Consider the following 55,324-nt stretch of genomic DNA (forward strand, 5'->3'; position numbering starts at 1 on the left):
TCGGGCTCGTCGACCGCTGGGAGAAGTACGACCGCGAGGCGCTGGCGAAGCAGGCCGAGGAGATCGGGCTGCCGGACAAGCAGTTCGAGAAGCTGGGTAACGTCCTCGGCGCGGGAACGGCGCTGCTGGACGAGCTGCCCGCCCCGGTCAAGGACGCGTCGAACCTGGTGCGGGTGCTGGCCAGCGAGGCGGCGGGCCTCGTGCAGTTCGACCCGATGATCGTGCGCGGGCTGGCGTACTACACGTCCACCGTGTTCGAGGTCTTCGACACCTCGCCCGAGAACAACCGCGCGCTCTTCGGCGGCGGGCGCTACAGCGACCTCGCCGGCATGTTCACCTCCCAGCAGATCCCGGGCATCGGGTTCGGCATGGGCGACGTGACGCTGATGGACTTCCTCGGCACGCACGACCTCACGCCGCAGCCGCGCAGCGAGGTCGACGTCGTGGTGATCCCGGTGACCGAGGAGCTGGCCGGTGCGGCCCGCAAGGTCGCGACCGAGCTACGGGGCGCCGGTTTCCGCACGTCGACGCCGATCGAGCTGCGCAAGCTCGGCAAGGAGCTGACCCGAGCGGACAAGGCGGGCGCGAAGGCCGTCGTCATCGTGGGCCAAGAGGACTGGGCCGCGGGGAACGTGACGGTCCGTTCGCTCGCGACGCGGGAGCAGCGCGTGGTCGCGCTGACCGAGGCCGCGGGAGCAGTCGGGGAACTGCTGGCCTGACGCGGGTTCGTCGCGCCTCCGCTCACCGGAGGGGAGGCGCGACGGCTTCAGCGGGAGGCGTTGCGGGCCAGGTGCGCCGGATAGCGCTCCCCCGCCACGGCGTCCGCGGGAGCGGCGGCCTCGATGCGGGCCACCTCGTCCGGCGTCAGCTCGATCGTCGCGGCCGCGACGTTCTCCTCGAGGTACGTGCGCCGCTTGGTGCCCGGGATCGGCACGACGTCCTCGCCCCGGCTCTGGACCCACGCGAGCGCCAGCTGCCCCGGCGTCACGCCCTTTTCCGCCGCGAGCGCCTTGAGCGCCTCGACGATCGCCAGGTTGCGGTCGAAGTTGCCCTCGGCGAAGCGCGGCAGCGAGCGGCGCATGTCGTCCTCGGGCAGGTCCTGGACCGACGTCACCGCGCCGGTCAGGAAACCGCGGCCCAGCGGCGAGAACGGCACGATGCCGATGCCCAGCTCGCGGCAGGCCGGCACGATCTCGTCCTCGATGCCGCGCGTCCACAGGCTCCACTCGCTCTGCAGCGCGGTGACCGGGTGCACGGCGTGGGCGCGGCGGATGTTGTCCACCGAAGCCTCGGAAATGCCGAGGTAGCGCACCTTGCCCTCGGCGACGAGCTCCGACAGCGCGCCCCACGTCTCCTCGACGGGCACGTCCGGGTCGACGCGGTGCTGGTAGTAGAGGTCGATGTGGTCGGCACCGAGGCGCCGCAGGGACTCCTCGCAGCACTGCCGCACGTACGCGGCGTCGCCCCGGATGGTCTGGCCGGAACCGGTGTTGGCCACGATGCCGAACTTCGTCGCCAGCACCACCCGGTCGCGGCGGTCCGCGATGGCCCGGCCGACCAGCTCCTCGTTGGTGCCGGCGCCGTAGACGTTCGCGGTGTCGATCAGCGTGACGCCGAGGTCGAGCGCGCGGTGGATCGTCGCGATCGACTCGTCGTCGTTGTCGCGCACCCCGTAGGCCTGGCTCATCCCCATGCAGCCGAGGCCCTGCGCGCCCACTTCCAGTGCGCCGAGCTTCCTCGTCGGGATCAAGCGGACATCTCCTCCACGGTCGCACCGGCCGCCGCCAGGTCGCGGCAGATCCGGTCGTAGTTGTCGATCTTGTAGTCGAGCACGTCCAGGCAGGCCTGGAGCTCGGCGATGCGGGCCCGCACGGACGAACGCTGCTCGACCAGGATGTTCCTGCGACGGCCCGCGGCCGCGTCGCCGTGACGGCGCAGCTGCGCGTACTCGCGCATCATCTTGATCGGCATGCCCGTGGTGCGCAGGTGGGTGAGGAACACGAGCCAGGACAGGTCCTCGTCCGAGTACGCCCGGCGGCCCGCCGCGTCGCGCGCCGGCGGGTCGACCAGCTTGATGCGCTCGTAGTACCGGAGCGTGTCGATGGACAGCCCGCTCCGGCGGGCGGCTTCCGCTATCGAGTAGCTCATGTTGCCTGACAGTACGACCTGGAGCGCACTCCAGGTCAAATCCAGCACCAGGTTCCGTAACAGTGTTGCGTTACGCTGGTTCCATGGCACGACCCCGCACGCACGACGAAGCGCTCCGGCTGCGGCTGCTCGACCGCGCCGGCGAGCTGCTGTCCACCGAGGGCGCGAAGGCGCTGAGCCTGCGCAAGCTCGCCGCCGACGCGGGCACGTCGACCACCGCCGTCTACTCCCTGTTCGGCAGCAAGCCCGACCTGGTCAACGCCCTGTACGCGGAGGGTTTCCGCCGGTTCGGCGAGCGGATGCGGTCGGTGGAGCGCACCGGGGACGCGGCCGAGGACCTCGTCCGGCTCGGGCTGGTCTACCGGGAGAGCGCGCTCGCCGACCGGCACCTGTACTCGGTGATGTTCACGAACGCGGTGCCGGGCTTCGAGCCCACCGAGGAAGCCATGCGGGTGGGCCGGAGCGCGCTCACGCCGCTGGTGGAGGTCGTGCGCGCCGGAATTTCGTCCGGCGAGTTCACCGACACCGCGCCCGAGACGATCGCCGTGAGCGCGTGGGGCATCGTGCACGGGCTGGTCTCGCTGGAGCTGAACGGCACCCTGCCGCCGGACTTCGACGTGGCGTCGTCCTACGAAAACGCGCTGCGGGCCTTCGCCCGGGGGTGGCAGCGCTCCTAGACTGCGCGCCATGACCGACATCGACGAGCAGGGCAGGCCGGAGCCGCCGTTCGCGGCCGGCGAAGTCGAGACTCTGCTCGGGTTCCTCGACTTCCAGCGTGCGACGTTCGAGTGGAAGTGCTCCGGGCTGGACGCGGCCGGGCTCGCGAAGACCGTCGGCGCTTCGACGATGACGCTGGGCGGGATGCTCAAGCACCTGGCGTGGGTCGAGGAGTGCTGGTTCTCGCAGCGGCTGCACCTGAACGAGTGGCAACCGCTGTGGCGGGACGTCGACTGGCAGGCCGAGCCGGACTGGGAGTGGACCTCCGCCGCCGACGATTCCCCCGAGCAACTCCGGACGCTGTGGCGCGAGACGGTGGCCCGGTGCCGGGTGCTGGTCGACCAGGCGCTCGCGGACGGCGGCCTCGACCGGCTCACCCGGTGGACCTTTCCCGACGGCCGCGCGGTCAGCCTGCGCTGGCTGCTCTGCCACATGATCGAGGAGTACGCGCGGCACAACGGGCACGCCGACCTCATCCGCGAGGCCGTGGACGGGCAGACCGGCGAGTAGCTACCGCGGCCCGTACTGGCGGTCTCCCGCGTCGCCGAGCCCCGGGACGATGTAGCCCGAGTCGTTGAGGCGCTCGTCGATGCTCGCCGTGACCACGCGGACCGGCAGGCCGGACTCCTCCAGGTGCTTCAGGCCCTCCGGTGCGGCCAGCGCGCAGATCGCGGTGACGTCCTTGGCGCCGCGCTCGGTGAGCAGCCGGATGGTGTAGGCCATCGAACCGCCGGTGGCGAGCATCGGGTCGAGCACGAACACCGGCCGGTCGGCGAGGTTCTCCGGCAGCGACTCCAGGTACGGCGTCGGCTGCAGGGTCTCCTCGTCGCGGGCCAGGCCCACGAACCCCATCTGCGCGTCCGGGATCAGCTTGTGCGCCTGGTCGGCCATGCCGAGGCCCGCTCGCAGCACGGGCACGAGCAGCGGCGGGTTCGCCAGCCGGTAGCCCTTCGTGCGCGCGACCGGCGTGTGGATGCGCTCGGCCCGCACCGGCGCCTCCCGGGTGGCTTCGTAGATCAGCATCACGGTCAGCTCGTGCAGCGCGGCGCGGAAGGCGGCGCTGTCGGTGCGGGCGTCCCGCATGGTCGAGAGCCTGTCCTTGGCCAGGGGGTGGTCGACTACCTGGACGTCCATGGGGAAAAGGTACCCGCAGCGCGCGCCGGTGCCGCTACGCTCACCTGCGTGACGGAGGGCACCCCGGAAAGACCACCGATGCGGGCGTCGGACGCCGACCGCGAGCGGGTGGCGCAGATCCTGCACAACGCGTTGTCCGAAGGCCGCATCACGGTGGCGGAGCTGGAAGAACGGCTCGACACGGTGTACGCCGCCAAGACGCTGGTGGAGCTGGAGCCGCCGATCGCGGACCTACCGGGCGTGTCCGTGGGCAAGGCCGTCGCGCCCGCGCCGTCGCACGCGGTGGACACCAGGATCGGCGGGATCCCGGGCTCGCAGGCGTCCATCGCGGTGATGTCCGGGGCCAACCGCAAGGGCAACTGGGTGGTGCCGCCGAACCACACGAGCTTCGCGTTCTGGGGCGGGGTCGAGCTCGACCTGCGGGGCGCGCGCTTCGCCGAGCGCCATTCCACCATCACGGCGATCGCGATCATGGGCGGGATCGACATCGTGGTGCCCGACGACATCGTGGTGGACGTCAACGGCATCGGGCTCATGGGCGCGTTCGAGAGCCAGGACCACAAGGGCGCCACCGCCGTCCCGCCGCCGGGCGCGCCGACGGTGAAGATCACGGGTTTCGCCTTCTGGGGCGGTGTCACGGTGCACCGGAAACCGCGGAAGCAGGCCCCTAGTATCGAGGGGTGAGCACATCCACTCTCCCGGCGGGGCTCGACGACGCGACCCGCGACGACGCCAGCCTCCGCCGGTTCCTGCACGGGCTGCCCGGCGTCGACCAGGTCGGCGTCGAGGCGCGCGCCGCGTCGCTGGGCACGCGCAGCATCAAGAAGGCCGCCAAGCTCTGGGCCATCGACACGGCGATCTCGATGGTCGACCTGACCACCCTCGAAGGCGCCGACACCCAGGGCAAGGTGCGTGCGCTGGCAGCCAAGGCCAAGCGCCCCGACCCCGACCGGCCCGACACCCCGCAGGTCGCCGCCGTCTGCGTGTACCCCGACCTCGTCGCCACCGCCGTGGAAAGCCTGCGCGGCACCGGCATCGGTGTGGCCAGCGTCGCGACCGCGTTCCCCTCCGGCCGGACGAGCCGGGAGGTCAAGCTCGCCGATGTGAAGTTCGCGGTCGCCTCCGGGGCCACGGAGGTCGACATGGTGATCGACCGCGGCGCGTTCCTCGAAGGGCGCTACGGGCAGGTGTTCGAGGAGATCCAGGCGGTCAAGGCCTCCTGCGGCGACGCGCACCTGAAGGTCATCCTCGAAACCGGTGAGCTCGCCACGTACGACAACGTGCGTCGCGCGTCCTGGCTCGCGCTGCTGGCCGGCGGCGACTTCATCAAGACCTCCACCGGCAAGGTCTCCCCCGCCGCGACGCTGCCGGTCACCCACGTGATGCTGCAGGCCGTCCGCGACTGGTTCACCACCACGGGCGAGCTGCGCGGCGTGAAGCCGGCGGGTGGTATCCGCACCACCAAGGACGCGATCAAGTACCTGGTCGCCGTGCACGAGGTCGCCGGCGAGCAGTGGCTCACGCCGAAGCTGTTCCGGTTCGGCGCCTCCAGCCTGCTCAACGACCTGCTGCTGCAGCGGCGCACCCAGCTCGACGGCCACTACAGCGGCCCTGACTACGTGACGGTGGACTAGATGCCTGCCTTCGAATACGCCCCCGCGCCCGAGTCGCGCGACCTGGCGAACCTCAAACCGAGCTACCGGCCCTTCGTCGACGGCGAGTTCGTCGACGGCTCCGGCGAGCCGCTCAAGACGCTCAACCCCGCCACCGAGGAGGTCCTCGCGGAGGTCGGCACCGCCGCACCGTCCGATGTGGACACCGCGGTGCGGGCGGCCCGGCGCGCGTACGAGAAGGTGTGGGGCCGGATGCCCGGCGCCGAGCGCGCGAAGTACCTGTTCCGCATCGCGCGGCTGATCCAGGAGCGCTCGCGTGAGCTGGCCGTGCTGGAGACGCTCGACAACGGCAAGCCCATCAAGGAGTCCCGCGACTCGGATCTGCCGACCGTCGCCGCGCACTTCTTCTACCACGCGGGCTGGGCCGACAAGCTGGAGTACGCGGGCTTCGGGCCGGACCCGAAGCCGCTGGGCGTGGCCGGGCAGATCATCCCGTGGAACTTCCCGCTGATGATGCTCGCGTGGAAGATCGCGCCCGCGCTGGCCACCGGGAACACCGTGGTGCTCAAGCCCGCGGAGACCACGCCGCTGACGGCGCTGGTGTTCGCCGAGATCTGCCAGCAGGCCGACCTGCCGCCCGGCGTGGTCAACATCCTGCCCGGCGCCGGGGACGTCGGCTCGCTGCTGGTGAAGCACGACGGCATCGACAAGATCGCGTTCACCGGATCCACCGAGGTCGGCAAGCTGATCCAGCGCGAGGTCGCGGGCACGCCGAAGCGGCTGACGCTGGAGCTGGGCGGCAAGGCGGCGAACATCGTGTTCGACGACGCGCCGCTGGACCAGGCCGTCGAGGGCATCGTGAACGGGATCTTCTTCAACCAGGGCCACGTGTGCTGCGCGGGCTCGCGGCTGCTCGTGCAGGAGTCGATCGCCGAGGAGCTGCTGGAGAAGCTGCGCTACCGCGTGTCGACGATGCGCCTCGGCGACCCGCTGGACAAGAACACCGACATCGGCGCGATCAACTCGGCCGACCAGCTGGCGAAGATCCGCGAGCTGGTCGAGTCCGGGGAGGCCGAGGGCGCGCAGCGGTGGACCAGCTCGTGCCCGGTGCCCGAGCGTGGGTTCTTCTTCGCGCCCACCGTGTTCTCCGGGGTGCACCAGTCGATGCGGATCGCGCGCGAGGAGATCTTCGGGCCGGTGCTGTCCGTGCTCACGTTCCGCACGCCCGACGAGGCCGTCGCCAAGGCGAACAACACGCCGTACGGCCTGTCCGCCGGGATCTGGACCGAGAAGGGTTCGCGGATCCTGTCGGTGGCGAACCGGCTGCGTGCCGGGGTCGTCTGGGCGAACACGTTCAACCGCTTCGACCCGGCCGCGCCGTTCGGCGGGTACCAGGAGTCGGGCTTCGGCCGTGAAGGTGGCCGGATCGGTCTGGAGGGGTATCTCGATGTCTGACCGGATCGCGGTCGCGAAGACCTACAAGCTGTACATCGGCGGGAAGTTCCCGCGTTCGGAGTCGGGCCGGGTGTACCCGGTGCAGGACGTGAAGGGGAAGTTCCTCGCCAACGCCGCGCACGCCTCACGCAAGGACGTGCGGGACGCGGTTTCCGCCGCCCGCAAGGCTTTCCCGGGGTGGTCGGGCGCGACGGCGTACAACCGGGGGCAGGTGCTGTACCGGGTCGCCGAGATGCTGGAGGGCCGTCGCGACCAGTTCGTCGCCGAGGTTTCGGCGGTCGAGGGCGCCCGGCACGCGGCGTCCACAGTGGACGCGGCGATCGACCGGTGGGTGTGGTACGCGGGCTGGACCGACAAGATCGCGAGTGTGCTCGGCGCGGCGAATCCCGTTGCGGGGCCGTACTTCTCGTTCACCGTGCCCGAGCCCACCGGCGTGGTCGGCGTGCTGGCGCCGCAGAAGTCTTCGCTGCTGGGGCTGGTGAGCGTGCTGGCGCCGGTGCTCGCCACCGGCTGCACGGCGGTGGTGGTGAGCAGCGAGGACCGGCCGCTGCCCGCGATCACGCTGTCGGAGGTGCTGGCGACGTCGGACCTGCCGGGCGGCGTGGCGAACATCCTCACCGGGCGGGCGACGGAGCTGGGCCCGTGGCTCGCTTCGCACGCCGACGTGAACGCACTCGACCCGACGGGCGCCGAGGACAGGGCCGCGCTCGCGCGCGACGCGGCGGGCACGGTGAAGCGGGTGCTGAACGCGCCGGCGGAGGAGCCGGACTGGACGCAAAAGCCGGACATCACGCGCCTGCGCCGCTATCTCGAAGCCAAAACCGTCTGGCACCCGATGGGCAACTAGGCCCACCGGGTGCCGGACGGCGCTCGGTCAGGACGCGTTGTACTGCTGCGCGATGAACTTCGCCGCGGTGGTGACGCTGCCGTCGGTCGGGTAGCTCAGGTGCCCGTAGCCGGGACCGGTGCCGGTGCCGCCGCAGACCGGGTCGCCGAGGTTGCAGAACTCCAGCGACTTCGGGCCGTAGGTCGGGCTCGCGGTCTTGATCGTCTGCCCGGAGAGCCCGAGCGGGTTGCCGAACGCGACCACGGCCACGACGCGGGACGCCAGGTTGGTGGGGATGGTCTGCCCGGTGCCCAGCACGGTCCGGATGCCGATCGCGATGTCGGTGACGCTGGCGCCCTGCGAGTAGCCGCCGATCGCGAACTTCGTGTTGGGACACTGGGCCGCGGTCGTGGTGATGTGGTTGCTCATGTCGGTCGCGCCGGGGCCCGCGCTCGTCTGGTCGTAGCTCGCCGCGTAGTTGACGGCGTACGACGAGACGGACGACGAGCCCACGGCGGACTGCACGCCGGACACCAGCGGGGTGCCGACGACGCCCAGCCCGGGGAGCTCCCCGCTGCCCCTGGCGAAGACGACTTCCAGGGACGAGCAGGTGGCCTGCGGGGTGACGGCCGCCGTCGCGGTGGCAGGCAGCGCGACAGCGGTCAGGGCCGCGGCAGCGGCCACCGTCGAGAGCACTCGGGTGATTCGGGTCATGTGGTCGGTTCCTTTCTCGAAAGCGACGAGTCGGAAAATAAGTCACCTACGCGGAATCGGCATCGGGGTATCCGCCAGTCACAACCCTCCTTCGGCGCTACCGGGCGGCCCGCCGTCGTGGTTGGGTGACCGCCATGTCGATGCGCCGCAAAGGGCTGCTCGCCCTGCTCATCGCCGCTGTCGTGGTCGCCGCGCCGTCCGCGGTGCCGGTGGCCGCGCCGTCCGACGCGCTGGGGCAGGACCTCGGCGCCCTGCTCGCGGCGAGCTCGCTGAAGGGCGCCGACATCGGGCTCGTCGTGCGCAAGGCCGACACCGGCGAGGTGCTGTACACCAGTCAGAGCGACCGTCGGCGCCAGCCGGCGTCGAACGCGAAGCTGCTCACCACGATGTCCGCGCTCGACGTACTCGGGCCGCAGTACCGGTTCCACACCTCGGTCGAGGGCGCGGGCAGGCAGGTGGGCTCGCTGCTCGCCGGGGACCTGTACCTGCGGGGCGGCGGGGACCCGACGATGCTCGCGAGCGACTACGACGCGCTCGCCGCGCAGGTCGCCGCCTCCGGCGTGCGGACGGTCGCGGGCTCACTGTTCGCCGACGACAGCTTCTTCGACAAGACGCGCCTGGCCCCGGGCTGGGCGTGGGACGACGAGCCGTACTACTACGACGCCCAGACCTCCGGGCTGACCATCGCGCCCGACACCGACTACGACGCGGGTTCGGTCCTCGTCACCGTGACGCCCGGCGCGGCGGGAGCTCCCCCGTCGGTCACCGTCACGCCGCCGAACAGCTACGTGCGGGTGGTCAACACGGCGGTCACCGGGCCCGGCTCGCTGACCGTCGACCGCGAGCACGGCACCAACACGATCACCGTCAGCGGCGCGACCTCGGGCGTGGTGCGGGAGTGGATGGCGGTGTGGGAGCCGACGGGGCTAGCGGCGTCGGTGTTCCGCGACGCACTGGCCCGGCACGGCGTGCGCGTCCTCGGCGGCACGCGGTTCGCGCCGACGCCGGCCGGTACCCGGGCGCTGGCGGGGCACGACTCGATCACCGTGGCCCAGCTGCTCACGCCGTTCCTCAAGCGCTCCAACAACATGCACGCCGAGGCGCTGGTGAAGACCGCGGGCGGCGGCAGCTGGGACACCGGCATCGCGAAGCTGGAGCAGGACTTCCCGTCGTTCGGCGTGAACGCGGCGGACCTGCGGCTGGTCGACGGCTCGGGACTGTCCAGAATGGACGAAGTATCGCCGGACCAGCTCGCCGACGCGCTGCTCGGCGCGCGTGGCAAGCCGTGGTTTCCGGAGTTCTACGCCGCGCTCCCGGTGGCGGGCAACCCCGACCGGATGATCGGCGGCACCCTGAGCACGCGGATGGCCGGCACGCCGGCGGCGGGCAAGGTGCACGCGAAGACGGGGTCCATGACCGGCGTGAGTGCGCTGTCGGGCTACGTGACCGCGGCCGACGGCGAGGAGCTGGTGTTCGCGATGGTCAGCAACCAGACGCTCGGCAGCCCGCGGGCCGTCGAAGACGCCGTCGCCATCCGGCTGGCGGAGTACGGCGGCGCGTCGGACGTCCACCAGGCCACCGCCGCCGCCCGGATGGCGACGACGGACGAGGAGCTGGAGTGCAGCTGGGCGCGGAGCTGCTAGCTCAGCAGCAGGTCGTCCGGGCTGAGGGGCGCGCCGGGGAGTGGCGGGCCAGGGCGCAGGCGCAGGCCGTCGAGGATGAGGTTCAGCACGCGGTCCGTCACGAGGTCCGTGAGGTGTTCCGGCGCGGGCATCGGCTTGATCAGCAGCGCGACCAGGACGGCGATGTCACCCGCGCCGACGTCCCGGCGCAGCGAGCCCTCCTCCTGCGCCGCGGTCACCAGACCGCTGATCACGTCGAGGATGCTGTCGCGCAGCCGCTGCGTCTCCGGGTCCGCCTTGATGATCGCCCAGGCCTGCGGCGAGAGCAGCGCCAGCTGCACGCTCAGCCGCAGCGAACGCGAGCGGCTCAGCAGCCGGACCAGCGCCTCCCACGCCGTCGGCTCCTCCGTCGCGGCTTCGGCCTCCGCGAGCACCTCGGCGAAGTTGCCCTGCCCGACCGCCCTGATCAACGCGTCCCGGTCGGGGAACCGGCGGTACAGCGTGCCGACCCCGACCCCGGCCCGGCGGGCGATCTCCTCCATCGGCACGTCGGGGCCCGCCTCGACGAACATCGCCTTCGCCGCCGCGAGGATCTGGTCGCGGTTGCGCCGGGCGTCGGCTCGCAGCCGTGCCTCCGGATCAGCGGTCATGTCGCGATTGTCGCATCCCGTCCGTAGGTGGACGAACTCCTTCCGCTTCGGTAGCGTCGGAAGCAAGTGGAAGGTATTCGTCCGCATACTCCACGTGAGAAATCGGGGTGGAAGTCTTGACCACGTTGCCCATCACCAGGAGCTGTCCCTACGCCCCGCCGGAGGAACACCGGCGGCTGCGCGAGGAGGCACCGATCTCCCGGGTCACCCTGCCCAGCGGCAGGGAGGCGTGGGCGCTGACCCGGCTGGAAGACGTCCGGACGATGCTGACCGACCCGCGGTTCAGCTCGGACCGGCAGAACCCGGGCTTCCCGCTGCTGGTCGACGGGCAGCGGCGGGTGACCAACTTCCGCGCCTCGCTGATCAGCATGGACCCACCCGAGCACGGGCCCGCCCGCCGCGCGGTGGTCGGCGAGTTCACCGTCAAGCGGATGAACGCGCTGCGCCCGCGGATCCAGGAGATCGTCGACGAGCACCTCGACGCGCTGCTGGCCGGGCCGAAGCCCGCCGACCTGGTGCGGGCGTTGTCGCTGCCCGTGCCGTCGCTGGTGATCTGCGAGCTGCTCGGCGTGCCCTACGCCGACCACGACTTCTTCCAGGAGCGGTCGGGCAAGCTGCTGCGCCGCACCACGCCGCCGCAGGAGCGCGCCGCCGCCGTCGACGAGCTGCGCGACTACCTCGACAAGCTGATCGCGCAGAAGGAACAGCAGCCGGGGGACGACCTGCTCAGCCGTCAGCTGGAGAAGACCCAGGACCGCGAGGAGCTCGTCGCGCTCGGGTTCCTGCTGCTCATCGCCGGGCACGAGACCACCGCGAACATGATCTCGCTCGGCACGGTGACGCTGCTGGAACACCCCGAGGCGCTCGCCGCGATCGTCGAGGACCCGGCGAAGACCCCGAGCGCGGTCGAGGAACTGCTGCGGTACTACACGATCGCCGAGTTCGCGGTCTCCCGCGTGGCCCTGGAGGACGTCGAGCTCGGTGGCGTGCTCATCCGCAAGGGCGAGGGCGTCATCACGCTCGGGAACATGGCGAACCGCGACCCGGAGGTCTTCGACAACGCCTACGACTTCGACGTCGAGCGGGGCGCCCGGCACCACGTCGCGTTCGGGTTCGGCGCGCACCAGTGCCTCGGGCAGAACCTGGCCCGCCTGGAGCTGCAGATCGTGTTCGACACGCTGTTCCGGCGGATCCCGACGCTGCAGCTGGCCGTGCCCGCAGACCAGCTGCCGTACAAGGACGACGCGAACGTCTACGGCCTGTACGAACTCCCGGTCACCTGGTAAGGGGGAACCATGCGAATCGTTGCCGACACCGATGTCTGCGTGGGCGCGGGCCAGTGCGTGCTGACCGACCCGGAAACCTTCGACCAGAGCGAGGAGGACGGCACGGTCATCGTCCTCGCCGAGCACCCGGCCGACGAGCAGAAGGCCCGCGACGCGGTGCACATCTGCCCGAGCCAGGCGCTGAAGATCGCGGAATGACGAAAACGGGGACCCCGGGCCTTCCCGGGGTCCCCGTTCTTCCGTCGTCGCGCGTTACTTGACGGCGCCCATCGACAGACCACGCACCAGGTGGTTCTGCGCGATCCAGCCGACGATCATCACCGGCAGGGACGCGAGCAGCGCCGCCGCGGACAGCTGGGCCCAGTACAGGCCCTCGCTGGTGATGAAGCCGACCAGGAACACCGGCACCGTGCCGGCGCGGGCCGCGGTCAGGTTCACCGCGTAGAAGAACTCCGTCCAAGAGAAGATCACGCAGATCAGCGCCGTGGCCGCGATACCGGGAGCGACCACCGGCAGGATCACCTTGTACAGCAGCAGGGGCAGCTTCGCGCCGTCCACGCGGCCCGCCTCGATCATCTCCGTCGGGACCTCGAGGAAGAACGAGCGCATCATCCAGATCGCCAGCGGCAGGTTCATCGCCGTGTAGAGGATGATCAGCGCCCACACGTTGTCCAGCAGCTGCGTCTTCTGCGAGATCACGTACAGCGGGATGATCGCCGCGACGACCGGCAGCATCTTCGTGGACAGGAAGAAGCCCAGCACGTTGCTGGTCTTCGGCACCGGTGCGAGCGACAGCGCGTACGCCGCCGGCACCCCGAACGCCAGCACGATCAGCGTCGACAGGATCGTCACGAACGCGGAGTTGCCCAGGTACGGCAGGAACCCGCGGTCGATGATGTTCGCGAACTGCGACAGCGTCGGGGTGAACGCGATCCGCGGCGGGTCGGTGTAGGCGTCGGCCTCCTGCTTGAAGGAGGTGATGATCATCCAGATCAGCGGGAACACGAACAGGATCGCGATCACCCAGGTGGCCGTGGTCAGTGCGGCCGGCCCGCCGCGGCGTTGCGTCTGCGTCGTCATTTCACACCCCTGCTCACGTCGAAGGTGCGGAACATCAACCGCAGCGCGAAGGTCGCCACGATCAGCGTCAGAACCACCGTGACCACGCCCATCGCGGACGACTGGCCGATGTCGAAGCCCTGGAACGCGCGCTGGTAGATGTAGTACGGCAGGTTCGTGCTGGAGGTGCCCGGCCCGCCCTGCGTCATCAGGAAGATCGCGTCGAAGCTGTTCACGATGTAGATCGCACCCAGCAGCACCGAAAGCTGGATGTAGCGCGACAGGTGCGGCAGCGTGATCGACGCGAACGTGCGCCACCGGCCGGCGCCGTCCACCGAGGCCGCCTCCAGCACGTCCTTCGGCTGGCTCTGCAACCCGGCCAGGAGCAGCAGCATCATGAACGGCGTCCACTGCCACACGATCTGCGTCATCACCGAGGCCAGCGGGAACTCCGACAACCAGTCGGTGTCGCCGCCGAACACGAAGTTCAGCAGCCCGTACGTCGGGTCGAACATCGTGGTCTTCCACAGCAGCGCCCCGGCCGCGGGCAGGATGAGGAACGGCGTGATCAGCAGCGTCCGCACCACGCCGCGGCCGAGGAACTTGCGGTCGAGCAGCAGCGCGAGCCCGAGCCCGAGCAGCAGCGCGACGAGCACGCACACCACCGTGATCACCACAGTGTTGAGCAACGCGCCCCGGAACTGGCTGTCGGTGAACACGTCGGCGTAGTTCTGCAGGCCCACGAAGTGCTGCGAGCCGGGTCGCACGAGGTTCCACGACTGGAACGAGTAGATCACCGTGAGCACGAAGGGGATCTGCGTCACGACGATGGTGAACAGCAGTGCGGGCAGCAGCGGTGCCCGCCTGGCCCAGGCGCCCGACTTCGGTTTCGGGGTGGTCCTGGCCCTGGTCGCCTGTCCGGTCTGGAGGGAGGGCGCTACCGCAGTCATTTCGTCTCCCGGTAGGAATCGCCGACGGTCTGCGCGTACTTCTGGGACTGTTCCAGTGCCTCGTCGACGGAGATCTGCCCGGCGATGGCCGCGGAGAGCTCCTGGCTCACGCGCGTGCCGAGGTCCTGGAACTCGGGGATGCCCACGAACTGGATGCCGGTGTAGGGCACCGGTTGCGTGTGCACGTTTTCGAGCTTCGCCGCGTCGATGCTGTCAAGCGTCGGCTGGGCGTATGCCTTGGCGGCCTGCTGGTAGTCGGGGATCTGGTAGGTCGACTTGCGCACGCCCGGCGGAACCGCGTTCCACCCGTCGGCCTTGCCGACCATCTGCACGAACTGCTTGTTCGTCATCCAGTCCAGGAACTTCCAGGAGTCCTGCTTGTTCTTGGCCACCTTGGGGATCGCGAGCGACCAGGTGTAGAGCCAGCCGCTGGCCTTGGTCTGCTCCACCGGGGCGGCGACGTAGCCGGACTTGCCGACCACCTTGCTGTTCGCCGGGTCCTCGTTGGTGCCCGCCATGACGGTCGCGTCGTACCACATGGCCGCCTGGCCCTGCGCGTAGCGCGTGCCGCACTCGGAGAACCCGGCACTCGACGCGCCGACCTCGCCGTGCTGGCGGACCAGGTTCACGTAGAAGTTCGCCGCCGCCTTGAACTGCGGGGAGGTCAGCTGCGCGTTCCAGTTCTGGTCGAACCACGAGGCGCCGAACGTGTTCGCGACCGTGTCGAACGGCGCGAGGTTCTCGCCCCAGCCCGGCTTGCCGCGCAGGCAGATGCCGGAGACGCCGGCGTTCTTGTCGTCGAGCTTCGCGGCGAAGTCGGCGATCTGCTGCCACGTCGGGTGCGCGGGCATGGTCAGCCCGGCCTTCTCGAACAGGTCCTTGCGGTAGGCCAGGAACGACGACTCGCCGTAGAACGGCACCGCGTACATGGATCCGTTGTAGGACAACGAGTCCTTGATGCTCGGGATGAAGTCGGCCGGGTCGTAGCCCGGCGTGCCGTCGACGTAGGGCTGCAGGTTCTCCAGCCAGCCGTTCGCCGCCCACTGCGGGGTCTCGTAGTTGCTGATCATCACCACGTCGAACTCGCCGCCCTGGGTGGCGACCGACGAGGTGATCTTCGCGCGGGCCTGGTTCTCCGGCAGCGACACGAACTTCAGCTTGACGCCGGGGTTCGCGGCCTCGAACTGGTCGGACAGCTCGATGGCGTCGTTCATCTGCGGGTTGGACACGATGGCGATCACGAGCGTGCTGCCGCCGGCGCCGATCGCGCCCGCGCCGGCGCAGCCGGTCAGCGTGAGCAGCAGCGCGGCCGCGAGGAGTGCGAGTCGGTTACGCATCGGTTCCTCCGGGCAGCACCTGCACCTTCAGACCCGCGCCGCTGCGCATCAGGTCGAGGGCTTCCGGGAACTTTTCGAGCGGGAGCGTGTCGGTGAGCAGCGCTCGCGTGTCGATCGCCCCGCCCGCGACGAGGTCGAGCGCCGCTCCGTAACTGTGCAGTACTGCCATCGAACCCACCACCGTGATCTCGTCGTTGTAGATACGGAAGGGAGAAAGCGCTATCCGGGCCTCCGCGGGGGCGACCCCGAACACGAGGAACCGGCCACCGCGGCGCAGCGCGTCGAACGCCGCCTCCATGGCGGGCGCGGCGCCCGTGCAGTCGACGGAGGCGTCGAAGCGCTCACCGTCCAGTTCGGACACGTCGCCCGCGACGGCGTGCGCGCCCAGGTCCTTCGCCCGCGGCAGGCGGGAGGTGTTGCGGTCGACCACCGTGACGCGGGCGCCCGCGCGCTGCAGCAGCTGCTGCATGATCAGGCCCATCGTGCCGGCGCCGACGATGAGAAAGCGCTCTCCCGCTTCGACGCCGATGCGCCGGACCCCGTGCACCGCACAGGAAACGGGCTCGACGAGCGCGCCCTCCTGCCAGTTCAGGTGGTCCGGGAGGCGGTAGCAGTTGGCCGACGGGACGGCGACGTACTCGGCGAAGGCACCGTCGACGGTGTCCCCGGTGGCGTTCCAGTTCTCGCAGAGGTTGCCGTGCCCGGCGCGGCAGGGATCGCAGTAGCCGCAGAACAGCGACGGGTCGACGGCCACCCGGTCGCCCACCTGCCAGCCGCCCGGGACGCCCTCGCCCAGTTCGACGATCTCGCCGGCGAACTCGTGGCCGGGAACGATCGGATAGGGGGTGGGCGGGAAGTGGCCGTCGGCGATGTGGAGGTCGGTCCCGCAGATACCGGTGGCACCGACTTTCACCACCACCTGGCGCTTGCCCGGGGTTGGGTCGGGTACCTCGCCGACCCGAATCGAACCCGGTTGGTCAACGATCGCGGCCCGCACTGCGGCTCACCCTCTCCCTGCGCTCGTTTGAGCGCGACACAACGCTGTAGTCCTATGCACGCCCCCGCATTGAAGGGCTTTCTGTCCTGTGGAGTCAACCATCTGAGCGGTATAGTGCTCGAATGAGCGTGAAGCGGAACCTTGCGGACACGATGACGTCGGCGGTCATCGCCCACCGGTTCTACGTGGACGGCCGGTCCAAGATCGAGATCGCCGAGGAGTTCGGGATCAGCCGGTTCAAGGTCGCCCGCGTGCTGGACTGGGCGCGCGACAGCGGGCTCGTGCGCATCGACTTCGACCTGCCGGTTCCCGTCGACGTCAAGCTGTCCGACGAGGTCCGCGCGGCCTACGGGCTGGACCAGTGCTTCGTGCTCGACCGGGGCGCCAGCGAGGGCGAGCGCCCGGAGGTGCGGCGGCGCATCGGCGCGGTCGCGGCCCGGCTGCTGTCGGAGATCGTGACGGAGAACGACGTGCTCGGCCTGTCGTGGGCGCGGTCGGTGAACGTCACCACGGAGGCCGTACGGCGCCTGCCGAAGTGCCCGGTGGTGCAGTTGTGCGGGGTGCAGGCGGGCATCGACAGCCGGGACCGTTCGGTCGAAACCGTTGCCCGGTTGGCTTCGACTTCCGGCGGCGACGCCTATCCCATCTACGGGCCGCTCGTGCTGCCGGACCGCCGCACGACGGAGATCCTGCGGCGCCAGCCCGGGATCGCGGAGACCTTCGGGCAGTTCAAGAACCTCACCAAGGCGGTGGTGAGCATCGGCGCGTGGCTGCCGGGTGAGTCCACTGTGTACGACGCGGTGCACCCGGACGAGCGTGCGGCCATCGCGGCGCGCGGCGCGAAGGCGGAGGTAGCGGCACGGCTGTTCGACGGCGAGGGCAAGCCGATGGACACCGGGCTGGCGCACCACGTGCTCGCGATCAGCACCGAGGAGCTGCTGCGCGTGCCGGAGGTGATCGCACTGGGCTACACGGCGCCGAAGGCGGAGGCGATCGACGCCGTGCTGCGCTCGGGCCTGGTCTCGACGCTCATCACGGACACCCCGGCGGCGGAGCGGTTACCCCGGCTGGTGAGCGCCTGAGCGTGGTGGTGCTGCCCCCACCGAAGATCATCGTGTTGGCCGGATCGCCGGCAACCTGTCCGGCGCCGAACAATGATGTCCTCCGGGAAACGCCGTTTCCCACTCCACAGAGGACAGTCTGTGAAACCACGAGCCATCCGCCGGGCGCTGTCGGCGGTCCTGCTGGTCACACTCGCCGTCAGCACGACGGCCTGCGCCGAGAACACCTCCGCGTCTCCTGACCCGACCCTGCACGTGGTCGAGAACAACGGCCACCGCCTGGCCTTCCACTTCACGCCGGGAAGTTCGCCCGCCATCGTCCTGGACGCCGGCGGCGGATCGGACTCCTCGTACTGGAAGGACCTCGTCCCCCGGCTGCACGCGGCCACCGGAGACCAGATCATCACCTACGACCGCGCCGGGCTCGGCGACAGCGACGAAGTGCCTGGGCCGTGGCGGGTCGAAGACGCGGTCAGCGACCTGGAAGCGGGGCTGCGCACGCTCGGCGTCACCGAGAACGTGGTGCTGGTGTCGCATTCGCAGGCCGGGGAGATCGCGACCTACTTCGTCCGCCGGAACCCGCGGCTCGTGTCCGGCGCGGTGCTCGTCGACGCCAGCCTGCCTCCGCTCTACACCGACGACGAGATCACCCGCCTGGTCGCCGCGAACCAGCCGCAGGTCGACGCGGCGAGGAAGGACCCGTCGTCGAAGCAGAACCGCCAGTTGTTGGCCACCGCCGACAGCTTCGTGGCGGTGCACCGGGCATACCACCAGGTCGCCTGGCCGGACGCCGTGCCCGCCACCGTCATCGTGTCGGAGAAGACCCCCTTCGACGGCTCGCCCGAGGACGCACAGCGCTGGCGAGAAGCCGCCGCGTCCTTCGCCCGCGCCGCCCCGAACCGGACGCTGGTCACCGCCGCCGGGAGCTCGCACGACATCCCGGTCGACCGGCCCGACCTCGTCCTGGACTGGATCGAGAAGATGGCCTCGCTAGTGCGTTAGCACCGGCAGCGTGTCCACCCCGTAGACCACGGACGTCTGCCGGTACGACAGTTCGCCCGGTTCGACGGCCAGGTGCAGGTCCGGGAACCGGCGCACGAGCGCCGGGTACGCGGCCCGCAGCTCCATCCGCGCCAGCTCCGCGCCGATGCACCGGTGCACGCCCCAGCCGAAAGCGAGGTGCGACGACGGTTCGCGCGTCGCGTCGAAGGACTCCATGTTCTCGCCCAGCTTGGCGTCACGATTGGCGCCGCTGAGCGACACGAACACGATGTCGCCCTTCGCGATGCGGGCGCCGCCGATTTCGACGTCCTCCTTGGCGAAGCGCGGGAACGCGACCTGCACGACCGTCAGGTAACGCAGCAGCTCCTCGACGAAACCGTGCACCGCCTCGTCGTCGTTGCGGATGCGCTCGAACGTCTCGCGATCGCGGAGCAGGACGATCGCCCCCAGCGCCAGCATGCTCGCCGTGGTTTCGAGGCCACCGGTGAGCACGCCGTCGGCCAGCCCGGCCAGCTCGACGTCCGAGATCTCGTCGCCGTGCTCCTTGATCAGCATCCCGAGCAACCCGTCGCCGGGCGACTCCCGCTGCTTCTTGACGATCTCCATCAGGTAGGTCAGCGACTCCGAGATCGCGCCGAACGACGCGCCCGCACCGGCGAACAGGTCGAACCGCACCGTGCTCAGCCGCTGGAAGTCGGCGCGGTCGTCGTAGGAGACGCCGAGCAGCTCGCAGATCGTGAGCGACGGGATCGGCAGCGCGTAGGACTGCATGAGGTCCACCGGGCCCTCGCTCGCCGCCATCGCGTCGAGCTGGCCCTCGATGATCTCCGCGATGCGCGGCGTGAGCCTGCTCAACCGCCGCATGGTGAACTCCGGCGTCAGCAGCTTGCGCAGCCGCGTGTGGTCCGGCGGGTCGGCGAAACCGAGGCCGCCCGGGTTCTGGTCGGCGGACATCGCGGCGGTGCCGACGAGGTTGGTGTAGTCGTTGCTGAACTTGCCCGCCGCGGCGAGCACGTCCTTGGCCTCGTCGTAGCCGGTGACCAGCCACGCCCGCAGCCCGAACGGCAGCTTCAGCCTCGCGATGGGGTCCGTCCCGCGCGTGGCCCCCAGCTCCGGGACGGGATCGAGCTCGTTCCTGCGCAGCGGCATCAGGGTGGACTCGGGCAGCAGCGAAAGCAGGTCGACGCCCTTCTTCTGCTTCCGTTCGATGTACTTGCGCCCCACCCACCCGATCACCCGGGAGCGAAGATCGGTCATGGCCCGGATGCTACACGCGGGAACCCGCAGCTAGGGCCGGGTTTGTCGCCTCCCCCACTCCGTCGTGACCGACCGTGCCGCTTCACTCACACAGGTGGGTTGGAGCACTCACAAAGGTGACGAACGGGTCCCCAGCGGACGGCTCGGGGTAGCCGTTGCAGGTGCCCGGGGACCAGCCCCGGGGTCGGGAGAACGGGGAGTTGACGCATGCCGAAGAACGTTCGCAGGTGGCTGACGGCGGCCGCGCTGGGCGTGGTCCTGCCGCTGGCCCCGGCCGCGGCCGAGGCGAGCGCCGCCACCGTGGCGGGGGCGCCGCAGTACGCCCAGCCCGTGCAGCAGCCGGATCAGCCGGACCAGCCCGGGGACAACGATCCCGCCAACGACGACAACGGCATGTGGGGACTGCTGGGGCTCTTCGGTCTGCTCGGGCTCCTGGGCCTGACGCGCCGCTCGCCCAAGACGCCGAAGTCCGATGTCGTGCCCGAGCCCCGGCCGGCGCGGCGCCAGGAAGAGCCCGCCGCGCCCCGCGCCGAGGCGACCTCCGGGGTGTACCCGAACGCGGTGGCCTCGGGTTATCCGCCGCCCACCGCCTACGGCACGAGCGAGCAACCGGCGTACGCGCCGCCCGCCGGTGAGCAGTCCGGTTACGCCGAGCGGCCCGCGTACTCGTCGGCCGAGCAGTCGGGTTACCGGCCGCCGGCCGCCGAGCAGAGCGGGTACATCCCGCAGGAGCCGGGGGCGATGGGGAACTACCCGCCGCCGGAGCAGACCGCGCCGCCGACCGGTGCCGCGCCCGAGGGGAGGCGCCGCCGGTTCTGAGCGGCACCCCGCCGGCTCCTGCCCTACCCCGACTGGGCAGGAGCCGGCTTTTTCATGCGCTCCTAATGCCTTCGAGCATCCCGCCGGCGAGGACGTGCCCGGCCAGTCGCGGGAGCAGGCCGTCGACCGCGGTGACCCCGCTCGTGTCGACGTCCGTGTCCAGGGCGTAGAGGTGGAACCGGTACCGGTGCGTGCCGTGGCCCGGCAGGGGGCGCGGGCCGACGTAACCGGTGCCGCCGCGGTGGTTGGGCACGTAGCGGAACCGCGGGTCGTCGCGGGTGAGCGCGCCATCCTCCAGTTCCGGGATCGCCGCGTCGAACAGGGCGACCGTGTGGATCGCCGGGCGGGTGGTCGGCGTGTCGATGTCCTCGATGATCAGCAACAACGTCCGCGTGCCCTCGGGGAGGTGCTGCCACCTCAGCGCGGGTGAGACGTTTTTTCCGATGCCGAATCCACAATGGATGGACGGGATCACTTCCCCGTGCGCGAAGGTCGACAGGACGGTTATGGAATCCGTTGTGGACAGTTCCCGCGTGACGCTCAACCGCTCGTCCGCGCGTTTCCCGCGCAGGAGCCAGCCGAGCGGCATGAGGAGCAGTTCGAGCAGTTTCATGGCCTGCCTTTCAGGAGTCGGCGATCTGCCGGAGGAGCCGCGCCGCCTCGGCGAGGGTGCGCCGTTGCTGCGGGGTGAGCGCTTCGAGCTGCCCGTTGAGCCAGTTCTCCCGGTGCCGCAGTGAGTTCTCGGCGACCACCCGGCCGGACGGGGTGAGCACGAACAGCACCCGGCGCCGGTCGTCCGGGTCGCGCTCGCGCACCACGTGACCGTCGTCGGCGAGCCGGTTCACCGTCTGGCTCATCGAGCCCGGCGTCACGCGAGCGCGTTCGCTCAGCTCCCCCAGGCTCAGCGGTCCGTGCTTGCGTAACCACGTCAACACCATCAGGGCCGCTTCGGCGACCTCACCCGGCGACCGCTCCGAGCGGAACCGGCTGTAGATCCGCGCGACTGCCGAGCGCAGCTCCGCACCCAGCTCCGCGACATCCTTCGTCATATGTTTAGTATAACAAAGAGTTAGTACTACTAAACAACGAGGGAGACCCATGCCGGCGAAACCCTTCGGGCTGCGGTTCACCGGGCCGCTGATGCTCGGCACCACCCTCAACCCGGTCAACAGCTCGATGATCGCCACCGGGCTGGCCGGGATCGCGGCCGACTTCCGCCTCGGACCGGGCACCGCCGCGACGCTGGTCTCGGTGCTGTACCTGTGCAGCGCCGTCATGCAGCCGACGATGGGCAAGCTCGCCGGCGTGTTCGGCCCGCGGCGGATCTTCCTCACCGGCGTGGCGATCCTGCTGGCCGGCGGCGCGCTCGGTGGGCTGGCGCAGAACTTCGGGATGCTGCTCGCCTCGCGCGCGCTGATCGGCGTCGGCACCTCGGCGTGCTACCCGGCCGCGATGGCGCTGGTGCGCAGGCGCGCGGACCGGCTCGGCACCGGCGTGCCCAGCCGCGTACTCGGCGACTTCAGCATCGCCGCCCAGGTCACCGTGGTGATCGGCCTGCCGCTCGGCGGGGTGCTCGCCGGGGCCTTCGGCTGGCGCGGCCTGTTCTGGGTCAACGTGCCGCTGGCCGCCGTCACGCTGGTTTCCGCGGTCTTCGCCGTGGAGAAGGACGAACCGCGGCGCGGCGGGAGAACCGCGATCGACCTGCCGGGCATCGCGTTGTTCGCGGGTGCCGTCGTCGTGCTGCTGCTCTTCCTGGGTGGGCTCGCCCATCCCGTGTGGTGGCAGCTCGCCGCGGCGGTCGTCCTCGTCGCCGCCCTGCTGTTGTGGGAACGGCGGGCCGCCGCTCCCCTGATCGACGTGCGGATGCTCGCCGGAAACGGTGCGCTGCAACGGACTTACCTGCGCCAGCTCGTCGTCGGTCTCGGGGTCTACACCTCGCTGTACGCGACCAGCCAGTGGATGCAGGAGGCCGGCGGCTACTCCGCCTACGAGTCCGGCCTGCTCCTGCTGCCCATGTCGGGGATCAGCATGGTGCTGGCCCGCGTCACGTCCGCCAGGGGCTGGGTCCGCCTGCCGCTCGTCCTCGGCGCCGTCGCGGTGCTCGCCGCGGGCGCGTTGATGTTCGACGTCCACCGCGGTTCGCCCGTGCTGACGCTGGTCGCGATGTCGGGGCTGTTCGGGGTGACCAACGGGCTGTCGAACTTCGCCAACCAGGCCACCCTCTACGCCCGGTCCCCCGGCGACACGATCGCCGTCGCCGCCGGGTTGTTCCGCACCTTCGGCTACATCGGCGCGATCTTCTCGTCGAGCCTGATCGGCATCACGTTCGGCAGCCACGTGACCGACGCCGGCTTCCACCGGCTGGGGCTGATCGTGCTCGCCATCGGCGTGGTCTCGACCCTGCTCGCCGGTCTGGACCGCACGATCCCCGTCAGAGCTGGTTCGTGACGCCCGCCGGCAGGACCACCAGGCCGCGGCCCCCGACATGAGAGAAGGAAGGCTCGTTCATCGAAGAGCTGTGGACGATGGTGCGTGATTTCCTGATGAAGATCGCCGAAAGATCGTCAGCCCATAGCCCCAGTTTCGTCGAGGGGTTGGTGGCCGAGGGCTTTTCCCAAGCTGATCTGGCCGGGAACCGGGGTGACCCGCCAAGCGATTCAGAAAATGGTCGCAGCTGGTCAGGAGCGGCGTGCACGATGAAGCGCAAGGGTGTGATCTACGACGTCGGGTCAGTTCAGATGGGCATCAACTGGCGTCCGGACTACCGGCCCGAGGTGGTGCGTCGGGAGCTGCGGATCCTCGCCGAGGACCTGCACTGCGGCGCGGTGAAGATCCGTGGCCGGGACATCAGTCGCGTCGTTCTTACTGGCGACGCCGCCGCCGCGTTCGGCATGGAGGTGTGGTTGTCTGCTGAGCTGTTCGGGCAGCCGCCGGCCGATACCCTCAGCTACATCGAAGCGGCGGCAGCGGCTGGGGAGCAGCTCCGCCGGCGCTGGCCGGATCGAGTGGTGTTCAGCGTTGGTACGGAACTCACCTTGTTCATGCGTGGCATGGTGCCCGGCCGCACCTATCGACAGCGCGTGCGACACCTGAAGGCCGCGCCGCGAGCAGCCAGACAAGACACACCACTGCGTCCGTTTCTCGCGCAGGCCGTTGACGCGGCCCGACGGCACTTTGACGGACCGATCACCTACGCCGCGTTTCCTTTCGAGCGAGTCGACTGGGACCGATTCGACATCGTCGGCATCAACCACTACTGGCACCGACTCATCGCAGACCGCTACGTCCCGATGCTGCGGCCCTGGCTGGAACTGGGCAAACCGGTAGTGATCTCCGAGTTGGGGTTCCGAACGTGCACCGGCGCCGACGAGCCGCGACCGGTGGGTCAGGAGAATGCGGCTGCGTTCGGCATGCTCCTTCAGCTGCTCCCGGGCATCGGCAGACTCGTCCACCCGCGGGTCAAGACCATCCGCGAACGCAACGAAGCCCTGCAAGCACGCCGCTTGACACGTCAGCTTGAAACCCTTGACGAGGCCGGCATCGATGGCGCGTTCATCTACACTTTCTCCTTTCCGCTCCTGCCCCATCACCCCGACCCCCGTCACGACCTCGACGTCGACAGCTTCTCCCTGGTGAAGTCACTCCCGCGGCCACAACACGGCACCACTTATCCGGACATGACATGGGAGCCGAAGCAAGCCTTCGCCGCCGTCGCAAACTACTACGCACGTCGCTGATGCCCGTTCCGTGGATTTTCCGGGCGTCCTCAGGAACAGGCCGTCAGAGCTGGTTGACCGCCGTGACGCGGACGACCGCCGAGCCCGCCTCGTCGGACGCCGCCAGGTCCACTTCGGCGCTGATGCCCCAGTCGTGGTCGCCCTCGGGGTCGTCGAAGATCTGGCGCACCCGCCACACCTCCGGCTCCTTCTCGATGATCAGCAGCGCCGGGCCGCGGGCGTCCGGGCCGGTGCCCAGCTCGTCGTGCTCCTCGAAGTACTCCTCCAGCGCCGCTTCCCACTCGACGGCGTCCCAGCCGGACGCCGAATCCAGCTCGCCCAGCTCCTCGTACGCCCGGCGCGCCGCCAGCTCCACCCGGCGGAACAGCTCGTTGCGCACCAGCACCCGGAAAGCCCGCTCGTTGCGCGTCACCGGCGGCGGCCCCTCCGGCAGCGACGGCGCGTGCGCCGCCGGGTCGCCCGGGTGCCGCAGCGCCTCCCACTCGTCCAGGAGGCTGGAGTCCACCTGCCGCACCAGCTCGCCGAGCCACGCGATCAGGTCCTGCAGTGGCTCGGTCTTCGCCTCGTCCGGCACCGTGTGGCGCAGCGCGTCGTAGGAGTCCGCGAGGTACCGCAGCACCAGGCCCTCCGACCGCGCCAGCGAGTAGAAGTTCACGTACTCCACGAAGTTCATCGCGCGCTCGTACATGTCACGCACGACGGACTTCGGCGACAGCTCGTAGTCCGCCACCCACGGGTGCCCGCGCCGGTACGTCTCGTACGCCGCCCGCAACAGCTCCTCCAGCGGCTTCGGGTACGTGACCTCGTCGAGCAGCTCCATCCGCTCGTCGTACTCGATGCCCTCGGCCTTCATCGCCGCCACGGCCTCGCCGCGGGCCTTGAACTGCTGCTGCGACAGCACCGGCCTCGGGTCGTCCACAGTGGACTCGATGACGGACACGACGTCGAGCGCGTACGACGGCGACTCGGTGTCCAGCAGGTCGATCGCGGCCAGCGCGAACGGCGACAGGGGCTGGTTGAGCGCGAAGTCGAACTGCAGGTCCACGGTGAGCCGCACGATCCGGCCCTCGGCGTCCGGCTCGTCGAGCTGCTCCACCACTCCGGCCGCGAGCAGCGCGCGGTAGATGGCGATCGCCCGCAGGATGTGCTTCCGTTGCGCCGGGCGGTCCTCGTGGTTGTCTTCCAGCAGGTGCCGCATGTGCTCGAACGCGTTGCCGGAACGGGAAATCACGTTCAGCAGCATCGAGTGCGTGACGCGGAAGCTCGACGTCAGCGGCTCGGGCGGCGACGCGATCAGCCGCTCGAACGTGCTCTCGGTCCAGTTGACGAACCCCTCGGGCGCCTTCTTCCGGACGATCTTGCGCTTCTTCTTCGGGTCGTCGCCCGCCTTCTCCAGCAGCTTCGCGTTCTCCACGACGTGGTCGGGCGCCTGCACCACGACGTACCCGTCGGTGTCGAACCCCGCGCGCCCCGCCCGGCCGGCGATCTGGTGGAACTCCCGCGCCTTGAGGTGCCGCTGGCGCACGCCGTCGTACTTGGTCAGCGCGGAGAACACGACCGTCCGGATCGGCACGTTGATCCCGACGCCGAGCGTGTCCGTCCCGCAGATCACCTTGAGCAGCCCGGCCTGCGCGAGCTGTTCGACCAGCCGCCGGTACTTCGGCAGCATCCCGGCGTGGTGCACGCCGATGCCGTGGCGCACCAGGCGCGACAGGGTCTTGCCGAACCCGGCGGAGAACCGGAAGTCGCCGATCGTCTCGGCGATCGCGTCCTTCTCCGCGCGCGTGGTGACGTTGATGCTCATCAGCGCCTGCGCGCGCTCGACCGCGGCGGCCTGCGAGAAGTGCACGACGTAGACCGGCGCCTGCCCGCCGTGCAGCAGCTCCGACATCGTCTCGTGCAACGGCGTCAGCGCGTACCGGTAGGTCAGCGGCACCGGCCGCTCCACCGACGTCACCACCGCCGTGGCCCGCCCCGTGCGCCGCGTCAGGTCCTTCTCGAAGAACGAGACGTCGCCGAGCGTGGCCGACATGAGCACGAACTGTGCCTGCGGCAGCTCGATCAGCGGCACCTGCCACGCCCAGCCGCGGTCGGGTTCGGAGTAGAAGTGGAACTCGTCCGCCACGACCTGTCCCACGGGCGCGTCCGCACCGAACCGCAACGCCGTGTTCGCCAAGATTTCCGCCGTGCAGCAGATGATCGGGGCGTCCGGGTTGACGCTGGAATCGCCGGTCATCATGCCGACGTTGTCCGCGCCGAAGATCTCGATGAGCGAGAAGAACTTCTCGCTCACCAGCGCCTTGATGGGCGCGGTGTAGTAGGAACGGCGGCCGTGCGCCATCGCCGTGAAGTGCGCACCCACCGCGACCAGGCTCTTTCCGGAACCGGTGGGCGTGGAGAGGATGACGTTGGCCCCGGAGACGACCTCGATCAGCGCCTCCTCCTGCGCCGGGTACAGCTCGATGCCGCGCTGGCGCGTCCAGGAAGAGAACGCTTCGAACAGCGCGTCGGGATCGGGATCCGCTGGTAGGAGGTCTGCGAGAGTCATCGTGGGTCCATCGTGCCATCCTGCGCCTTCGAGGTGCTGGGGCCCATCGCGGTCACACCCGCAAACCCGTAGGCTTCGCTGCACACAGGTGGTGAACCGGAGGACTGGCAATGGCACAGGACATCGTCCCGATCGAACTGGGACTGCCGCAGGGGGACCTGGTCACCCTCTGGGCTCCGCGCTGGCGGGAGGACGGTGAGGAGTGGGAGGCGTTCCTCGGTGACGAGGACGACCTGTACGCCTTCCCGGACGCCGCGCACCTGGCGGCGTTCGTCCGGACCGCCGAGCAGCACGACCTCATCGACCACCCCGCGTGGCACGTGGTGCCCGCGCTGAACGTACCCGAGCTGATCCCCGACGACGACCACTCCTTCGACCTGGTGGGCGTGCCGGAGCTGGTCGCCGAGGAGCCGGACTCGTGGACCATCAGCGAGCTGGCCGAGATCGTCGGCATCGTCCGCTCGCTCGCCGATGTGTGCGAGCTGGACGAGGTGCACGAGGTGCTCGACGCCACCGAGGGCTTCTCGCTGCTCGACCAGGGGCGGCTGCCGTTCACCGGGCGCGAGGGCGAGCGACTGTGGACGGACCTGTCCGAGGCGGTGTCGGAGAAGTGGGACACGGTGCTCGACGCGATCGACAGCCTCGTGAAGGTGCCCGAGGTCGACTCCGCGGTATTGGACCAGACCGCGGAGGAGCTGGCCGCGTTCCTGGAGGAGTCCGCGGAGGCGGAGGCCGGCGTCGAGGGCGAGGACGACGAGGACCTGGACACCGTGGTCGAGGACGCCGAGGAGGAGGACGAGGAGCCCACGGGCTTCTGGGCCGAGGTCGGCATCGACCCGATCAAGATCGTCACCTCGGACAAGGAGTACTACACGCTCCGCTGCTACCTCGACGACGAGCCGGTGTTCCTGGGCAGCGAGGGGCAGATCGACGTCTACTCCTCGCCGAAGGCGCTGCTGCGCGCGCTCGCCGACGCGAACGCGCTGGCGGGCACCGACCTCGCGCAGGTGTCCACTTGGGACGAGGTGCTGACCAAGGCCACCGCGGGCGAGCTGGAGATCGACGTCGACACCGACAACACGTACGTGCTCGCCGGGCTCGCCGAGGACCTGGGCGAGGGCACGGACTCGGTCGACCCGACGCAGCTGGAGCTGGCGGTGGAGCTGCTCACCGACGCCGGTGACTGGGCGGGCGACGAGAGCGTCGGCGCGGCACTGTCCTCTTCGGAGAGTCTGGGCTGGCTGGTGTCGTTCGTGCTGCGGCCGGACCCGAACCGGCTCGCGCCGAGCGCGCCGTTCGACACCGAGCAGAGCGAGTGGCGCAAGCTGGTCGAGTCCTTCGAGAACCGGTTGCGCGTGCACTGACGGACCACCTCGGTTACCCGAATGTCGCCCATTCGGGAACAACGGGCGGAATCACCCCTATCGTCGCCACGACAATCCGCCCGACACTGGGGGTTCTCCCGTGGCCAGACCGGCTGTTCTCGTCCTGTCCGTCCTCGCGCTCGGCCTTGCCGGGTGCGGCTCCAGGACGGACGTGCTCGGTCCGCCGAGCGTGAGCCTGCCGCCGGCCGCGCCGTCGTCCGCCGCGCCCGCCGGCGGCCCCGAGGAGGCGGTCACGCAGTGGGTCACCGCGGTGCTGCAGGAGGACTACCAGAAGGCGTGCAAGCTGATGGCCGCCTCCGCCCCGCCCGGTACGGACGTCGAGAAGGAGTGCTCCTCCGGTGACGCCCGCTCCACCCTCTCGTCGATGCACGAAGCCTGGGCGAAGCCGGGTATCAAGCTGCCGCCGCAGGGTCAGGTCGAGGTGGCCAAGACGGCCCCGTCGGGTGACACCGCGACCGTGTCCGACGACGCGGTCAGCGTCGACGGGCACACCCTGCACGACCTGATGCTGATCGGCGCCAGCGGCGACGGCGTCTCCGGCGTGCACATCACCCTGAAGCTGGAGCGGCACGACGGCACGTGGGCGGTCAGCGGCTTCGACCTGGGCTGAGGTCCTGCTCGGCACGCACCGGCGTGAGGCCGATGGCCAGCAGCGGGAAGATCGCGGTGACGCAGAACGCCAGCGCGTACCGCGAGTCGCCGATGACCAGCCCCAGCAGGGGCGGGGTCAGCGACGACGCGACGTTCTGCGCGGTGTTCTGCGCGCCCATCGCCCGCCCGGCCCAGTCGATCCCGGCCAGCTCCGCGGACGCGGTGAAGCCCAGCCCGTTGTCCGCCACCGTGATCACCGCCGCGAGCACCAGCGCCAGCAGCACCACCCACGTCCACGTCACGTCACCGAGCGCCACCAGCAGCATCACCGCCGCGCTCGCCACCGCGAGTTGCCGCATCGGGCGCAGGCGGCTGCCGACGCGGTCCGACCAGTACCCGGACGCCAGCCGCCCGGCCGCGCCCAGCGCCTGGACCGCGGCGAGGAACCAGCCCGCCGCCAGCGGGCTCCAGTGCTGCGCGGTCACCAGGTAGACCGGCGCGAACGCGGACACCGCGAACTGCGGCACCACCAGCAGCGTGCTGGCGCCGTGCAGCCGCCACAGCGCCGGCTTCCGGTACGGCGAGGCCGCCTTCGGCGCACCCGCCTTCTTCGGGGGCCGCGGCGGGTCGACGACCAGCCATGCGACCAGCGCCGCGACCACCAGCGCGAAGCAGGCCGGGAACACCATCGCCGTGTGGAAGCCCCAGTGCTGCGCCAGCGGCGGCAGCGCCAGGGCCGCGACACCCACCCCGAGCGGCTGCGCGGTCTGCCGGATCCCCATCGCGACCCCGCGCTCGGCCGGGGCGAACCAGCCCATCACCGCGCGGCCGCTCGCCGCGTTGACCGACGCCGTGCTGGCGCCGGCCAACAGGAACAGCGCGAACATCAGGCCGAGCGGGGGGTTGCCGAGCCCGACGGCCAGCAACAGCAGACCCGAGACGCCCAGCCCGATCGCCATCACGAGCCGCTCGCCGTAGCGGTCGGCCAGCGCGCCCCACGCGATCAGCGTGAACAGCAGGCCGATGCTCGGCGCGGCGACGACCGTCCCCGCCTGCGCGAGGGTCAGACCGTCGGCCGCGCGCATCGCGGGCACCAGGAACGGGATGCCATAGAGGAACGAGCAGCTCGCGGTCTGGGCGGCGAGCCCGAGCGCGAGGATCCCCCATCGGCGCTTGCTCTCCGTGCCCACCACCGCGGTGCCGCCCATGCCGACCATCCCAAAATGTGAGAACTGAGTCTTACATCCTGGACTTTACTTACGCAGGCTAACTACGACAAGGGGGTTTTGCGGCTGGTCACACGAGCGCGGCGTACCCCGGTTTGATCACGGTGTCGATCAGCTCCAGCCGTTGGTCGAAATCGACGAAGGCGGACTTCATCGCGTTGATCGTGAACCACTGCAGATCCGCCCAGCCGTAGCCGAACGCCTCCGCCAGCGCGACGAACTCGCTCGACACCGTGCAGCCGCTCATGAGCCGGTTGTCGGTGTTCACGGTCACCCGGAAGCGCAACCTCTTGAGTAACCCGATGGGGTGGTCTGCGATCGACGCCGCCGCGCCCGTCTGCACGTTCGACGACGGGCAGATCTCCAGCGGGATCCGGCGGTCACGGACGTAGGCCGCCAGCCGTCCCAACTCGACGGTGCCGTCGGGCGCGGTCTTGATGTCGTCGACGATGCGCACACCGTGCCCGAGCCGTTCGGCCCCACAATGCTGAATGGCCTCCCAAATGGAGGCGAGTCCGAACGCCTCACCGGCATGAATGGTGAAATGCGCGTTATTCGTCCGCAGATATTCGAATGCGTCGAGATTGCGGGTGGGCGGAAATCCCGCTTCCGGCCCCGCGATGTCAAAACCGGCCACTCCGGCGTCGCGGTAACGCACCGCTACCTCGGCGATCTCCTGCGCCCGGGCGTGCTGACGCATCGCACACAGAAGAGTACCCGTTCGGATGTTTTTCCCCTGATCGGCGGCCCGACGCTCACCCTCCGCAAACCCCGCCTGGACGGCCTCCACGACGGCGTCCAGCGACAGCCCGCGCTCGGCGAACAGCTCGGGCGCATACCGCACCTCGGCGTACACCACGCCGTCCGCCGCGAGGTCCTCCACGCACTCCGCGGCGACCCTGACCAGGGCTTCCTCGGTCTGCATGACGCCGCACGTGTGCGCGAAGGTCTCCAGGTAGGACTCCAGCGAGCCCGAGTCGGCGGCGTCGCGGAACCAGCGGCCGAGCTCGACGGCATCGGTGGTGGGCAGGCCCTCGTACCCGGTGGCCTCGGCGAGCTCGACCACGGTGCCGGGACGCAGGCCACCGTCCAGGTGATCATGGAGTAACACCTTGGGCACAGCGCGTACGGAGTCCAAGGTCAGCGGGGGTGTAGGAGCAGACATGCCCCCACGTTACCCACGCGTCCGTCACCCCGATGGCCGCGCGAGCGGGCACCCTCGGCTCCGCCGGAAGCGGCCGGAATGGGCCATCCGAGTAGCGCGCTTGCCGGCCGCCTTTACGGGGGCGATACCCACAGCAATTTTCTCACGGTTAAGCTTCGGCGCAACGTCCCTTCTTTCCCCGCCGACGAAGGACATCGAAGTGACCACTGACAATCACATTGGAGCGCCGTCCTTCGACCGGATGCGCAACATGCTGGTGCGTGCGGCCGAAGTCCGGGAGAGCGAGCAGCAGCAGATCTTCGACGCGCTCGACGACATCTACGCCCGGCTCGCGCCCGTCGACTCGCTCGGTGCCGTGCGCAAGCGGCTGTCCGAGCTGCCCGACCGCACCGAGGTCAGCGTCCTCGCCGAGCGGCTCGACGAGGCCATGTCGAAGCTCGAAGCGCAGGACAACGCCATCGCGGCGCTGGCCCGTTCGGTCGAGAGCATCGTCGACAAGCTGGCCAAGCCGTTCGCCCAGCTCGACGGCAGGCTCGACGGCGTGGCGGCGCGCTTCGAGGGTGTCGCGGGGCGGATGGACGGCCTCGAAGACAAGCTGGAGAGCATCCACCGCAGGCTCGACGAGCTGAACGGGCACCTGGACAAGCAGGACGCGAAGCTGGACGCGCTGCCGCAGTCGGTGCACGGGCCGGTGAACGAGCGCCTGGACCGCGCCGAAGCGGCGCTGCGCGAGCGCGTGGAGGCCGGGGACGCCGACCTGCGCGAGCGCATCGAGTCGGGCGTGAACGACCTGAGGGGCCGCATCGACTCGGGGATCGCCGACGTGCGCGGCCGGGTGGAGAACCTGGACAACGCCACGCGCGAGCGGCTGGAGTCGACGGCGCAGAGCCTGCGCACGGCGCTCGAAGAGACCGGCGAGATGGTCGACTCGTCCGAGCGCCTCGACGGGATCAGCGGCAGGCTGGAGACGATCACCAACCGGCTCGACGACCTGTCCAGCCGGATCGACAAGGTCGAAGACGGGGTCAACGCCCAGTTCGGCGACCTCGGTGGCTCGGTCAAGAGCGGTTTCTCGCGGGTCGAGAACACGCTGTCGAGCCGCCCCGACAGCGACAACGTGTCAAGCCTGGTGCGCCAGCACAACGAGGAGTCGGAGCGGCGCATCGGCGGCCAGCTCGACGAGGCCATGGCGACGTTCGCGGAGCTGATGCTCGGCGGCGGCCCGGCGGTGCCGCAGATCGCCCCGCCGCCCCCCACCCCGCGCCAGCCGCGCCGCGCCCGCAACGGCAGGGCGCCGAAGAGCGCGGAGATCAAGCCGAAGTCGGATGGCGACGAGGCCGGGGAGAGCTGAGAGTTTTCCGGCAACGGCCCTTCCACCCTGGTTCGGGTGGAAGGGCCGTTTTGCTGCGGGGGTGCGGTGTGCACGTGGAGTGGTTGCGTGGGGCACCCCGATTGCTGAGTGTTTAACGGTCGTCACGCCGCGTCAAGGGCGCCTTCGGCGTCGCTGCGCGATGAGGCTTCGCCTCACCCTTGACACGGCACGCCGACCGTTAATGACGGCTTTGTATCGGGGATGGGGAGGACCGGGCGGAGAGGCGCCCTGGTCTCGTTGCGTTGCGGGGTTTCGTTGGGCGGGTTGAGTGGGTCAAGCTCCCCGCACCGTCTCCAGCACCAACGGCCTCGTTTCGACCGGCCCGTCGGCTACTTCGACCGCCCCCTCCAACGCCTGCAACGCGGAAGTCACCACTTCTGGGGCGTCGGTGTGTAGTTCCAGCAACGGCTCCCCCGCTGTCACCTGCTCCCCCGGCTTCGCGTGTAGCAGGACGCCCGCCGCGTGTTGGACCGGGTCCTCTCGCCTCGCGCGGCCTGCGCCCAGGCGCCAGGCGGCGACGCCCACGGCGTACGCGTCCAGGCGGGCCAGCACTCCGGTTCGCTCGGCGGGCACCACGTGAACATGCTTTGGCTTGGGCAGTGCGGCCTCCGGGTCACCGCCCTGTGCGGTGATCATCCGGCACCACGTCTCGTACGCCTCGCCTGAGGCCAGCACCGCCGCCGGGTCCGCGTCGATGCCTGCCAGCGCCAGCATTTCCCGTGCCAGCGCCACCGTCAGCTCCACGACGTCCGATGGTCCGCCGCCCTTCAGGACCTCGACCGACTCCGCCACCTCCACCGCGTTGCCGACCGCGCGGCCCAGCGGGACCGACATGTCCGTCAACAATGCCGTCGTCGCCACACCGTGTGCCGAACCGATCTCCACCAGCGTCCGGGCCAGTTCGCGTGCCTGCTCCGGCGTCTTCATGAACGCGCCCGACCCGCATTTCACGTCCAGCACGAGGCCCGCCGCGCCCTCCGCGATCTTCTTGCTCATGATCGAGCTGGCGATCAGCGGAATCGACTCGACCGTGCCCGTGACGTCTCGCAGCGCGTACAGCTTCCGGTCCGCCGGCGCCAGACCCTCCGTCGCCGCACACACCACCGCACCGACTTCCCCGAGCTGCCGGGTGATCTCCTCGGTCGACAAAGCGGCACGCCAGCCCGGGACGGACTCCAGCTTGTCCAACGTCCCACCCGTGTGCCCGAGCCCGCGGCCGGACAGCTGGGGCACGGCCGCCCCGCACGTCGCGACGAGCGGGGCCAGCGGCAGGGTGATCTTGTCGCCGACCCCGCCCGTCGAGTGCTTGTCGACCGTGGGCCGGTCCACGGCCAGCGACAGCCGCGAACCCGAGTCGATCATCGCGCCGGTCCAGGTCGCAATCTCGCGGGCGGTCATGCCCCGCAGGAAGATCGCCATGGCCAGCGCGGCCATCTGCTCCTCGGCCACCACCCCGCGGGTGTAGGCGTCGACCACCCACCCGATCTGCTCGTCGCTCAGCTCGCCGCCGTCCCGCTTGGCGCGGATGACGTCGACCACCGCAAAGTTCTCCACCTTTGGAGCCTACGGCGATGAGTTTCCGGCCGCGGGCAGGTCCGACCAGGAAACCACCGGGAAGGGCGGGCACATGAGGATCGTCGTCGTCAACCACGTCACGCTGGACGGAGTCATGCAGGGACCGGGCCGTCCCGACGAGGACACCCGGGACGGCTTCACCCGCGGCGGCTGGGCCGAACCCCGCGGCGACGAGATCCAGGACAGGGCGTGGGCCGCGCGCCTGGGCAACAGCGGCGGGCTGCTGCTCGGGCGCCGCACCTACGAGGACGTCCTCGGTTACTGGAACACGCAGGACAGCCCGTTCCGCGCAGCCCTCAACAACACGCCGAAGTACGTCGTCTCCCGCACGCTGACCCCACCCCTGCCCTGGCCCAACTCCACCCTGCTCGACGGCGATCTCAAGACAGCCGTCAGCGAGCTGAAGCGGGCCGAGGGCAAGGACCTGCACATCATGGGCAGCGGCGAGCTGATCCGTTCCCTCGGCGCGCTCGGGCTGATCGACGAGTACATGCTGTCGATCCACCCGATCGTCCTCGGAACCGGACACCGGCTGTTCTCGGACGGCTTCGACCTCGGGGAGTTCGAGCTGGTCGAAGCGACGCCGACCACCACCGGCGTCCTCATCGCCACCTACCGGCCCGCGGCCTAGGCCGGCAGGTCCCGCCAGAACCGGTCGAGCACCTCCGCCGCCGTGACCGGATCCTGGGCGATCCACCAGTGGCCGAGGCCGGGCAGGAGCTCCACCCGCGCCCCCGCGACCTCCGCCGCCCGCAACCGTTGTGCACGGGTACCGACTTTGTCGTCTTCGAGCGCGATCACGGCGAGTCCGGGGCGGCGCGCGGCCCGCGACAGCCCTTCGCCGCGCTCCGCCATGACGGGCTGCGCCGCGGACCGGTAGAGGCCCAGGATCCCCCGCCCCATGGCCTCGTCCTGACCCGCGGCCACTTCCGCCGCCACCGCTTCCGGCATCCCGCGGCCGGTCAGCCACCGCACCCGCTCCGCCGGGTCCCCGCCGAGGAACGCGGCGACGTGTTCCTCTCCGCGACCGGGCGTCTGCCAGATCCGGGCCAGCTCGTGCCACGTGTACTCCGGGTCGAAGAGCCCGGGCACATCGCTGACCCAGCTGCGGATCAGCTCCGGCCGCGCCATGGCCACCCCGAGCACGTGCCCGCCGCCCCAGTCGTGACCGACGAGGTCCACCGGCTCACCGATCCGCTGCAGCTCGGCGACGAGCCAGCCGAGGTACCCGTCGACGGTCACCGCGAACCCGGCGGGCAGCGGTGCGCCGAACCCGGGTGGGGACAGGCAGAGCACGTCGTCCCGGCCCAGTTCGGCGAGCAGCGGCCGCCAGATCGCGGCTGTTTCCGGGTTGCCGTGCACGAACACCGCGGGCATCGCGTCAGGTCCCCGGGACGGTCGGCTGGAGCACGGACTCGACGAGCGCTTCGCTCCGGAAGTGGCTGCCCGCCTGGTATTCGGGGTCGCGGATCATCTCCACGAAGTGCTTCCGGGTCGGATACCGCACCAGCAGGACCATGTCCCAGTCCTGCCCCGCCTCGGCGACGAGGGGAGGGCCGCCGGTTCCGGAGTAGACGATCTGGGTGCCGTAGCGCGCGGAGATCCCGGTGGTGCCGAGGTACTCGGCATATCTCCGATAGCTCTCCCGCCCGCCGTCGGGGCGGAAGCGCAGCAGGTTGAGCATGACGACCGGGCCACCGGGGTCCTCGGCCAGCAGGGCGTCCAGGTCCCGGTCCTCGATCTCGATCATTCGTTTCTCCGTTCGTCGGAGCGCCAGCCTGACATACTTGTTGGTCGACACGCAAGTAAGTGCTAGGTTCGGCTGGTGCCCGAAACCCGCATGACCCAGGAACAACGCCGCAGCCAGACCGAGACCGCGCTGCTCGCCGCCGCCGCGGAACTCGTCGTCGAATCCGGGCTGCGGTCGGTGACGCTCGCGAACGTGGGAGCTCGCGCCGGCTACAGCCGCGGGATCGTCACGCACAGCTTCGGCTCGAAAGCAGCACTGATCGAGGCGCTGGCGCGCAGGAGCCAGGCCGGTTTCGTCCGCGGTCTGGACCGGTTCCGGCCCGGCTTGGAGCGGTTCCTGCACCACCTCGACGGTTACCTCGGCACGATCAAGAGCACCGACGTGCGCTATCGCGCCTTCCTGCTGCTCTGGAGCGAGTCGATCACCGACCCGGAGCTGCGGGAGACCTTCCAGGAGCGCGACGAACAGTTCCGGGCGGAGCTGCGCGCCGAACTCGAAACCGCCGTCGGCCAGGGCGAGGTGCGCCCGGAGCTGGACCTCGACGCGGCGTCCGCGGCCGCCGTCGGGCAGGTGCGCGGTGTCGCGATGCAACACCTGCTCGCCCCCACGACGGTGGACCTCGACCGCGTCCGGCCCGTCGTGGTGGAGCAGTGGCGAGCGTTCCTGAAGGCGGCCCAGGAAGGTTTCGCCTAGGCGGTGTCTGGCGAGGTTTCCGAGGGCTCGTTCGATGGCGATGCCGTGTTCGCCGAACCAGGCGTGAGCCCGGCGCAGGAATGCCGCGCAGGTGGGGCTTTCTCGTCGGGCAGGGCTTCGATGTAGGCCACGCGGGGGCGGCCGTCCAAGGCAGTGTGCAGGTAGAGGTGCACCAGCTCGCTGGGGTGGGCCCGTTCGTGGCGGCGAACTGGCTCACCGGTAGCGCGGCCAGGGGCGGTGAACTATGGCGTTGCCGCACGGCGTGCGCGGTGGAAGGCGGCACGCCTGCGCACAGCCAGCCGTACCGGCCCGATCTTGTGGTCCAGGCGAAGTCCGATGATGAGGGCTTCGACCTGAGGCGATGTGCGTTCAGGCACGCCTAGGCCGGCAGGTCCTCCGGCCCGAAGGCGTCCGGCAGCACCGACGACATCGGCAGGATCCCCGAAGGCGTGTCGACGAGACACTCGGGCCCGCCGTGTTCGTACAGCAGCTGGCGGCACCGGCCGCACGGCATCAGCAGGTCACCGTCGCCCGAGCGGCAGGCGACCGCCACCAGGCGGCCGCCGCCGGACAGGCGCAGCTGCCCCACCATCGTGCACTCCGCGCACAGCCCGAGGCCGTACGACGCGTTCTCCACGTTGCAGCCCTGCACGAGCCGGCCGTCGTCGGTCAGCCCGGCGACGCCGACCAGCAGCTTCGAGTACGGGGCGTACGCGCTCTGGGCCACCCGCACGGCTTCCGCCCGCAGGGCATCCCAATCCACAGTGGACATACTCAATCCCCCTCACCCCGCCGGTATCGCGCACCATCGGCCTTCGGCATTCGCAGGCGTTGCGACGCCACCGCCAGCACGATCAGCGTGACCACGTGCGGCGTGTACGGGATCAGGTCACCGGGCAGCGAGTCGTTCGCCCAGTAGATCCAGTACAGGATGCCCGCCGCGACCGCGCCGAGCACCGCGCCGAGCCACTTCCGCCGGAACAGCTGCACCACCACGATCACGCCCAGCAGCAGCACCGCGCCGTACAGCAGCGCGAGCACCGCCTTGCCGCCACCGGCGAGCTGGAGACCGTCGGAGTAGCCGAACAACGCCGCACCACCGAGCAGACCGCCCGGCCGCCAGTTGCCGAAGATCATCGCGGCGAGACCGATGTAGCCGCGGCCGTTGGTCTGGTTCTCCAGGTACCCGCCGCCGCCCTGCAGCAGCACCAGCGCCGCGCCACCGAGCCCGGCCAGCGCGCCCGAAAGCAGCACGCCGGTGTACCGGTACGCGTACACGTTGACACCCAACGACTCCGCCGCCACCGGGTTCTCGCCGCACGAACGCAGCCGCAGCCCGAACCGCGTCCGCCACAGCACCAGGTAGCTCACCGGCACCAGCAGGATCGCGATGATCGTCAGCGGCGACACACCCGTGACGAGCCCGTTGACGAGACCCGCCGCGTCCGAGATGCCCACGCGCTGCTGCTTTTCCAGGTCGCTGAGCCAGTCGGACAGGAACGTCGCCGAGTAGGTGTCGAACGTCGGCACCGTCGGCGACTGGCGCGGGTTTCCCGACAGCGGCTGGAAGATCAGCGTCGAGAGGTACTTCGCGACGCCGAGCCCCAACAGGTTGATCGCCACACCGGAGACGATGTGGTTGACGTTGAACGTCACCGTCGCCACCGCGTGCAGCAGCCCGCCGAGCGCGCCGCCGACCATCGCCGCGACCAGTCCCAGCCACGGCCCGCCGTGGTAGGCGCCCCACGCCGCGCCCCACGTGCCGAGGATCATCATGCCTTCGAGGCCGATGTTGACCACGCCCGCGCGCTCCGCCCACAGCCCGCCGAGCGCGGCCAGCAGGATCGGCAGCGCGAGCCGCAGCGCGGTCTGCGCGGTGTTCGTCGAGGTCAGCGTGTTCACGCCGGTGAGGTACGACGCGGTGGACAGGATCGCGATGACCCCGACCGCCCACAGGATCCCCTTCGCCCAGCCGGGCAGCCGCCGCCGTACCGGCGGGGCCGGCACCGTCGTGGCGCCGCCCGCCTGAGCCGTTCCGAGTGCCATCAGATCGCACCGCCTTCCGCGACCGAAGCCGGTTTGCCACCCGAGAGCGCCCGCCCGACGCGGCGCTGCGCCGCGGCCAGGTCGGCGCGCTTGACGACCTCGTACGCCACGACCACCGACAGCACGATCGCGCCCTGCATGATCGTCGCGATCTCCTTCGGCACGTTGACCTGCTCCAGCGAGACGGCCGACTTGTCCAGGAACGCCCACAGCAGCGCGCCGAGCGCGATGCCGCCGGGGTGGTTGCGGCCCAGCAGCGCGACCGCGATGCCGGTGAAGCCGTAGCCCTGGGTGGACGTGATGGCGTAGCTGTAGTCGCGCCCCAGCAGTTCGGGCAGCGCGACCAGGCCCGCGACACCACCGGAGAGCAGCATCGCGACCAGCGTCATGCGCTTGGCGTTCACGCCACCCGCGGCCGCCGCCGTCGCGGACTCGCCGCTGGCCCGCAGCTCGAAGCCGAACCGCGTGCGGTTGAGCAGGAACCAGTAGCCGATGCCGATCACCGCGACGATGATCACGAACCCGAACAGGCTCGCCCCGCCGATCGGGATGCCGGGCACCCGCCCGGACGGGTCGATGATCTTCGTGCGCAGGTTGTTGCCCGTCAGCACGCCGAACTGGTCCGGGTTGATCAGGAACGCCACGATGCCACCGACGATCGCGTTCAGCATGATCGTCGAGATGACCTCGGACACCCCGCGCGTCACCTTGAGGATCGCCGGGATCGCCGCGTAGACCACACCGGCCACCACGGCGACGACGATGATCACGATGGCGTGCAGAACCGGAGGCAGGTGCAGCGCACCGCCGATGATCGCCGCCCACACGCCCGCGAACCGGTACTGGCCCTCGACGCCGATGTTGAACAGGTTCATCTGGAAGCCGATCGCGACCGCCAGCGCCGACAGGTAGTACACGGTCGCGAGGTTCACGGTGTCGACCGCGGTGGTGCCCTGTCCCAGCTGCCTGAGCATCGTCCAGTACGCCTGCAGCGGGTCCGAGCCCGAGATCAGCAGCGCGACGGAGCAGATGAGCAGCGAGAAGACGATCGCCAGCAGCGGCGGGAGAACCTTGGTACGCCAGGAAGTCACGCTGCCTCCTCCGCTCCGGTCATGGCACTGCCCAGCTCCTGCGGGGTGACAGTCGCGGGGTCGGCTTCGCTCACCAGACGGCCGCGCAGCATGACGCGGATCGTGTCGGAGAGCCCGATCAGCTCGTCGAGGTCCGCGGAGATCAGCAGCACCGCGAGCCCTTCGTGGCGCGCCACGCGGATCTGTTCCCAGATCAACGCCTGCGCGCCGACGTCCACCCCGCGCGTCGGGTGGGACGCGATCAGCAGCACCGGGTCGCCGGACAGTTCCCGGCCCACCACGAGCTTCTGCTGGTTGCCGCCGGACAACGCGGCCGCGGGCACCTCGATGCCGGGCGTGCGGACGTCGTAGTCCGCGACGATCCGCTCGGTGTCCCGCCGCGCGCCCGCGATGTCGAGCAACTGTCCTTTCGAGACCGGTTCGCGCGTCTGGTAGCCGAGAATCCTGTTGGCCCACAACGGTTGCGTGAGCAGCAGGCCGTGCCGGGTGCGGTCCTCGGCGATGTAGCCGATACCCGCCTCGCGCCGGGCGAGCGTGCCCAGCCGGGTCAGGTCGCGCGCCTTCCCGTCCGCCTCGACCAGCTCGACGGTGCCGCCGGTGGCCCGGCGCATGCCCATGATGGTCTCGACCAGCTCGGTCTGCCCGTTGCCTTCGACACCGGCGATGCCGAGCACCTCGCCCGCGTGCACGGTGAACGAGATGTCGTCCAGCACCGCGCGGGTGCTGCCCTCGGCGGCCAGCCGCAGGTCCGTCACGCGCAGCACGGCGCGGTCGGTGACCGTCGACTCGCGGGTCTCCGGGCTGGGCAGCTCGCTGCCGACCATCATCTCCGCCAGCTCGCGGGAGCTGATCGCCTTCGGGTCCGCGGTGCCGACGGTGGTGCCGCGGCGGATCACCGTGACGGTGTCGGCGATCGCGCGCACCTCGTCGAGCTTGTGCGAGATGAAGATGAACGTGAAACCCTGCCGCTGCATGGAACGGACGGTCTCGAAGAGCGCTTCGACCTCCTGCGGCACCAGCACCGCGGTCGGCTCGTCGAGGATGACGATCTTCGCGCCGCGGTAGAGCACCTTGATGATCTCGACGCGCTGGCGGTCGGCGACGCCGAGGCTCTCCAGCAGCGCGTCCTGGTCGGCGTTCAGCCCGGTCTGCTCGGCCAGCTCGTCGATACGGGCCTTCGCCCTGCGGCCGATGCCGTGCAGGCCCTCGGCGCCCAGCAGGATGTTCTCGCGCACGGTCAGGTTGTCGGCGAGCATGAAGTGCTGGTGCACCATGCCGATGCCGGCGCGGATCGCGTCCTGCGGGTTGCGCAGCCGCACCTGCTCGCCGTTGACGGCGATCGTGCCCTCGTCGGGCTGCTGCATCCCGTACAGGATCTTCATGAGGGTGGACTTGCCCGCGCCGTTCTCGCCGCAGACCGCGTGCACCTCGCCGGCGCGAATCGTCAGGTTCACGTCGGAGTTGGCGACCACGCCGGGAAACCGCTTCGTGATTCCCCGCAGCTCCACCACCGGTTGTGGCTCTGTCATAGGTGGAAGACTCCCCGAACGGCGTAAGGGGCTCGGGAGGGGGTTGCCCTCCCGAGCCCCGCACGCGGAGTGGTTGCTACTTCTGCGGTGTGCTCGGCACCGTGATCTGGCCGGAGATGATGGCCTGCTTGTAGCCGTCCAGCACCGACTTGATGTCGTCGATCTTGCCGCCCGACGTGGCGTAGCCGACGCCGTCGACCTTGAGGTCGAACCGCTTCGGCAGCGCGGCGAGGTTGTTCGTCGCCACGGCCTGGATGTAGTCGTACACCGCGACGTCGACCCGCTTGAGCATGGACGTCATGATCACGTCCTTGTACTCGGCGACCGTCGTCTGGTTGTACTGGTCGGAGTCCACGCCGATGGCCAGCGCGTTGGCCGCCTTCGCCGCCTGGAACACGCCCTTACCGGAGGCACCGGCGGCGTGGTAGACGACGTCGGCGCCGGCGGCGATCTCCGCCGCGGCCTTGGCGTTGCCCTTGGTCGGGTCCTGGAAGCCGGTGTTGTCGCCCGCCGGGGTCAGGTACTGGTCCTCGATCTGGACCTTGCTCGACGCGGCCTTCGCACCGGCGAGGTAACCCGCCTCGAACTTCTGGATCAGGGGCGTGTTCACCCCGCCGATGAAGCCGATGTGGCAGTTCTTGCTCTTGTACACCGCGGCGACGCCGGCCAGGAACGAGCCCTGCTCCTCGGCGAAGACCAGCGGGGTCACGTTCGGCTGCTGCACCGAGTCGTCGTCGATGATCGCGAACTTGGTGCCCGGGAACTTCGGCGCCACCGCGCCGACGGCCTCCGCGTAGGCGAAGCCGACCGCCACGATCGGGTTGTAGCCGTTGGTCGCGAGCTGGGTCAGCCGCTGTTCCTTGGCCGCCTCGTCCTCGGTCGGCGAAGCCGTGCTCTCCGAGACGTCCTTGACGCCCATGTCGGTCTTCGCCTTGTCGACACCGGCCGCGGCCGCGTCGTTGAACGAAGCGTCACCACGGCCGCCGATGTCGTAGGCCAGGCCGATCCGCAGGCTGCTGGCGTCGACCTTGGCGCCCGCGGCGCTCGACGACGTCGCCGCGGCCGGGGCGGCCGGCGGCTGCGCGGTCACGCAGGACCCGGTGTTGCCGGACGCGTTGTTGTTGCTGCTGCCACTGCTGCCCGAGTCCTTGGCACACCCGGCCAGCGCGAGCACGCCCGCCAGCGCGGTCGCGGTAAACACGGCGGCACGCGTTCTACGCACGCTCTTTCTCCCTCCCCGCCGCGGTACGACGGTCCGAGCACGGCCCGGCGCGTCGCCGGGCTCGACTGGCGAACCGTACCCGCCGGTGTCGAGGACGCCATACGGATGCCACTGCCCGTAACCTAAATGTTTGCTTGCACTCCGGCAGGGCAATCATCCTGCTACCGGGCGTGAGCGTCACCAGTACGAGTGATCCGGACCACGCACTCGGTGTCTGGTCGATCACACAGGACAACCCGGCAGTGAGTGAGGTTCCGCGCGCGGGTTTAGCATCCGTTTATCCAAGCTCGTTGACGTTTGATTGCCACGGGCACAGTCCAACCACGACGTTGGAGGCCGTTCACCGATGTCCACCACGGCTACCCCCGCCGCTGGCAGCAGCGCGGCGGAGGCGAGCGATCGGGCGGGTGCCTCACGCCGGAAGGGGACCTTCTACCGGGGCGACCCCGGCATGTGGTCCTGGGTCCTGCATCGGATCACCGGGGTACTCACCTTCTTCTTCCTGTTCGTCCACGTCCTCGACACCGCACTGGTCCGCGTCTCCCCGGAGACCTACGACTCGGTGATCGAGACTTACAAGACCCCGATCGTGAACCTCCTGGAGGTCGGTCTGGTGGGCGCGGTGCTGTACCACGCGCTCAACGGGATCCGGGTCATCCTGATCGACTTCTGGTCGAAGGGCACGAAGTACCAGAAGCCGATGCTGTGGACGATCGTGGTCGTCTGGGTGGTCGTGATGATCCCCGGCGCGATCGCGATGCTCTGGCGTACCGCGTCGACGCTGTTCGGAGGGGACCCGTCGTGACCAGCACCGAGTCGCTCACGCTCGACAAGCCGCGGTCACCGCGCCGCCCCGCCGCCCGCCGCAGCAACTTCGAGCTCTACAGCTGGCTGTTCATGCGGATCTCGGGCATCCTGCTGATCTTCCTGGTGCTCGGTCACCTGCTGATCATGAACATCCTCGACGGCGGTGTGCACCGCATCAACTTCGGCTTCGTCGCCGGCCGCTGGGCCTCGCCGTTCTGGCAGTCCTGGGACCTGCTGATGCTGTGGCTCGCGGAGATCCACGGCGGCAACGGCCTGCGCACCGTGATCGACGACTACGCCCGCAGGGACGGCACCCGCTTCTGGCTGAAGATGCTGCTGTACGTGGCCATGGTGGTCGTCCTGTTCGTCGGCACGCTCGTCATCTTCACGTTCGATCCGAACATCAACAGCTGACTCCACCACCACCAAGGAAGCGGATATGCAGTTCCACAAGTACGACGTGGTGATCGTCGGCGCGGGTGGCGCGGGCATGCGCGCCGCCCTCGAAGCCGGGCAGCGGGCCCGCACCGCGGTGCTCACCAAGCTCTACCCGACGCGCTCGCACACCGGTGCCGCGCAGGGCGGCATGTGCGCCGCGCTCGCCAACGTCGAAGAGGACAACTGGGAGTGGCACACCTTCGACACGGTCAAGGGTGGTGACTACCTGACCGACCAGGACGCGGCCGAGATCATGGCCAAGGAGGCCATCGACGCCGTCCTCGACCTGGAGAAGATGGGCCTGCCGTTCAACCGGACGCCCGAGGGCAAGATCGACCAGCGCCGGTTCGGCGGGCACACCCGCGACCACGGCAAGGCCGCGGTGCGCCGTGCCTGCTACGCCGCGGACCGCACCGGTCACATGATCCTGCAGACGCTGTACCAGAACTGCGTCAAGCACGGCATCGAGTTCTTCAACGAGTTCTACGTGCTCGACGTCACGCTGACCGAGACGGCGGACGGCCCGGTCGCCTCCGGCGCCATCGCGTACGAGCTCGCCACCGGCGAGATCCACGTGTTCCAGGCTAAGTCGATCGTGTTCGCCACCGGTGGTTTCGGCAAGGTCTTCAAGACCACGTCGAACGCGCACACGCTGACCGGCGACGGCATGGGCATCTACTACCGCAAGGGCCTGCCGCTGGAGGACATCGAGTTCTACCAGTTCCACCCGACCGGCCTGGCGGGTCTTGGCATCCTGCTCACCGAGGGTGCCCGCGGCGAGGGCGCGATCCTGCGCAACGAGTCCGGCGAGCGGTTCATGGAGCGCTACGCCCCCACCATCAAGGACCTCGCGCCGCGCGACATCGTCGCCCGGTCGATGGTGCTGGAGGTGCTGGAGGGCCGCGGCGCGGGGCCGCACAAGGACTACGTGCTGCTGGACTGCACGCACCTCGGCGCCGAGGTACTGGAGACCAAGCTGCCGGACATCACCGAGTTCGCCCGCACGTACCTGGGCGTGGACCCGGTGAAGGAGCCGGTGCCGGTGTACCCCACCGCGCACTACGCGATGGGCGGGATCCCGACCAACGTGCACGGCGAAGCGCTGCGGGACAACGAGAACGTGATTCCCGGCCTGTACGCGGCCGGCGAGGTCGCGTGTGTGTCGGTGCACGGCGCGAACCGGCTGGGCACCAACTCGCTGCTGGACATCAACGTGTTCGGCCGCCGGGCTGGCATCGCGGCGGCGGAGTACGCGCAGGGCCGCGACCACGTCGACCTGCCGGAGAACCCGACCCGCATGGTCGAGGGCATGGTCGACCACCTGCGCACCGCGCACGGTGGCGAGCGGGTCGCGGACATCCGCACCGAGCTGCAGCAGACCATGGACACCAACGCCGCGGTCTACCGCACCGAGGACACGCTGAAGACGGCGCTGACCGACGTGCAGCGGCTCAAGGAGCGCTACGGCCGCATCGCGATCCAGGACAAGGGCAAGCGGTACAACACCGACCTGCTGGAGGCCATCGAGCTGGGCTTCCTGCTGGACCTGGCCGAGGCGCTGGTCAACGCGGCGCTCGCGCGCAAGGAGTCCCGTGGCGGGCACGCCCGCGAGGACTACCCGAACCGCGACGACGTCAACTTCATGCGGCACTCGATGTCGTACAAGATGCTGCCGGAGAAGGAGGACCCGGACGCCCCGCTGGGGATCAACGGGTTCACCGCCGACATCCGGCTGGACTACAAGCCGGTGGTCTTCACCCGGTACGAGCCGATGGAGCGGAAGTACTGAAATGACTGCAGCGGTAAGGGAAGGCTCTGCACCGGCGCACGACACCTCCAAGGTGCCCGCGCCCGAGGGTTCGGTCACCATCACGATGAAGATCCTCCGGTTCAACCCGGAGGTCGACACCGAAGCGCACTGGGAGTCCTACGACGTCCCGGCGCTGCCGACCGACCGCGTGCTGAACGTGCTGATGAGCATCAAGAACTACGTGGACGGCACGCTGTCGTTCCGGCGTTCCTGCGCGCACGGCATCTGCGGTTCGGACGCCATGCAGATCAACGGGATCAACCGGCTGGCCTGCAAGGTGCTGGTGAAGGACCTGCTCGCGAAGGACGGCAAGCAGACCACCGTCACCATCGCGCCGATCAAGGGCCTGCCCACGATGAAGGACCTCTACGTCGACATGGAGCCCTTCTTCGAGGCCTACCGGGCGGTGAAGCCCTACCTGATCGCGTACGGCAACGAGCCGACGCGCGAGCGGATCCAGTCGCAGGCCGACCGGGAGCGCTTCGACGACACCACGAAGTGCATTCTGTGCGCCGCCTGCACGTCGTCCTGCCCGGTGTACTGGAACGACGGGTCGTACTTCGGCCCGGCCGCGATCGTCAACGCGCACCGGTTCATCTTCGACAGCCGTGACGAGGGCTCCGAGGAGCGGCTGGACATCCTGAACGACGCGGAGGGCGTGTGGCGCTGCCGCACGACCTTCAACTGCACCGACGCGTGCCCCCGCGGGATCCAGATCACCACCGCGATCCAGGAGGTCAAGCGGGCGCTGCTGTTCAAGCGCGTCTGAGGTTTGTGGCGACGAGGGCCCGGCGGAGTTTCCGCCGGGCTCTCTTATTTGACGGAGCGAAGCCGGTCAGGCATCCACCTTCTCGGTCGTTTTCTCCTTCCGCTTCGCCTTCAACCCGCGCCAGCCGATGACCCCGATGATCGTGCCCAGTACGAACGACACGATCGCCAGCACCAGGTGCACCACGAAGAACGCGGTGGGCGAACCGTCCGGGGCCCACGAGTTGTCGCTGCCCCACAGGTTCTTCACGAACGTGATCCAGATGATCCAGGACCACGCGCCGAAGGCCAGCAGGAACAGCGCCACGCGTCGAGACATGGACCGAGTATCCCCCGATCGGATCCGCGGGTTTTCACCGGGAACGACCACTGTGGTGAACTACGCTTTTTCGGTGCGTAGCGGGAGTCTTCTGGGTGTCGTGCTGATCCTGTTGTCCGGTTTGTGGCTGGGAGTCGCGCCCGCGTCGGCGGTCCAGACCTGCCCGGACCAGCAGGTGCCACCGCCGCCCGTGGACACCTCCGAGCAGCCCCCGCCGGGCCAGCCCTCCCCCGCCCCGCTGCCCGTGCCCGCGGAACCCGTCGGCGGCGCCCGGATGGGTGAGTGCGGCCTCGTCTACCCGCGTGGTGCGGACACCCCACCGGAGACGACGGCGTCGTCGTGGCTGCTGCAGGACCTCGACACGGGTGCGGTGCTGGCGGCGAAGGACCCGCACGCGCGCGAGCGGCCCGCGTCGCTCATCAAGACGCTGCTGGCGCTCGTGGTGATCAACCAGTTCCAGCCCGGTGACGTCATCCACCCGACGGCGGAGGACGCGAGCCAGGAGTGCACGTGCGTCGGGCTGGTCGCGGGCGGCACGTACACCGTCGACCAGCTGCTGCACGGGCTGCTGATGCACTCGGGCAACGACGCGGCGCACGCGTTCGCGACCGCGCTGGGCGGCGTGCCCGTCACCGTGCAGAAGATGAACGGCATGGCGCAGTCCCTCGGCGCCACGGACACGCGCGTCGCCACGCCGTCGGGGCTCGACGGGCCGGGCATGATGACGTCGGCGTACGACCTGAGCCTCATCTTCCACGCGGGAATGCGGCTGCCCGCGTTCGCGGCGGCGGTGTCGACCAAGGCGTACGAGTTCCCGGCGCAGAACGGGAAACCGGCGTTCTCGATCTACAACGACAACAAGCTGCTCGGCTCGTACGAAGGTTTTCTGGGCGGCAAGACGGGGTTCACGGACGACGCGCGGCACACGTACGTGGGCGGCGCGGCCCGCGGCGGGCGGCGGCTCGCGGTGGTGATGATGCGTGCCGAGCAGCGGCCGACGCTCGTCGTGCAGCAGGCCGCGCAGCTGCTCGACTACGGCTTCAACCTGGCCAAGTCCGGTAAGGGCTCGGTGGGTCAGCTGATCGAGCCGGTGGCGACGACACAGGAACCGAGCGCGGCGGAGCAGGCGGGCGCCGCCCCGGGTGCGGCGGCGCAGGGCGCCGCGGCGCACCGGGACGCCTTCGGCACCACGGGCTGGCTCGTGACGCTGGTCGTGGCGCTCCTCATCGTGGCCGGTTTCGTCCTGGGCCGCCTGCGGCGCAGGACGCGGTAGTCACGCTTCGGCGGGTTGCGGTGTCCAGTGGGTGCAACCGGCTACCGGAGCCGACATGGAAGCGCCCTCAACGCCTCCGGCGGCCCAGCCACGCCAGCACCGCACCAACCCCGAAGGCCCCCGCCACCGAGGCGGCGCCCGGGCCGCGGCGGACTTCCACCGTCGGGCGGATCACGGCGGGCGGTGGCGGGTCCACGACCGTCACCATGTTCTCCGTCGCCGTCGCCGTCCACGCCGTCACGAACAGCAGGAACCGCGACACCAGGTTGGCGAACACCAGCAGACCGATGATCGGCCCGAACACCGCGCTGCTCGGCGACGACGAGACGCTCGCGAGGTAGATGCTCCCGACCTGCTTGAGCACCTCGAACCCGATGGCCGCGATGATCGCGCCCTTCACGGCGCTGCGCGCGGTCACCTTCTCGCGTGGCAGCCGCGACAGCACCCACAGGAACACGAGCATGTTCGCCAGCAGCGACAACACCACTGTCGCCACCGTCAGCAGGAACAGCGCCCACCCCTGGTCGTCCAATCCCACCAGCCGCAGCAGCCACTTGCCGACCCCGCCGCCCACCGCGGTCAGGCCGAACGACACCACCAGCGCCAGCCCGAGCCCCGCCAGCGACGCGAGGTCCTTGAGCGTGGTGGACACGAGCGGCAGCTTCTTCTTCTCCTGCCCCCACTGCGCCGTCAGCGCGTCCCGCAGGTTGGTCATCCACCCGATGCCCGAGTAGAACGCCAGCAGCAGACCGAGGATCCCCGTCCCGCCGCGGGAGTCGAGCGCCGCGTCGACCAGGGTGTTGAACAGGTTGCCCAGCCCCGACGGGGCGGACGACAGGATGCCCTTGCGCAGCTCGTCGATCGCCGTGTGGTTGTCCGACAGCACGAAACCGACGATGGAGAACCCGACCATCAGCAGCGGGAACAGCGACAGCACGCTGAAGTACGTGATCGCGGCGGCGTAGTGGTTGCCGTACCGCTCGCCGAACGCGTCGTTCGCCCTGATGACGTGGTCGAGCCACGGCCACTTCCGGCGCAGGCGCGGTACCAGTTTCTCCTTCTCATCCGCCACGGACCGACATTAACCACTTGCGGGTGAACTCGCACTTCGAAGACGTCCACAGTGGACCGGTCGACCCCCTCGGCCTGCGGACCGGTGGCTGCCCTCCTTGTCTCGTTCAGCTCGGCGCCGTGCCCGTGTCGCCTGGCGTTCAGCGGGCGCTGATCTACTCGAACAGCTTGCCGATCTCTCCCGTGACGAGGACGAATTGACACAGTCAGTGCCCCCCGGCGGCGATCCGCTGGCCGCGTTCACCGCCGAAGTCGAGGCGATCCAGGCCCGGGCCGCGGCGGCCCAGGAACAGCTGCGCAACGCGGTCGCCACAGCCCAGTCCCCCGACGGGGCGGTCACGGTGACCATCGGCCCGAGCGGCATCCTGCAGGACATCCGGTTCGGGCCGCGTGCGTTCCAGCGTTCCCCGGAAGCGCTTTCCGGGGAGGTGATGCAGCTCGTCGGAAAGGCGCAGCGCGAGGTCTCGGCCGAGGTCGCGGACGCGTTCAGCGGGATGGTCGGCGAGAACTCCGACGCCCGCGCGCTGCTCGACCAGTTCCTGCCCGCGCCCGAGCAGGACGAGGCGCCCGAGGACGACGGCGACACGTTCACGCCGCAACCCGACGAGGACGAGCCCGCGCCGCCACCAGCCCAGCGGCCGCAGCCGCCGCGCCGCCGTCCGTCCCGGCCCGCGCCCGACGAGGACGACGAAGACAACAACCCCTGGTAGAGAGGACCGCCGGTGGCATCCGGAGCAGGATTCACGGTCGACCCGGCCGAGCTCAAGAAGTTCAGCCAGTACCTGTCGAACACCACCCAGCCCGCCGTCCAGGACGCCGCGAACCGGATGCAGGCCGCCAACGGGTTCGACAACGCGGCCTTCGGTATCCTGCTCGCCCAGGTCCTCGCCGTGCCGTCGCGGATCACGATGGGCGTGATCACCGACGAGATCAGGAAGCTCGCGGGTGACATCGGCCAGTCCGCCACCGACGTGCAGAAGGCCGCGGACGCCTACTCGGCGCAGGACTCCAGTGCCGCGCAGGGGCTCGGCACCTTCCACACGGAGCTGGGCCAGTGACCGTTCCCATCACCGCGCAGAACTCCACCACCGGTGGCGGTGTCTTCGACAGCTGGCACCAGGTGGCCGACTCGGTCGGCAAGGTCCAGAACGCACACGGCGGCGACCTGGCCGCCGTCAGCGTCGAGCTGGGCATCAACGTCGTCAGCGCGGTGCTCGACACCGTCGCGTTCGCCATGGACCCGTTCGCGAAGCTGATCGCGGCCGGTCTGGGCTGGCTGATCGAGCACGTCTCGTTCCTCAAGTGGCCGCTGGACCAGGTCGCGGGCAATCCGGCCGAGGTCACGAAGATCGCCAACGAACTGCACAAGATCGGCGAGTCGCTGCGGCTGACGGGCACCGACCTGGACTCGGCGCTGCAGTCGACGATCACCCACTGGCAGGGCTCCGGCTACGACAGCTTCAAGAAGTCGATCGACGACCGGAAGGGCTGGATCGACGCCAACGCCAAGGCTTCCGACGTCGCGGGCTACATGGTGGAGACCACCGGCGCCCTCATCGGGGCGGTGCGCTCGCTGCTGCGCGACATCATCACGACGATCCTGGGCGACATCATCGCCACGATGCTGATCGCCCTCGCGCTGGCGCCGGTCACGTTCGGCGCGTCGGTCGTCGCCGCGGTGGGCGAGGTGGTCGTCACGGTCAGCGTGCAGGTCGCCGCGATGGCGGCGAAGCTCGCCAAGGTCGTCGCCTACGCCGGCCGCACCGTGGCCCGGCTGGCCGAGCTCGCGAAGCTGGTCAAGCCGCGGGCGGGCGCCGGCAACGCCGGGCACGAGCTGAACACCCTGCCCAGCAGTGCCACCACCGGCGGCGGGCACACCGTCAGTGCGCCACCGAACTTCTCGCGGCCGTTCACGGGCAACAACCGCCCGAACCCGAACGCCCAGCCGGCGCCGGGCACCGGTGGCACCGTGCCCAACTTCTCCCGGCCGTTCACCGGCAACAACCGCCCGAACCCCAACACGCAACCCGCGCCGAACACCGGTGGCACCGTGCCCAACTTCTCGCGGCCGTTCACCGGCGACAACCGGCCGAACCCGAACGCCCAGCCGGCCCCGAACGCCACCCCGCACCCGAACCCGGCGCCCAACCCCGCGCCGAACCCGCGGCCGTCGCCGTCGTCGCACTTGAGCTCGCAGGACATCTCGATGATCAAGAAGCACGAAAACTGGCTCAAGACGAAGTTCGGTGACGGCAACGCGAAGATGAAGTGGGTCGACACCTGGCTCAAGAACAACGCGCCGGACTACTACCCGATGCTCAAGGCGCTCTCGGACGCCAAGAGTTCCAAGAACTTCGTCGGCTGGGCGGGCAAGGACATCGTGCAGGTCGACCGCGGCCTCACGGACATCCAGACCCAGGCGGAGGCCGCCTGGCAGCAGGAACAGCAGGCACACCAGCAGTGAGCCCCCGGGCGCCGCTGGTCGGCGCCCGGGAACCGTTCAGCCCCGCCGCGGGCCACCTCCGCCGACGAGGCCACGCGTGCTGGTGTTCGACGTCGGCAGCGGGTCGTCCAGGTTCGCCAGCACGACCTGATCCCCCGCGTTCAGCCCCGACTTGATCTCGGTGACGGACGCGCCCACCACGCCGACGGTGACGCGCTTGGTCTGCGTCTTGCCGTCCACGAGCGTGGTGACGAAAGCGTTTGCGCCCGTCAGGTGCACCGCCGACGTCGGCACCGTGACCGCCGCGTTCGCGGTGCTCGTGATGATCGACACCGACGCCGTCGCGCCCGGGAAGAGCTGGCCGCCCGAGGGCAGCGAGATCGTCACGGGGTAGCTCGGGGAACCACCCGAAGTGGTGGACGCGAGCAGCCCGATCGACGTGACCTGCCCGGAGATCGGCTTGCCGCTGCCGTCCGGGGTCACGGTCGCCCGCTGCCCCGGCTTGATCTGCCCGGCCTGCAGGTCGCTGACCGCCGTGGTCACCTGGTCCTCGCCCGGCCCGAACACCACGACGTGCTCCGACGAGGACGCCGTCTGCCCCTGGGTGAAGCCGATCTCGCCGACGGTGCCCGCGATCGGGCTCACCAGTGTCGCGGCGGCGAGGTTCTGCTGCGCGACGGCCACCTGCGCGTCCGCCGCGTCGATCGCGGCCTGGTCGGCGGCGAGCTGCTCGGCCGAGGCCGGGGTGCTCGTCTTCGTGCTGCCGCCGGAGGACTTGCCGCCGCTGGAGCCGCTGGAGGACTTGCCGCTGCTCGACGGCGCCTTGCTCGTCGGCTGCGGCGTGGTGCTGCGCGGCTCGGTGCTCGACGCCGCGTTCTTCGCCAGCGTCGCGGACAACGCGTTCTCGGCGTCCGCGAGCTTCTGCTCGTCGACCGCCGTGGTGTGCTGGGCGTCCTGCGCCTCCTGGATCGCCGTCGTGCACGCGTCGACGGTGTCCTGGCTCTGCGCCTTCTCCGCATCGGCGTCGACGACCGTCTTGCACGCCTTCTCCTGCGCGGCGACCGCCGCCGAGGCCGCGGTCAGGTCCAGGTCCACCTGGTGCTGCGCCGAGGTCACGGCCTCCTGCTGCGTCTTGAGGTCCGACGGCGCCGAGGCTGCCGTGACGTACAACGCCGGAATGGCCCGGGTGCCCGAGGTCGCGCTGGCCTGCCCCGTCTGGTCCGCGGCGAGCTTCGCCTGCGCGGTGGCCAAAGTGGACTGTGCGGACGCGACCTGGTCCTGCAACGACGTGGTGTCCAACTGCGCCAGCGTCTGCCCCGCGGTCACCTGCTGCCCGACCTGCACGGGGATCGACGCGACCTGACCGCTCACCGGGAACGACAGGGTCGCGTTGTCGACCGGCTCGATCGTGCCCGTCGTGTCGAGGGTCGCCGTGACCGCCGCGGGTGCGGCCGTCGCCGTGCGGTAGCCCGGCGCGGAAGACGCCGAGGTGGCCCAGAAGACCGCGCCACCCGCGACGACCACCACCGCGACCACCACGGTGACGATCCGTCTGGTGCGCTTAGCCATTCCCGCCCCCGTTCTGCCCGCGGTTCCCGCCGAAGCCCGTCGTGCACCCGTTGGCCCCGGCCTGGCTGATCGAGATCGTCTGCGCGGTCACCGCGCCGGTGTCGTCGGCCTTCCCGGTCGCCGTGACGCATTCGCCGACCTTGAGCGCGCTCGCGTCCGCGGACTGCGACTTCGTGTAGGTCGTGGTGGCGTCGACCGTGACCTGCACGCTCGTCGTGGCACCGGTCTGCCGGTTGTCCTGCTCCACGGTGAACCCGGTGCCGCTGACCGCGGTCACCTTGCCGAACGCACCCCCGAAGCCGCCGCGGCCCGGGTTGTTCGTGCCCGACGGGCGCGGTGCGGCGCTTCCGCTTCCGTTCTGCGGGCGCATCCCGCCGCCGCCGCCGAAGCCGCCGTTGCAGGCCCCGTTCACCGGCGCGCTGATCTGGACCGACTTCGCGGCGACCGGGGTGCCGGTGCCGTTCACGACCACGCACGACCCGGTGGTGACGTCGGCGAGCGTGGCCGCCACGCGGTCGGTGAACGTGGTGCTGCCGGAGAAGTTCACCGTCACCTGGCCGTCGGTCTGGTTCTGCACCTCGATGGTCGATCCGCCGACCTGGGCCACGGTGCCGGACGCCGCGGGGCCGCGGTTCGCCCCCGCCGCCCCGGATGCCTGCGTCTGACCGGCCGGGGCAGCGGCGGTGGTGCCGCTGTCCGAAGAGCCGCAGGCGGCGAGGGTGAGCGCGAGCGCTCCACCCGCGACGATGAGCAAGCTGCGTCGCAACATGTTTCCTCCGTTACTCGCTGCGCAGGGCGTCGATCGGGGCGAGCCGGGCCGCGCGGCTCGCGGGGTAGACGCCGAAGACGAGGCCGATCGCGATCGCGGTGAGGATCGCGACGGCGGTGGCCGAGGGGCTGATCGAGATCTGGATCGAGATCAGGTGCGGCAGGGCCAGTGCGCCGGCGATGCCCAGCAGCGCGCCGAGCAGTCCGCCGGCGAGCCCGAGCACCGACGCCTCCACCATGAACTGCCTGCGGATCACCACGGGACTCGCGCCGACCGCCTTGCGGAGGCCGATTTCGCGGATCCGCTCGGTGACCGACACGAGCATGATGTTCATGACCCCGATTCCGCCGACCAGCAGCGAGATCGCGGCGACCCCGCCCAGCAGCAGGGTCAGCGTCTGGCTCACCGAACTGGCGGTGGACAGCAGCGACTCCTGGCTTGCGATGGTGAAGTCGGCGGCCGCGGAGTCGGTGATGTGGTGCAGCGCCAGCAGTTCCTGGTTCGCCTCCTGGTAGGCGGCGGACAGCGTGTCCGAAGTGGTCGCCTCCAGGTAGATCGACTGCACCGACGTGCGGGTACTGCCGCCGATCAGCCGGTCGGCGGCCGTGCTCATGGGTACGAGCGCGGTGTCGTCCTGGTTCTGCGCGGACGACGTGCCGGCCGAGGTCAGCACGCCGACGACGGAGAACGGCGTGGTGCCGATGGTCACCGTCCGGCCGACCGCGTTGCCCGCCGTGCCGAACAGCTCCTCCGCGGTGGAGGGCCCGAGCACCACGACGGCGGCTTCACCCGTCTCGTCGGCGTCGGTCAGAAAACGGCCCTGCGCAACGGTTCTCGCCCGCACCCCGAGCCACGCCGGAGTCGTGCCGACCACCGAGGTCGTCCACGTCGTGGACCCCGCGGCCAGTTCGGAACTCTTGCTCGTCGTGGGCGCGACCGCGGCGATGTCCGGCGCCACGCCGGGTGCGGCGAGCGCGTTCGCGTCGTGCACCGTGAGCGTGGTGGCCGAACCGCTGCCGCCTCGGACGCCGGTGGTGCTGCTCGTGCTGCTCCCCGGCGACACGACGAGCAGGTTCGTGCCCAGCGAGTTGATCGCCGACGCGACCTGCGCCTGCGCGCCCTCGCCGAGGCCGACGGTGAGGATCACCGCGGCGATGCCGATCAGGATGCCGAGCATCGTCAGCCCCGAGCGCAACCGGTGCGAGCGGATCGCTTCGAGGCTCGTGCGGAGCGTTTCCAGCCAGCTCACGCGATCACCCCCGTATCGGCCAGCGCGGTGTCGGTCTCGATCAGCCCGTCCCGCAGGCGCACCACGCGGTTCGCGTGCGCGGCGACCTCCTCCTCGTGCGTGATCAGCACGATGGTGTGACCGACCTGGTTGAGCTCGCGGAACACCGACAGCACGTCCGCGGTGGCGGCCGAGTCCAGCGCACCGGTGGGCTCGTCGGCGAGCACCATCGACGGCCGGTTCACCAGCGCG

The 55,324-nt window shown here is 70.0% G+C and carries 57 protein-coding genes and 1 pseudogene (2 of these 58 cut by a window edge); 28 read left to right on the forward strand and 30 right to left on the reverse strand.

Annotation, left to right across the window (positions count from 1 at the left end; translation table 11 throughout):
- A protein-coding gene (gene hisS, locus FHX82_RS22160; protein WP_145938857.1) for a histidine--tRNA ligase crosses the window boundary here: on the forward strand, window positions 1–719 show its 3' portion. The gene continues 571 nt to the left of window position 1, outside the view; the window shows 719 of its 1,290 coding nt (coding positions 572–1,290); its start codon lies beyond the left edge, outside the window; it ends in the stop codon at window positions 717–719.
- A gap of 47 nt (window positions 720–766) precedes the next feature.
- On the opposite strand, the gene FHX82_RS22165 is transcribed toward hisS, so the two are convergent.
- Window positions 767–1,750, reverse strand: coding sequence for an aldo/keto reductase (locus tag FHX82_RS22165; protein WP_183176757.1), 984 nt, complete (start codon window positions 1,748–1,750; stop codon window positions 767–769).
- A complete protein-coding gene (locus FHX82_RS22170; protein ID WP_145938841.1) occupies window positions 1,747–2,148 on the reverse strand; it encodes a MerR family transcriptional regulator in 402 nt (133 codons plus the stop codon). The genes FHX82_RS22165 and FHX82_RS22170 overlap by 4 nt, the downstream gene beginning before the upstream one ends.
- An 83-nt stretch (window positions 2,149–2,231) precedes the next feature.
- On the opposite strand from FHX82_RS22170, the gene FHX82_RS22175 reads away from it, so the two are divergent.
- Window positions 2,232–2,825, forward strand: coding sequence for a TetR/AcrR family transcriptional regulator (locus FHX82_RS22175; RefSeq protein WP_145938842.1), 594 nt, complete (start codon window positions 2,232–2,234; stop codon window positions 2,823–2,825).
- Window positions 2,826–2,835: 10 nt separating this feature from the next.
- Entirely contained in the window at window positions 2,836–3,375 is a 540-nt protein-coding gene (locus FHX82_RS22180; RefSeq protein ID WP_145938843.1) for a DinB family protein, read from the forward strand.
- Here the strand turns inward: FHX82_RS22180 and upp are convergent, their stop codons facing one another.
- On the reverse strand, window positions 3,376–3,999 hold the full coding sequence (gene upp, locus FHX82_RS22185; protein ID WP_145938844.1) for a uracil phosphoribosyltransferase: 624 nt from the start codon (window positions 3,997–3,999) through the stop codon (window positions 3,376–3,378).
- A gap of 78 nt (window positions 4,000–4,077) precedes the next feature.
- Here upp and FHX82_RS22190 point away from each other — a divergent pair, with 78 nt between their 5' ends.
- The 4 genes from FHX82_RS22190 to FHX82_RS22205 are packed head-to-tail and all read left to right on the forward strand — an operon-like array spanning window position 4,078 to window position 7,914.
- The gene (locus tag FHX82_RS22190) at window positions 4,078–4,683 is read left to right on the forward strand and encodes a DUF1707 SHOCT-like domain-containing protein (protein ID WP_145938859.1); all 606 of its coding nucleotides are present in this window, start codon (window positions 4,078–4,080) and stop codon (window positions 4,681–4,683) included.
- A complete protein-coding gene (gene deoC, locus FHX82_RS22195; protein ID WP_145938845.1) occupies window positions 4,680–5,633 on the forward strand; it encodes a deoxyribose-phosphate aldolase in 954 nt (317 codons plus the stop codon). The genes FHX82_RS22190 and deoC overlap by 4 nt, the downstream gene beginning before the upstream one ends.
- A complete protein-coding gene (locus FHX82_RS22200; protein ID WP_145938846.1) occupies window positions 5,634–7,067 on the forward strand; it encodes an aldehyde dehydrogenase family protein in 1,434 nt (477 codons plus the stop codon).
- Window positions 7,060–7,914: an aldehyde dehydrogenase family protein gene (locus FHX82_RS22205; protein WP_145938847.1), complete on the forward strand. Its 855-nt coding sequence runs from the start codon at window positions 7,060–7,062 to the stop codon at window positions 7,912–7,914. Before FHX82_RS22200 ends, FHX82_RS22205 begins: the two co-directional genes overlap by 8 nt.
- Before the next feature lie 27 nt (window positions 7,915–7,941).
- On the opposite strand, the gene FHX82_RS22210 is transcribed toward FHX82_RS22205, so the two are convergent.
- Window positions 7,942–8,607: a cutinase family protein gene (locus FHX82_RS22210; RefSeq protein ID WP_145938848.1), complete on the reverse strand. Its 666-nt coding sequence runs from the start codon at window positions 8,605–8,607 to the stop codon at window positions 7,942–7,944.
- A gap of 134 nt (window positions 8,608–8,741) precedes the next feature.
- Here FHX82_RS22210 and dacB point away from each other — a divergent pair, with 134 nt between their 5' ends.
- Window positions 8,742–10,250 carry a D-alanyl-D-alanine carboxypeptidase/D-alanyl-D-alanine endopeptidase gene (dacB, locus tag FHX82_RS22215; protein WP_229881507.1) on the forward strand — a complete coding sequence of 503 codons (1,509 nt, stop codon included), beginning with the start codon at window positions 8,742–8,744 and terminating at the stop codon, window positions 10,248–10,250.
- On the opposite strand, the gene FHX82_RS22220 is transcribed toward dacB, so the two are convergent.
- Complete coding sequence (locus FHX82_RS22220; protein WP_145938849.1) at window positions 10,247–10,879, reverse strand: TetR/AcrR family transcriptional regulator; 633 nt, start codon at window positions 10,877–10,879, stop codon at window positions 10,247–10,249. The two genes, dacB and FHX82_RS22220, sit on opposite strands and share 4 nt — an antisense overlap.
- A gap of 107 nt (window positions 10,880–10,986) precedes the next feature.
- Between FHX82_RS22220 and FHX82_RS22225 the strand changes: the two genes are divergently transcribed.
- On the forward strand, window positions 10,987–12,165 hold the full coding sequence (locus FHX82_RS22225) for a cytochrome P450 (RefSeq protein WP_373308708.1): 1,179 nt from the start codon (window positions 10,987–10,989) through the stop codon (window positions 12,163–12,165).
- A gap of 9 nt (window positions 12,166–12,174) precedes the next feature.
- Window positions 12,175–12,363 carry a ferredoxin gene (locus FHX82_RS22230; RefSeq protein ID WP_145938851.1) on the forward strand — a complete coding sequence of 63 codons (189 nt, stop codon included), beginning with the start codon at window positions 12,175–12,177 and terminating at the stop codon, window positions 12,361–12,363.
- Window positions 12,364–12,417: 54 nt separating this feature from the next.
- On the opposite strand, the gene FHX82_RS22235 is transcribed toward FHX82_RS22230, so the two are convergent.
- From FHX82_RS22235 to FHX82_RS22250, 4 genes are read right to left on the reverse strand one after another with little or no spacing between them, the layout of a single operon-like run.
- Entirely contained in the window at window positions 12,418–13,245 is an 828-nt protein-coding gene (locus FHX82_RS22235; protein ID WP_145938852.1) for a carbohydrate ABC transporter permease, read from the reverse strand.
- Complete coding sequence (locus tag FHX82_RS22240) at window positions 13,242–14,174, reverse strand: carbohydrate ABC transporter permease (protein ID WP_183176758.1); 933 nt, start codon at window positions 14,172–14,174, stop codon at window positions 13,242–13,244. The genes FHX82_RS22235 and FHX82_RS22240 overlap by 4 nt, the downstream gene beginning before the upstream one ends.
- Window positions 14,171–15,511 carry an ABC transporter substrate-binding protein gene (locus tag FHX82_RS22245; protein ID WP_145938853.1) on the reverse strand — a complete coding sequence of 447 codons (1,341 nt, stop codon included), beginning with the start codon at window positions 15,509–15,511 and terminating at the stop codon, window positions 14,171–14,173. The genes FHX82_RS22240 and FHX82_RS22245 overlap by 4 nt, the downstream gene beginning before the upstream one ends.
- A complete protein-coding gene (locus FHX82_RS22250; RefSeq protein WP_145938854.1) occupies window positions 15,504–16,508 on the reverse strand; it encodes a zinc-dependent alcohol dehydrogenase family protein in 1,005 nt (334 codons plus the stop codon). Before FHX82_RS22250 ends, FHX82_RS22245 begins: the two co-directional genes overlap by 8 nt.
- Window positions 16,509–16,630: 122 nt before the next feature.
- Between FHX82_RS22250 and FHX82_RS22255 the strand changes: the two genes are divergently transcribed.
- Window positions 16,631–17,590: a sugar-binding transcriptional regulator gene (locus FHX82_RS22255; protein WP_145938855.1), complete on the forward strand. Its 960-nt coding sequence runs from the start codon at window positions 16,631–16,633 to the stop codon at window positions 17,588–17,590.
- Window positions 17,591–17,710: 120 nt separating this feature from the next.
- Window positions 17,711–18,571 carry an alpha/beta fold hydrolase gene (locus FHX82_RS22260; RefSeq protein WP_221216362.1) on the forward strand — a complete coding sequence of 287 codons (861 nt, stop codon included), beginning with the start codon at window positions 17,711–17,713 and terminating at the stop codon, window positions 18,569–18,571.
- On the opposite strand, the gene FHX82_RS22265 is transcribed toward FHX82_RS22260, so the two are convergent.
- Entirely contained in the window at window positions 18,560–19,828 is a 1,269-nt protein-coding gene (locus tag FHX82_RS22265; protein WP_183176759.1) for a cytochrome P450, read from the reverse strand. The genes FHX82_RS22260 and FHX82_RS22265 overlap by 12 nt on opposite strands.
- Before the next feature lie 207 nt (window positions 19,829–20,035).
- Here FHX82_RS22265 and FHX82_RS22270 point away from each other — a divergent pair, with 207 nt between their 5' ends.
- Window positions 20,036–20,647 carry a WGxxGxxG family protein gene (locus FHX82_RS22270; RefSeq protein ID WP_145938614.1) on the forward strand — a complete coding sequence of 204 codons (612 nt, stop codon included), beginning with the start codon at window positions 20,036–20,038 and terminating at the stop codon, window positions 20,645–20,647.
- A 52-nt stretch (window positions 20,648–20,699) separates the two neighbouring features.
- On the opposite strand, the gene FHX82_RS22275 is transcribed toward FHX82_RS22270, so the two are convergent.
- On the reverse strand, window positions 20,700–21,260 hold the full coding sequence (locus tag FHX82_RS22275) for a YbhB/YbcL family Raf kinase inhibitor-like protein (protein WP_145938613.1): 561 nt from the start codon (window positions 21,258–21,260) through the stop codon (window positions 20,700–20,702).
- 10 nt (window positions 21,261–21,270) lie between these two features.
- On the reverse strand, window positions 21,271–21,696 hold the full coding sequence (locus FHX82_RS22280) for a MarR family winged helix-turn-helix transcriptional regulator (RefSeq protein ID WP_183176760.1): 426 nt from the start codon (window positions 21,694–21,696) through the stop codon (window positions 21,271–21,273).
- 49 nt (window positions 21,697–21,745) lie between these two features.
- Here FHX82_RS22280 and FHX82_RS22285 point away from each other — a divergent pair, with 49 nt between their 5' ends.
- Together FHX82_RS22285 and FHX82_RS22290 are read left to right on the forward strand one after the other, a co-directional pair.
- Entirely contained in the window at window positions 21,746–23,095 is a 1,350-nt protein-coding gene (locus FHX82_RS22285) for an MFS transporter (protein WP_145938611.1), read from the forward strand.
- Between the two features lie 77 nt (window positions 23,096–23,172).
- Complete coding sequence (locus tag FHX82_RS22290) at window positions 23,173–24,384, forward strand: glycoside hydrolase family 113 protein (protein WP_145938610.1); 1,212 nt, start codon at window positions 23,173–23,175, stop codon at window positions 24,382–24,384.
- Window positions 24,385–24,427: 43 nt separating this feature from the next.
- Here FHX82_RS22290 and FHX82_RS22295 read toward each other — a convergent pair whose 3' ends face one another.
- Window positions 24,428–26,932: a DEAD/DEAH box helicase gene (locus tag FHX82_RS22295; RefSeq protein ID WP_145938609.1), complete on the reverse strand. Its 2,505-nt coding sequence runs from the start codon at window positions 26,930–26,932 to the stop codon at window positions 24,428–24,430.
- 110 nt (window positions 26,933–27,042) lie between these two features.
- Here FHX82_RS22295 and FHX82_RS22300 point away from each other — a divergent pair, with 110 nt between their 5' ends.
- Together FHX82_RS22300 and FHX82_RS37135 are read left to right on the forward strand one after the other, a co-directional pair.
- Window positions 27,043–28,296: a SatS C-terminal domain-containing protein gene (locus FHX82_RS22300; RefSeq protein WP_145938608.1), complete on the forward strand. Its 1,254-nt coding sequence runs from the start codon at window positions 27,043–27,045 to the stop codon at window positions 28,294–28,296.
- A gap of 100 nt (window positions 28,297–28,396) precedes the next feature.
- Window positions 28,397–28,927, forward strand: a complete 531-nt coding sequence (locus FHX82_RS37135) for a hypothetical protein (RefSeq protein WP_229881509.1) — start codon at window positions 28,397–28,399, stop codon at window positions 28,925–28,927.
- On the opposite strand, the gene FHX82_RS22310 is transcribed toward FHX82_RS37135, so the two are convergent.
- Window positions 28,905–30,116, reverse strand: coding sequence for an MFS transporter (locus FHX82_RS22310; RefSeq protein WP_221216363.1), 1,212 nt, complete (start codon window positions 30,114–30,116; stop codon window positions 28,905–28,907). The genes FHX82_RS37135 and FHX82_RS22310 overlap by 23 nt on opposite strands.
- 88 nt (window positions 30,117–30,204) lie before the next feature.
- On the reverse strand, window positions 30,205–31,299 hold the full coding sequence (locus FHX82_RS22315) for an adenosine deaminase (protein WP_145938606.1): 1,095 nt from the start codon (window positions 31,297–31,299) through the stop codon (window positions 30,205–30,207).
- A gap of 199 nt (window positions 31,300–31,498) precedes the next feature.
- Here FHX82_RS22315 and FHX82_RS22320 point away from each other — a divergent pair, with 199 nt between their 5' ends.
- Window positions 31,499–32,650 (forward strand): coiled-coil domain-containing protein, encoded by a 1,152-nt coding sequence (locus FHX82_RS22320; RefSeq protein ID WP_183176761.1) that lies wholly within the window; start codon window positions 31,499–31,501, stop codon window positions 32,648–32,650.
- A 294-nt stretch (window positions 32,651–32,944) separates the two neighbouring features.
- Here FHX82_RS22320 and FHX82_RS22325 read toward each other — a convergent pair whose 3' ends face one another.
- Window positions 32,945–34,225, reverse strand: coding sequence for a thymidine phosphorylase (locus FHX82_RS22325; RefSeq protein ID WP_145938605.1), 1,281 nt, complete (start codon window positions 34,223–34,225; stop codon window positions 32,945–32,947).
- A 73-nt stretch (window positions 34,226–34,298) separates the two neighbouring features.
- On the opposite strand from FHX82_RS22325, the gene FHX82_RS22330 reads away from it, so the two are divergent.
- Window positions 34,299–34,877 carry a dihydrofolate reductase family protein gene (locus FHX82_RS22330; protein ID WP_145938604.1) on the forward strand — a complete coding sequence of 193 codons (579 nt, stop codon included), beginning with the start codon at window positions 34,299–34,301 and terminating at the stop codon, window positions 34,875–34,877.
- Here FHX82_RS22330 and FHX82_RS22335 read toward each other — a convergent pair.
- Complete coding sequence (locus FHX82_RS22335; RefSeq protein ID WP_145938603.1) at window positions 34,874–35,623, reverse strand: alpha/beta fold hydrolase; 750 nt, start codon at window positions 35,621–35,623, stop codon at window positions 34,874–34,876. The two genes, FHX82_RS22330 and FHX82_RS22335, sit on opposite strands and share 4 nt — an antisense overlap.
- A 4-nt stretch (window positions 35,624–35,627) precedes the next feature.
- Entirely contained in the window at window positions 35,628–35,996 is a 369-nt protein-coding gene (locus FHX82_RS22340) for a DUF1330 domain-containing protein (protein ID WP_145938602.1), read from the reverse strand.
- A gap of 75 nt (window positions 35,997–36,071) precedes the next feature.
- Here FHX82_RS22340 and FHX82_RS22345 point away from each other — a divergent pair, with 75 nt between their 5' ends.
- Window positions 36,072–36,689 carry a TetR/AcrR family transcriptional regulator gene (locus FHX82_RS22345; RefSeq protein ID WP_145938601.1) on the forward strand — a complete coding sequence of 206 codons (618 nt, stop codon included), beginning with the start codon at window positions 36,072–36,074 and terminating at the stop codon, window positions 36,687–36,689.
- A gap of 21 nt (window positions 36,690–36,710) precedes the next feature.
- Here the strand turns inward: FHX82_RS22345 and FHX82_RS37140 are convergent.
- The 6 genes and pseudogenes from FHX82_RS37140 to FHX82_RS22370 all read right to left on the reverse strand — a co-directional run.
- Window positions 36,711–37,063 (reverse strand): annotated as a pseudogene (locus tag FHX82_RS37140) (transposase family protein); the annotation flags it as partial.
- 5 nt (window positions 37,064–37,068) lie between these two features.
- Complete coding sequence (locus FHX82_RS22350) at window positions 37,069–37,461, reverse strand: cytidine deaminase (protein ID WP_145938600.1); 393 nt, start codon at window positions 37,459–37,461, stop codon at window positions 37,069–37,071.
- Window positions 37,462–37,463: 2 nt separating this feature from the next.
- Complete coding sequence (locus tag FHX82_RS22355) at window positions 37,464–38,735, reverse strand: ABC transporter permease (protein WP_145938599.1); 1,272 nt, start codon at window positions 38,733–38,735, stop codon at window positions 37,464–37,466.
- A complete protein-coding gene (locus FHX82_RS22360) occupies window positions 38,735–39,826 on the reverse strand; it encodes an ABC transporter permease (RefSeq protein ID WP_145938598.1) in 1,092 nt (363 codons plus the stop codon). The genes FHX82_RS22355 and FHX82_RS22360 overlap by 1 nt, the downstream gene beginning before the upstream one ends.
- Window positions 39,823–41,355 (reverse strand): ABC transporter ATP-binding protein, encoded by a 1,533-nt coding sequence (locus FHX82_RS22365; protein WP_145938597.1) that lies wholly within the window; start codon window positions 41,353–41,355, stop codon window positions 39,823–39,825. The genes FHX82_RS22360 and FHX82_RS22365 overlap by 4 nt, the downstream gene beginning before the upstream one ends.
- A 76-nt stretch (window positions 41,356–41,431) precedes the next feature.
- Window positions 41,432–42,577, reverse strand: a complete 1,146-nt coding sequence (locus FHX82_RS22370; protein ID WP_183176762.1) for a BMP family lipoprotein — start codon at window positions 42,575–42,577, stop codon at window positions 41,432–41,434.
- A 346-nt stretch (window positions 42,578–42,923) separates the two neighbouring features.
- Here FHX82_RS22370 and sdhC point away from each other — a divergent pair, with 346 nt between their 5' ends.
- From sdhC to FHX82_RS22390, 4 genes are read left to right on the forward strand one after another with little or no spacing between them, the layout of a single operon-like run.
- On the forward strand, window positions 42,924–43,382 hold the full coding sequence (gene sdhC / locus FHX82_RS22375) for a succinate dehydrogenase, cytochrome b556 subunit (RefSeq protein WP_145938596.1): 459 nt from the start codon (window positions 42,924–42,926) through the stop codon (window positions 43,380–43,382).
- On the forward strand, window positions 43,379–43,798 hold the full coding sequence (locus FHX82_RS22380; protein WP_145938595.1) for a succinate dehydrogenase hydrophobic membrane anchor subunit: 420 nt from the start codon (window positions 43,379–43,381) through the stop codon (window positions 43,796–43,798). Before sdhC ends, FHX82_RS22380 begins: the two co-directional genes overlap by 4 nt.
- A 25-nt stretch (window positions 43,799–43,823) precedes the next feature.
- Window positions 43,824–45,611, forward strand: a complete 1,788-nt coding sequence (gene sdhA / locus FHX82_RS22385) for a succinate dehydrogenase flavoprotein subunit (RefSeq protein WP_145938594.1) — start codon at window positions 43,824–43,826, stop codon at window positions 45,609–45,611.
- 1 nt (window position 45,612) lies between these two features.
- Window positions 45,613–46,401, forward strand: coding sequence for a succinate dehydrogenase iron-sulfur subunit (locus tag FHX82_RS22390; RefSeq protein WP_145938593.1), 789 nt, complete (start codon window positions 45,613–45,615; stop codon window positions 46,399–46,401).
- Window positions 46,402–46,467: 66 nt separating this feature from the next.
- Here the strand turns inward: FHX82_RS22390 and FHX82_RS22395 are convergent, their stop codons facing one another.
- Entirely contained in the window at window positions 46,468–46,719 is a 252-nt protein-coding gene (locus tag FHX82_RS22395) for an SCO4848 family membrane protein (protein WP_145938592.1), read from the reverse strand.
- Between the two features lie 73 nt (window positions 46,720–46,792).
- Here FHX82_RS22395 and FHX82_RS22400 point away from each other — a divergent pair, with 73 nt between their 5' ends.
- Window positions 46,793–47,992, forward strand: a complete 1,200-nt coding sequence (locus FHX82_RS22400) for a D-alanyl-D-alanine carboxypeptidase family protein (protein WP_373308710.1) — start codon at window positions 46,793–46,795, stop codon at window positions 47,990–47,992.
- Between the two features lie 67 nt (window positions 47,993–48,059).
- On the opposite strand, the gene yhjD is transcribed toward FHX82_RS22400, so the two are convergent.
- Window positions 48,060–49,064 (reverse strand): inner membrane protein YhjD, encoded by a 1,005-nt coding sequence (gene yhjD / locus FHX82_RS22405; RefSeq protein WP_183176764.1) that lies wholly within the window; start codon window positions 49,062–49,064, stop codon window positions 48,060–48,062.
- 196 nt (window positions 49,065–49,260) lie between these two features.
- Between yhjD and FHX82_RS22410 the strand changes: the two genes are divergently transcribed.
- From FHX82_RS22410 to FHX82_RS22420, 3 genes are read left to right on the forward strand one after another with little or no spacing between them, the layout of a single operon-like run.
- Window positions 49,261–49,773 (forward strand): YbaB/EbfC family nucleoid-associated protein, encoded by a 513-nt coding sequence (locus FHX82_RS22410; protein ID WP_221216364.1) that lies wholly within the window; start codon window positions 49,261–49,263, stop codon window positions 49,771–49,773.
- Between the two features lie 12 nt (window positions 49,774–49,785).
- Window positions 49,786–50,121 (forward strand): hypothetical protein, encoded by a 336-nt coding sequence (locus tag FHX82_RS22415; RefSeq protein WP_145939198.1) that lies wholly within the window; start codon window positions 49,786–49,788, stop codon window positions 50,119–50,121.
- A complete protein-coding gene (locus FHX82_RS22420) occupies window positions 50,118–51,527 on the forward strand; it encodes a hypothetical protein (RefSeq protein ID WP_145939199.1) in 1,410 nt (469 codons plus the stop codon). The genes FHX82_RS22415 and FHX82_RS22420 overlap by 4 nt, the downstream gene beginning before the upstream one ends.
- A 36-nt stretch (window positions 51,528–51,563) precedes the next feature.
- Here FHX82_RS22420 and FHX82_RS22425 read toward each other — a convergent pair whose 3' ends face one another.
- The 4 genes in view from FHX82_RS22425 to FHX82_RS22440 are tightly spaced (at most 10 nt apart) and all read right to left on the reverse strand, a layout consistent with a single transcriptional unit that may run on beyond the window.
- Window positions 51,564–53,075, reverse strand: coding sequence for an efflux RND transporter periplasmic adaptor subunit (locus tag FHX82_RS22425; protein ID WP_145939200.1), 1,512 nt, complete (start codon window positions 53,073–53,075; stop codon window positions 51,564–51,566).
- A complete protein-coding gene (locus FHX82_RS22430) occupies window positions 53,068–53,844 on the reverse strand; it encodes a DUF5666 domain-containing protein (protein ID WP_145939201.1) in 777 nt (258 codons plus the stop codon). The genes FHX82_RS22425 and FHX82_RS22430 overlap by 8 nt, the downstream gene beginning before the upstream one ends.
- A 10-nt stretch (window positions 53,845–53,854) precedes the next feature.
- A complete protein-coding gene (locus tag FHX82_RS22435; protein ID WP_145939202.1) occupies window positions 53,855–55,093 on the reverse strand; it encodes an ABC transporter permease in 1,239 nt (412 codons plus the stop codon).
- Window positions 55,090–55,324, reverse strand: the end of a protein-coding gene (locus tag FHX82_RS22440) for an ABC transporter ATP-binding protein (protein ID WP_145939203.1). It continues 473 nt past the right edge of the window; the window shows 235 of its 708 coding nt (coding positions 474–708); the start codon falls outside the window, past its right edge — the gene reads right to left on this strand; its stop codon occupies window positions 55,090–55,092. Before FHX82_RS22440 ends, FHX82_RS22435 begins: the two co-directional genes overlap by 4 nt.

It is taken from the genome of Amycolatopsis bartoniae (genome assembly GCF_014191255.1).
GTDB lineage: Bacteria > Actinomycetota > Actinomycetes > Mycobacteriales > Pseudonocardiaceae > Amycolatopsis_E > Amycolatopsis_E bartoniae.

Bases quoted from the DNA above. Each gene is read 5' to 3' on its own strand.
- FHX82_RS22255 (WP_145938855.1), top strand. From the start codon at position 16,631: ATGAGCGTGAAGCGGAACCTTGCGGACACGATGACGTCGGCGGTCATC.
- upp (WP_145938844.1), bottom strand. From the start codon at position 3,999: ATGGACGTCCAGGTAGTCGACCACCCCCTGGCCAAGGACAGGCTCTCG.
- sdhC (WP_145938596.1), top strand. From the start codon at position 42,924: ATGTCCACCACGGCTACCCCCGCCGCTGGCAGCAGCGCGGCGGAGGCG.
- FHX82_RS22310 (WP_221216363.1), bottom strand. From the start codon at position 30,116: ATGGGCGGCACCGCGGTGGTGGGCACGGAGAGCAAGCGCCGATGGGGG.
- FHX82_RS22285 (WP_145938611.1), top strand. From the start codon at position 21,746: ATGCCGGCGAAACCCTTCGGGCTGCGGTTCACCGGGCCGCTGATGCTC.
- FHX82_RS22430 (WP_145939201.1), bottom strand. From the start codon at position 53,844: ATGTTGCGACGCAGCTTGCTCATCGTCGCGGGTGGAGCGCTCGCGCTC.
- FHX82_RS22235 (WP_145938852.1), bottom strand. From the start codon at position 13,245: ATGACGACGCAGACGCAACGCCGCGGCGGGCCGGCCGCACTGACCACG.
- FHX82_RS22210 (WP_145938848.1), bottom strand. From the start codon at position 8,607: ATGACCCGAATCACCCGAGTGCTCTCGACGGTGGCCGCTGCCGCGGCC.
- FHX82_RS22425 (WP_145939200.1), bottom strand. From the start codon at position 53,075: ATGGCTAAGCGCACCAGACGGATCGTCACCGTGGTGGTCGCGGTGGTG.
- FHX82_RS22315 (WP_145938606.1), bottom strand. From the start codon at position 31,299: ATGTCTGCTCCTACACCCCCGCTGACCTTGGACTCCGTACGCGCTGTG.
- FHX82_RS22355 (WP_145938599.1), bottom strand. From the start codon at position 38,735: ATGGCACTCGGAACGGCTCAGGCGGGCGGCGCCACGACGGTGCCGGCC.
- sdhA (WP_145938594.1), top strand. From the start codon at position 43,824: ATGCAGTTCCACAAGTACGACGTGGTGATCGTCGGCGCGGGTGGCGCG.
- FHX82_RS22180 (WP_145938843.1), top strand. From the start codon at position 2,836: ATGACCGACATCGACGAGCAGGGCAGGCCGGAGCCGCCGTTCGCGGCC.
- FHX82_RS22290 (WP_145938610.1), top strand. From the start codon at position 23,173: ATGGTGCGTGATTTCCTGATGAAGATCGCCGAAAGATCGTCAGCCCAT.
- FHX82_RS22340 (WP_145938602.1), bottom strand. From the start codon at position 35,996: ATGATCGAGATCGAGGACCGGGACCTGGACGCCCTGCTGGCCGAGGAC.
- FHX82_RS22280 (WP_183176760.1), bottom strand. From the start codon at position 21,696: ATGACGAAGGATGTCGCGGAGCTGGGTGCGGAGCTGCGCTCGGCAGTC.
- FHX82_RS22390 (WP_145938593.1), top strand. From the start codon at position 45,613: ATGACTGCAGCGGTAAGGGAAGGCTCTGCACCGGCGCACGACACCTCC.
- FHX82_RS22365 (WP_145938597.1), bottom strand. From the start codon at position 41,355: ATGACAGAGCCACAACCGGTGGTGGAGCTGCGGGGAATCACGAAGCGG.
- FHX82_RS22200 (WP_145938846.1), top strand. From the start codon at position 5,634: ATGCCTGCCTTCGAATACGCCCCCGCGCCCGAGTCGCGCGACCTGGCG.
- FHX82_RS22270 (WP_145938614.1), top strand. From the start codon at position 20,036: ATGCCGAAGAACGTTCGCAGGTGGCTGACGGCGGCCGCGCTGGGCGTG.
- FHX82_RS22335 (WP_145938603.1), bottom strand. From the start codon at position 35,623: ATGCCCGCGGTGTTCGTGCACGGCAACCCGGAAACAGCCGCGATCTGG.
- FHX82_RS22395 (WP_145938592.1), bottom strand. From the start codon at position 46,719: ATGTCTCGACGCGTGGCGCTGTTCCTGCTGGCCTTCGGCGCGTGGTCC.
- FHX82_RS22300 (WP_145938608.1), top strand. From the start codon at position 27,043: ATGGCACAGGACATCGTCCCGATCGAACTGGGACTGCCGCAGGGGGAC.
- FHX82_RS22190 (WP_145938859.1), top strand. From the start codon at position 4,078: ATGCGGGCGTCGGACGCCGACCGCGAGCGGGTGGCGCAGATCCTGCAC.
- FHX82_RS22205 (WP_145938847.1), top strand. From the start codon at position 7,060: ATGTCTGACCGGATCGCGGTCGCGAAGACCTACAAGCTGTACATCGGC.
- FHX82_RS22265 (WP_183176759.1), bottom strand. From the start codon at position 19,828: ATGACCGATCTTCGCTCCCGGGTGATCGGGTGGGTGGGGCGCAAGTAC.
- FHX82_RS22220 (WP_145938849.1), bottom strand. From the start codon at position 10,879: ATGACCGCTGATCCGGAGGCACGGCTGCGAGCCGACGCCCGGCGCAAC.
- FHX82_RS22245 (WP_145938853.1), bottom strand. From the start codon at position 15,511: ATGCGTAACCGACTCGCACTCCTCGCGGCCGCGCTGCTGCTCACGCTG.
- FHX82_RS22295 (WP_145938609.1), bottom strand. From the start codon at position 26,932: ATGACTCTCGCAGACCTCCTACCAGCGGATCCCGATCCCGACGCGCTG.
- dacB (WP_229881507.1), top strand. From the start codon at position 8,742: ATGTCGATGCGCCGCAAAGGGCTGCTCGCCCTGCTCATCGCCGCTGTC.
- FHX82_RS22230 (WP_145938851.1), top strand. From the start codon at position 12,175: ATGCGAATCGTTGCCGACACCGATGTCTGCGTGGGCGCGGGCCAGTGC.
- FHX82_RS22175 (WP_145938842.1), top strand. From the start codon at position 2,232: ATGGCACGACCCCGCACGCACGACGAAGCGCTCCGGCTGCGGCTGCTC.
- FHX82_RS22170 (WP_145938841.1), bottom strand. From the start codon at position 2,148: ATGAGCTACTCGATAGCGGAAGCCGCCCGCCGGAGCGGGCTGTCCATC.
- FHX82_RS22330 (WP_145938604.1), top strand. From the start codon at position 34,299: ATGAGGATCGTCGTCGTCAACCACGTCACGCTGGACGGAGTCATGCAG.
- FHX82_RS22240 (WP_183176758.1), bottom strand. From the start codon at position 14,174: ATGACTGCGGTAGCGCCCTCCCTCCAGACCGGACAGGCGACCAGGGCC.
- FHX82_RS22275 (WP_145938613.1), bottom strand. From the start codon at position 21,260: ATGAAACTGCTCGAACTGCTCCTCATGCCGCTCGGCTGGCTCCTGCGC.
- FHX82_RS22350 (WP_145938600.1), bottom strand. From the start codon at position 37,461: ATGTCCACTGTGGATTGGGATGCCCTGCGGGCGGAAGCCGTGCGGGTG.